The sequence below is a fragment of the Parabacteroides sp. genome (assembly GCF_977054455.1).
Genome location: NZ_CDRTCT010000035.1, coordinates 1 through 45,744 on the forward strand (window position 1 = coordinate 1; position 45,744 = coordinate 45,744).

The 45,744-nt window shown below is 46.7% G+C and carries 38 protein-coding genes, 3 tRNA genes and 1 pseudogene; 26 read left to right on the plus strand and 16 right to left on the minus strand.

The window, feature by feature from the left end; all coding sequences use genetic code 11:
- Nucleotides 1-108: 108 nt before the first annotated feature.
- The 7 genes and pseudogenes from ACW6QF_RS16060 to ACW6QF_RS16090 all read left to right on the plus strand — a co-directional run bounded on the left by ACW6QF_RS16060 (nucleotide 109) and on the right by ACW6QF_RS16090 (nucleotide 10,970).
- The gene (locus ACW6QF_RS16060) at nucleotides 109-3,312 is read left to right on the plus strand and encodes a SusC/RagA family TonB-linked outer membrane protein (RefSeq protein WP_456088554.1); all 3,204 of its coding nucleotides are present in this window, start codon (nucleotides 109-111) and stop codon (nucleotides 3,310-3,312) included.
- A 34-nt stretch (nucleotides 3,313-3,346) separates the two neighbouring features.
- Nucleotides 3,347-5,062, plus strand: coding sequence for a RagB/SusD family nutrient uptake outer membrane protein (locus ACW6QF_RS16065; protein ID WP_456088555.1), 1,716 nt, complete (start codon nucleotides 3,347-3,349; stop codon nucleotides 5,060-5,062).
- A gap of 96 nt (nucleotides 5,063-5,158) precedes the next feature.
- Nucleotides 5,159-6,595, plus strand: coding sequence for a sulfatase (locus ACW6QF_RS16070; protein WP_456088556.1), 1,437 nt, complete (start codon nucleotides 5,159-5,161; stop codon nucleotides 6,593-6,595).
- Nucleotides 6,596-6,715: 120 nt separating this feature from the next.
- On the plus strand, nucleotides 6,716-8,644 hold the full coding sequence (locus ACW6QF_RS16075) for a heparinase II/III family protein (protein WP_456088557.1): 1,929 nt from the start codon (nucleotides 6,716-6,718) through the stop codon (nucleotides 8,642-8,644).
- Nucleotides 8,645-8,654: 10 nt separating this feature from the next.
- Entirely contained in the window at nucleotides 8,655-9,866 is a 1,212-nt protein-coding gene (locus ACW6QF_RS16080; RefSeq protein WP_456088558.1) for a glycoside hydrolase family 88 protein, read from the plus strand.
- A 14-nt stretch (nucleotides 9,867-9,880) separates the two neighbouring features.
- Nucleotides 9,881-10,051: pseudogene (locus tag ACW6QF_RS16085) on the plus strand (beta-glucanase); the annotation flags it as partial.
- Between the two features lie 19 nt (nucleotides 10,052-10,070).
- Nucleotides 10,071-10,970: an alkaline phosphatase gene (locus ACW6QF_RS16090; RefSeq protein WP_456088559.1), complete on the plus strand. Its 900-nt coding sequence runs from the start codon at nucleotides 10,071-10,073 to the stop codon at nucleotides 10,968-10,970.
- Nucleotides 10,971-11,117: 147 nt separating this feature from the next.
- Here the strand turns inward: ACW6QF_RS16090 and ACW6QF_RS16095 are convergent, their stop codons facing one another.
- Entirely contained in the window at nucleotides 11,118-15,170 is a 4,053-nt protein-coding gene (locus tag ACW6QF_RS16095) for a hybrid sensor histidine kinase/response regulator transcription factor (RefSeq protein ID WP_456088560.1), read from the minus strand.
- A gap of 197 nt (nucleotides 15,171-15,367) precedes the next feature.
- Between ACW6QF_RS16095 and ACW6QF_RS16100 the strand changes: the two genes are divergently transcribed.
- Entirely contained in the window at nucleotides 15,368-16,798 is a 1,431-nt protein-coding gene (locus ACW6QF_RS16100; RefSeq protein WP_456088561.1) for an MFS transporter, read from the plus strand.
- Between the two features lies 1 nt (nucleotide 16,799).
- On the opposite strand, the gene ACW6QF_RS16105 is transcribed toward ACW6QF_RS16100, so the two are convergent.
- Together ACW6QF_RS16105 and ACW6QF_RS16110 are read right to left on the minus strand one after the other, a co-directional pair.
- A complete protein-coding gene (locus ACW6QF_RS16105; RefSeq protein WP_298549252.1) occupies nucleotides 16,800-17,165 on the minus strand; it encodes a type II toxin-antitoxin system RelE/ParE family toxin in 366 nt (121 codons plus the stop codon).
- The gene (locus ACW6QF_RS16110) at nucleotides 17,147-17,398 is read right to left on the minus strand and encodes a hypothetical protein (RefSeq protein WP_298549255.1); all 252 of its coding nucleotides are present in this window, start codon (nucleotides 17,396-17,398) and stop codon (nucleotides 17,147-17,149) included. Before ACW6QF_RS16110 ends, ACW6QF_RS16105 begins: the two co-directional genes overlap by 19 nt.
- Nucleotides 17,399-17,479: 81 nt before the next feature.
- On the opposite strand from ACW6QF_RS16110, the gene ACW6QF_RS16115 reads away from it, so the two are divergent.
- The 7 genes from ACW6QF_RS16115 (at nucleotide 17,480) to gltA (ending at nucleotide 24,582) form a co-directional block, all read left to right on the plus strand.
- Nucleotides 17,480-18,514 (plus strand): iron chelate uptake ABC transporter family permease subunit, encoded by a 1,035-nt coding sequence (locus ACW6QF_RS16115; protein ID WP_456088562.1) that lies wholly within the window; start codon nucleotides 17,480-17,482, stop codon nucleotides 18,512-18,514.
- A gap of 7 nt (nucleotides 18,515-18,521) precedes the next feature.
- Complete coding sequence (locus ACW6QF_RS16120; RefSeq protein ID WP_298549260.1) at nucleotides 18,522-19,541, plus strand: ABC transporter ATP-binding protein; 1,020 nt, start codon at nucleotides 18,522-18,524, stop codon at nucleotides 19,539-19,541.
- A 143-nt stretch (nucleotides 19,542-19,684) separates the two neighbouring features.
- Entirely contained in the window at nucleotides 19,685-21,037 is a 1,353-nt protein-coding gene (locus tag ACW6QF_RS16125; protein ID WP_456088563.1) for an MATE family efflux transporter, read from the plus strand.
- 71 nt (nucleotides 21,038-21,108) lie between these two features.
- On the plus strand, nucleotides 21,109-21,681 hold the full coding sequence (locus ACW6QF_RS16130; RefSeq protein ID WP_298549266.1) for a DUF4251 domain-containing protein: 573 nt from the start codon (nucleotides 21,109-21,111) through the stop codon (nucleotides 21,679-21,681).
- A 109-nt stretch (nucleotides 21,682-21,790) separates the two neighbouring features.
- Nucleotides 21,791-22,174: a co-chaperone GroES gene (locus ACW6QF_RS16135; RefSeq protein WP_005637370.1), complete on the plus strand. Its 384-nt coding sequence runs from the start codon at nucleotides 21,791-21,793 to the stop codon at nucleotides 22,172-22,174.
- A 95-nt stretch (nucleotides 22,175-22,269) separates the two neighbouring features.
- Nucleotides 22,270-23,067, plus strand: a complete 798-nt coding sequence (locus tag ACW6QF_RS16140; protein WP_298549270.1) for a sulfide/dihydroorotate dehydrogenase-like FAD/NAD-binding protein — start codon at nucleotides 22,270-22,272, stop codon at nucleotides 23,065-23,067.
- Nucleotides 23,068-23,085: 18 nt separating this feature from the next.
- The gene (gene gltA / locus ACW6QF_RS16145) at nucleotides 23,086-24,582 is read left to right on the plus strand and encodes an NADPH-dependent glutamate synthase (RefSeq protein ID WP_456088564.1); all 1,497 of its coding nucleotides are present in this window, start codon (nucleotides 23,086-23,088) and stop codon (nucleotides 24,580-24,582) included.
- Nucleotides 24,583-25,471: 889 nt separating this feature from the next.
- Here the strand turns inward: gltA and ACW6QF_RS16150 are convergent.
- From ACW6QF_RS16150 to ACW6QF_RS16185, 8 genes are all read right to left on the minus strand, one after another.
- Nucleotides 25,472-25,544: transfer RNA gene (locus ACW6QF_RS16150), tRNA-Gly, on the minus strand.
- A gap of 24 nt (nucleotides 25,545-25,568) precedes the next feature.
- Nucleotides 25,569-25,653 (minus strand) — tRNA-Leu (locus tag ACW6QF_RS16155).
- 21 nt (nucleotides 25,654-25,674) lie between these two features.
- Nucleotides 25,675-25,747: transfer RNA gene (locus ACW6QF_RS16160), tRNA-Gly, on the minus strand.
- Between the two features lie 75 nt (nucleotides 25,748-25,822).
- A complete protein-coding gene (locus tag ACW6QF_RS16165; RefSeq protein WP_298551925.1) occupies nucleotides 25,823-26,284 on the minus strand; it encodes a Rieske (2Fe-2S) protein in 462 nt (153 codons plus the stop codon).
- Nucleotides 26,285-26,290: 6 nt separating this feature from the next.
- Nucleotides 26,291-27,628, minus strand: coding sequence for an argininosuccinate lyase (argH, locus tag ACW6QF_RS16170; protein WP_456088565.1), 1,338 nt, complete (start codon nucleotides 27,626-27,628; stop codon nucleotides 26,291-26,293).
- Nucleotides 27,629-27,639: 11 nt separating this feature from the next.
- Nucleotides 27,640-28,050, minus strand: coding sequence for an SRPBCC family protein (locus ACW6QF_RS16175; RefSeq protein WP_456088566.1), 411 nt, complete (start codon nucleotides 28,048-28,050; stop codon nucleotides 27,640-27,642).
- Nucleotides 28,051-28,056: 6 nt separating this feature from the next.
- Nucleotides 28,057-28,698: an orotate phosphoribosyltransferase gene (pyrE, locus tag ACW6QF_RS16180; RefSeq protein WP_008152633.1), complete on the minus strand. Its 642-nt coding sequence runs from the start codon at nucleotides 28,696-28,698 to the stop codon at nucleotides 28,057-28,059.
- A gap of 126 nt (nucleotides 28,699-28,824) precedes the next feature.
- A complete protein-coding gene (locus ACW6QF_RS16185; protein WP_456088580.1) occupies nucleotides 28,825-29,505 on the minus strand; it encodes a ComF family protein in 681 nt (226 codons plus the stop codon).
- 154 nt (nucleotides 29,506-29,659) lie between these two features.
- Here ACW6QF_RS16185 and ACW6QF_RS16190 point away from each other — a divergent pair, with 154 nt between their 5' ends.
- A complete protein-coding gene (locus ACW6QF_RS16190; protein WP_456088567.1) occupies nucleotides 29,660-31,021 on the plus strand; it encodes a C10 family peptidase in 1,362 nt (453 codons plus the stop codon).
- 5 nt (nucleotides 31,022-31,026) lie between these two features.
- Nucleotides 31,027-31,587, plus strand: coding sequence for an outer membrane beta-barrel protein (locus ACW6QF_RS16195; protein ID WP_456088568.1), 561 nt, complete (start codon nucleotides 31,027-31,029; stop codon nucleotides 31,585-31,587).
- A 43-nt stretch (nucleotides 31,588-31,630) separates the two neighbouring features.
- On the opposite strand, the gene ACW6QF_RS16200 is transcribed toward ACW6QF_RS16195, so the two are convergent.
- A complete protein-coding gene (locus tag ACW6QF_RS16200) occupies nucleotides 31,631-32,131 on the minus strand; it encodes a regulatory protein RecX (RefSeq protein WP_456088569.1) in 501 nt (166 codons plus the stop codon).
- The gene (prmC, locus tag ACW6QF_RS16205) at nucleotides 32,128-32,976 is read right to left on the minus strand and encodes a peptide chain release factor N(5)-glutamine methyltransferase (protein ID WP_456088570.1); all 849 of its coding nucleotides are present in this window, start codon (nucleotides 32,974-32,976) and stop codon (nucleotides 32,128-32,130) included. The genes ACW6QF_RS16200 and prmC overlap by 4 nt, the downstream gene beginning before the upstream one ends.
- Nucleotides 32,977-33,101: 125 nt before the next feature.
- Here prmC and ribD point away from each other — a divergent pair, with 125 nt between their 5' ends.
- The 9 genes from ribD to ACW6QF_RS16250 all read left to right on the plus strand — a co-directional run bounded on the left by ribD (nucleotide 33,102) and on the right by ACW6QF_RS16250 (nucleotide 42,983).
- Nucleotides 33,102-34,148, plus strand: coding sequence for a bifunctional diaminohydroxyphosphoribosylaminopyrimidine deaminase/5-amino-6-(5-phosphoribosylamino)uracil reductase RibD (gene ribD, locus ACW6QF_RS16210; protein WP_456088571.1), 1,047 nt, complete (start codon nucleotides 33,102-33,104; stop codon nucleotides 34,146-34,148).
- A gap of 116 nt (nucleotides 34,149-34,264) precedes the next feature.
- On the plus strand, nucleotides 34,265-35,644 hold the full coding sequence (locus ACW6QF_RS16215) for a DUF6242 domain-containing protein (protein WP_298551917.1): 1,380 nt from the start codon (nucleotides 34,265-34,267) through the stop codon (nucleotides 35,642-35,644).
- An 87-nt stretch (nucleotides 35,645-35,731) separates the two neighbouring features.
- On the plus strand, nucleotides 35,732-36,451 hold the full coding sequence (gene porG / locus ACW6QF_RS16220; protein WP_456088572.1) for a type IX secretion system protein PorG: 720 nt from the start codon (nucleotides 35,732-35,734) through the stop codon (nucleotides 36,449-36,451).
- A 17-nt stretch (nucleotides 36,452-36,468) separates the two neighbouring features.
- The gene (locus ACW6QF_RS16225; RefSeq protein ID WP_456088573.1) at nucleotides 36,469-37,212 is read left to right on the plus strand and encodes an isoprenyl transferase; all 744 of its coding nucleotides are present in this window, start codon (nucleotides 36,469-36,471) and stop codon (nucleotides 37,210-37,212) included.
- 14 nt (nucleotides 37,213-37,226) lie between these two features.
- Entirely contained in the window at nucleotides 37,227-39,923 is a 2,697-nt protein-coding gene (locus ACW6QF_RS16230) for a BamA/OMP85 family outer membrane protein (RefSeq protein ID WP_456088574.1), read from the plus strand.
- Between the two features lie 209 nt (nucleotides 39,924-40,132).
- On the plus strand, nucleotides 40,133-40,648 hold the full coding sequence (locus ACW6QF_RS16235; RefSeq protein ID WP_005637338.1) for an OmpH family outer membrane protein: 516 nt from the start codon (nucleotides 40,133-40,135) through the stop codon (nucleotides 40,646-40,648).
- A gap of 72 nt (nucleotides 40,649-40,720) precedes the next feature.
- Nucleotides 40,721-41,218 (plus strand): OmpH family outer membrane protein, encoded by a 498-nt coding sequence (locus ACW6QF_RS16240; RefSeq protein WP_298551907.1) that lies wholly within the window; start codon nucleotides 40,721-40,723, stop codon nucleotides 41,216-41,218.
- Between the two features lie 99 nt (nucleotides 41,219-41,317).
- A complete protein-coding gene (gene murI / locus ACW6QF_RS16245; protein ID WP_456088575.1) occupies nucleotides 41,318-42,151 on the plus strand; it encodes a glutamate racemase in 834 nt (277 codons plus the stop codon).
- Nucleotides 42,152-42,323: 172 nt separating this feature from the next.
- The gene (locus ACW6QF_RS16250) at nucleotides 42,324-42,983 is read left to right on the plus strand and encodes a M15 family metallopeptidase (protein ID WP_456088576.1); all 660 of its coding nucleotides are present in this window, start codon (nucleotides 42,324-42,326) and stop codon (nucleotides 42,981-42,983) included.
- 10 nt (nucleotides 42,984-42,993) lie between these two features.
- On the opposite strand, the gene ACW6QF_RS16255 is transcribed toward ACW6QF_RS16250, so the two are convergent.
- Genes ACW6QF_RS16255 through ACW6QF_RS16265 form a run of 3 tightly spaced genes read right to left on the minus strand, consistent with a single transcriptional unit; the run spans nucleotide 42,994 to nucleotide 45,110 of the window.
- Complete coding sequence (locus tag ACW6QF_RS16255) at nucleotides 42,994-43,362, minus strand: YccF domain-containing protein (RefSeq protein WP_456088577.1); 369 nt, start codon at nucleotides 43,360-43,362, stop codon at nucleotides 42,994-42,996.
- Between the two features lie 10 nt (nucleotides 43,363-43,372).
- Nucleotides 43,373-44,623 carry a M23 family metallopeptidase gene (locus ACW6QF_RS16260; RefSeq protein WP_456088578.1) on the minus strand — a complete coding sequence of 417 codons (1,251 nt, stop codon included), beginning with the start codon at nucleotides 44,621-44,623 and terminating at the stop codon, nucleotides 43,373-43,375.
- Complete coding sequence (locus ACW6QF_RS16265) at nucleotides 44,616-45,110, minus strand: helix-turn-helix domain-containing protein (RefSeq protein WP_456088579.1); 495 nt, start codon at nucleotides 45,108-45,110, stop codon at nucleotides 44,616-44,618. The genes ACW6QF_RS16260 and ACW6QF_RS16265 overlap by 8 nt, the downstream gene beginning before the upstream one ends.
- Between the last annotated feature and the right edge of the window lie 634 nt (nucleotides 45,111-45,744).

The window sequence follows — 45,744 nt, forward strand, 5'->3', positions numbered from 1 at the left end:
TAGTTCTTGAAGAACTATGATAATATTTTGAACATGTAAAAAACACAAACGATAATTTAATGAAATATGAATTATAAATCTAATTTACTAATCAAATCTGGTGTTATTATGACAAAAGATTTTAAACGCTTTTATGTATCGAGAGCGATGTTTTTGGGGGCTTCCATGTTCTTGGCATCAATCGGGATGGTTTCAGCTGCTCCTGCTGCCGATGCATTTGGTTCTGTAGAACCAAGTCCTGTTGTCGCTTCGCCACAACAGGACAAATACACTGTTAAAGGTGTTGTAGAAGATCAGTTTGGCCCGATTGCGGGAGCAAACGTTGTCGAAAAAGGGACTACAAACGGCACGATTACCGACATGGACGGTAATTTCACGTTGGAAGTGGCTCCAAACTCTATCTTGGTTGTTTCGTTTATAGGATATAAGGAACAACAGATCCCCGTTAACAACCAAAAAACATTTACAATTAAGATCGCGGAAGATTCCCAGGCATTGGAAGAAGTCGTAGTTGTAGGTTATGGTACGCAGAAGAAAGTAAATCTGTCCGGTTCCGTTACTTCCGTTAATGTCAGTGAAATGGCAGAAAGCCGTCCGTTGACAAACATTTCGACTGCTTTGGCCGGTACTGCTCCCGGTGTGCAGATCACGTCCAGCAACAATATCCCGTCCAATAATGGTGATGCGGATATTAAGGTCCGCGGCCAGGGTACATTGAACAACTCCTCTCCGCTGGTTATTATCGACGGTGTGGAAGGCAGCCTGAATAGCGTCAGCCCGCAGGATGTCGAGACAGTCAGTGTCTTGAAGGATGCGGCATCTTCTGCAATCTATGGTTCCCGTGCTGCCAACGGTGTTATCTTGATTACGACTAAATCCGGTAAATCCGGTAAAATGAAGTTGGATTATACCGGCTATGTGTCTTTCCAAACGTTGGATAAGCCTTATGATGTGGTTTCCGATTATGCAAGCTATATGGAGTACCTGAATGAAGGTATGACAAATAGTAACAAGCCGGCGCCTTTCTCCCAGAATGTGATCAATCTATGGCGTGAAAAATCGAAAGATCCGAACGGGTTGAACGAATATGGCATGCCTAACTATCTGGCTTACCCGAACAATGACATTTTTGATGTCTACGAGACAGGCGTTTCCCATCAACACAATCTGTCTGCATCCGGCGGTTCGGAAAAGATTACCTATTATACTTCTTTCAATTATCTGAACAATCCGGGTATCCTTGAAAATTGCGGCTATGAACGCTTTAGCCTTCGTGCGAATATTGATTCTCAAATTAAGGACTGGTTGAAACTGGGAGTTAACCTAAGTGGATATACTGCAAATACGACACCTGTCAGCGAAAATATCAAAGATATTTATACGTATGGTTTGACTGGAGGTAACCCCGGTATTGCCTATCTGGATGATCAAAACCGGTTAGGTATCAATGCTAATGCGGAAGATGATCCTCAAAATGCAACGAACAACCCTTATAATCGTCTGAGAAATACGACTGGTAATGTCCAGACAAATACATTGAAAACTCGTTTATACGCTATTCTGACGCCATTGAAAGGCTTGACCATTCAAGGTTCTTATACTTATGATTATTATGATAAGTTTAAGGAGAGCAAACCGAATTTTGTCCCGATGTACAACTTCCAAACGAATACTTTATATACGGACGGAGTAGGTCAAACCAGCATTTATAATTATAATGAAAAGACTTTCAGAAACTTTATGGATGCGACTGTGCGGTATGAACGAAACTTCTTTGATGATCGTTTGAGCACGAACTTGATGGTCGGTGCCAGCCAGGAACAGTATAAACGCCAGTATTTCAGTGCGACACGCAAAGATCTTATCGATCCTTCATTGGGTGTGATCGACGGTGCAATCGGCGAATCTTCTTCTTCCGGTAATATTACGGAATGGGCTATGCGCTCTTATTTCGGACGTCTGAATTTAGGATGGGACGACAAATACTTGTTTGAAGCAAACTTACGTGCAGATGGTTCTTCACGTTTCTTGGATGATAACCGCTGGGGATATTTCCCGTCTTTTTCTGCCGCATGGCGTATTTCCGAAGAAGAGTTCATGAAAAATATCAGCTGGTTGGATAACTTGAAGATCCGTGCTTCATACGGTTCGTTGGGTAACAACACGTTAGGCTCTAACCGTGATAACGATGGCAACTATACTTCGCAATCTTTGTATGCACAAACGAACTATGTCTTGGCTCGTGCCGTGGCAATGGGATTGTCGCAGACTGCTATCGCGAATGCTGCTTTAACATGGGAAACTACTTATATTACAAACGTCGGTCTTGACTATAACGTTTTAGGAAACCGTCTGTCCGGAAGTATTGAATTCTTTAACAAGAAGACGGATGGAATCTTGATCGACCTTCCTGCCCCGATGGTACACGGTAATGCTACTATCCCCAAGCAAAACGCAGCGCAAGTAACCAATAAAGGTCTTGAATTCTCTGCAAACTGGAGTGACAGAGTCGGTAAAGATTTCTCTTATAACGTCGGATTCAACTTTACTTATATCAAAAACAATGTGGATAAGTTCAAAGGGGACGATCCTTCTTATGATGGTGCAAGAATGTTGAAGGAAGGACTGCCTATCTGGTCGTTGTATGTTCGCGAAATAGATCGTATCGTCCAGACAGATGAAGACTTGGCTCTGGTACAGTCCATGCTGGATAATCCGGATGTGAAAGGTAAAGTCGTATTCCCATATGGAACTCCGCAAAAGGGTGATATCCTTTATAAGGATTTGAATGGTGACGGTTTGGTAAATGATGACGACCGCGTTGTTGTCGGTAATGGTAAAAACCCGACATTCACATACGGTATGAACTTGGGATTCAATTGGAAAGGTATCGATTTCTCTGCTCTGCTCCAGGGACAGGCCGGTATAAAAGATGTATATCTGAGTGCTCTGTATAAATCAACAGTCCGTCAGGGTTATCAGTTGAACGCCGATGTTATCGACGGACGTTGGTATGAAGGCCGTACGGATGCAAGATATCCCCGTCTGTTGGATTATAGTGATACGCGTAATGAGCAATATTCCGATTTTTGGGTGGCAAGCAAAGCTTATCTGAAAATACGAAATATTACGTTAGGATATACATTGCCTTCGGCATGGACAAAGGTCGCTTATATGGATAGAGTCAGAATCTACGGTAGTTTGGAAAACTTCTTTACATTCACAAAATGGAAAGGATATGATCCGGAAGTAAGTGGCATTACATATCCGACGATGCGTCAGGCTGTAATCGGTGTCAATGTAACATTCTAATCATGTTTGTTGAATTTATAAACAGAATTATAAGATGAAAAAATATATTATGCCTTTTTTAGCAGCACTCTTGGCTTTGACAAGCTGCTACGATTTAGACAGGGCTCCTTACGACCAGTTGAGTTCTTCAACCTTCTGGCAGACAGAGGATCAATGTAAGTCTGGTTTGATGGGGGTTTATGCGTCCCTGAAAAATACCGACTTGTATGGCAAGATGTTCATGATCGACGTGAATTCCGATGTTGCTGTTGGTTATGACCAGTATGAAGCCCTCCAATTGGGTACTTGTACGCCGCGTACCGGCTTCTTGAATGGAAAATGGCAGAACGGTTACAATGCCGTCCAGCGTGCCAATCTGGCGATCCGTAGTATTGGTGAAGCACCTATTGCCGAAGACGTAAAAAATAAAATGTTGGGAGAAGCCCGTTTCTTACGTGCGTTGATCTATTTCCATCTGTTGGATTATTTCGGAGGGCTTCCTTTGTATGACGAGACGACAAATCTGGAACAGGATTTCAACAACCTGATGAAGCCCAGAAGTTCAGCAGAAGAAACACGGGCGTTCATTATCAGTGATCTGGAAAAGGCTCTGAACTCAGGACTGCCTGACAAATGGGATGATGCCAACTATGGACGTGTGACATTGACTGCTGTCCAAGCTTTGCTCGGTAAGGTGTATCTTTATAATAAGAACTACGAAAAGGCTATTGAAAATCTTGAAAAGTCAACAAACGGACATGAACTGCACAGTAATTTTGCAGATTTGTTCAACCTGACCGGCCATACAAGTTCCGAAATGATTTTCTCCATCATCAATCTGGGAGGTACAGGAAATAACTACGGTATGCCATTGTGTTTTTATGCCGGTACTCGTAATTCTTACGGTAGCTGCTGGAATAATACGTTGCCATCGGTCAATCTGGTGGATATGTATGAATACAAAGATGGTCGTCCGTTCGATTGGGACGAATTGTTCCCAGGTTATACGACCGACAACCAGGTTCGTGAACGAGTATTCAGATGTACAGTCGATGATGCCGGTGCTGAAATTCTGGACAGACCGGCTGAAGCGGATAAAGTATTGGAGATGTGGAATCAGCGCGACCCGCGTTTGATGGCTACGGTTATTGCTCCTTATACTACTTATCTGGGGTGGAACCGTAACGAGGAACGTCTGATGACATTCATCTTTGCAAAGAACCAAAAAGGGGATGTTGTGGCAGTAAATGAAAATAATGGTTTCATGCGTAATAATAAAGGTGGTTGGGAAACCTATTTCTGGAGAAAATTTGTTCCCGAAGGCGACTGGAACGGAGCTATTACGAACCGTGAGCATACGCCTGTCAACTTCCCGATCATCCGTTTGGCGGACGTTTATCTGCTGCTGGCCGAATGTTACAATGAAATTGGGAATCAGCCGAAAGCTGTCGAATATATCAATAAAGTCCGTGCCCGTGCCGGTATCGCTTTGTTGAATAGCGGTCCTTCTTACCTGGCTGCAAACAGCAAGGATGAAGTGTTCCAGCGTATTTTCCGTGAAAGAGCTTATGAATTGGCTGGTGAAGGTATTCGTGACAGCGATTTGCGTCGTTGGAAATTATCCCACACTTTGTTGAATCGTGAAGAATATGGTATCACTGGTAAACGTCTGTTGACTCGTGTATTCCGTGAGAATCGCGATTATCTGTGGCCGATTCCAGCTACTGAAATCGAAATCAATGAATCTTTAGAACAAAATCCTAACTGGTAATAGCTTTTTAAGGTTTTTAGAAGTTACTTTTGTGAAGGGTTCGGCCCTTCCGAAAGTAACTTCGTTTTTTATATAATCTAATATCATATTAATATTATGTATATACGCAATCTTATTTTGACAGGCTTGGCCGTTACGGCTTCTATAAATGTTTGGTCACAACAGAAAACGAATCCTGATAAAAGGAATATTTTGTTTATCGTTTGCGATGACCTTCGTCCTGAGTTGGGTTGCTATGGCCAGGAGCAAATCAAGTCTCCGAATATTGACCGCTGGGCGGCACAAAGTGTACTGTTTAACCGGGCATATTGCAATATAGCTGTATCCGGGGCTTCACGTGCAAGTTTGTTAACCGGATTGCGTCCGACAAAAAATCTGTTACAGGCTTGGAATGCCCGTACAGATGTGGATGTCCCTGATGCAGTTACCATACAGAAATGTTTTAGAGACGCCGGATATACAACGATTGCAAACGGAAAGATATATCATCACCAGGATGAGGCTTCTATGAAATATTGGGATGATGTCATGCCTCCCGTACCCGGTACGGCAATGGGCTACCATTCGGAAGAAAACTTGGCTTTAATGCAGAAGCAGAAAGAAACAGGCAAAGGCCGTCGCGGGTATTTTTATGAGCACGGGGATTTTCCCGAAAAGAACTATCTGGATTGGCAAATCGCTGATAAAAGCATACAGGATTTGAAAAAACTGAAAAAACAGGAAAACCCTTTTTTCCTTGCCGTAGGATTCATTCGTCCTCATTTGCCTTTTGTTGTGCCTCAGAAGTATTGGGATATGTACGACCATTCCAAAATTGAGATTCCTGAGAATTATATATTAAAACCGGGCAACAATATCCCGGAACGTGCTTTGACTAATTGGTCCGAGTTGAGAGCCTATAGCGGTATTCCGGAACAGGGACCGTTGGATGAGGCGACTGCTAAATTAATGATACATGGTTACTATGCTTCAGTCTCTTTTGTGGATGCGCAGATCGGCCGTTTGTTGGAAGCGCTGAAAGAAGAAGGACTCGATAAAAATACGACTGTCGTATTGTTTGGAGATCATGGGTGGAATCTGGGGGAACATGGCACTTGGTGCAAACACAGTATTATGAATACCTGTTTGCATTCGGCTCTTATAATCAATTCGCCTGAAATAAAAACACCATACCGTTGTGAACAGATTGTGGAATTTGTCGATTTGTATCCGACCATGTGCGATGTTGCCGGAATCGAACGGCCTGCTCAGTTGGAAGGGACCAGTCTGCTTCCTCTGTTAAAATCACCGGAAGCGAAAACGAAAGGGTATGGGGTTTCCCGCTGGGCAAACGGTTTCACTTTTATACAGGATCAGTATTTCTATACGGAATGGAGGGACAAAGACGAACGGATTATAGATCGGATGTTGTTTAACCATTCGGATGATGAAGATGAGAATTATAATGTGGCAGGAAAAGAGGAAAATAAAGCGATTATAGAATCGTTAAGCGTAAAGCTTTTGGAGAATAGAGGCGCTAATTATGAAAAATAAAAACGGGATCGAAACTCCTTAAATTTTTGCTTTTGGACAATCAGTGCACATGAATTGGATGAATATGTCCGTATCCCATAGATGGTACTTATAATTTTGTGATATTGAAAAATAATACCTATGAGAACACAACGATTCATCACAATCGTGTGCCTGTTGCTTTGGACAGCCGCACACTTGCACGCGTACGAAAAACGCGACTTGTTGCAGAAGGAGGCCGATTTTGAGAAGGTCAAATCCGCGTTGATAATGGGGCAGAAGTGGGTGCCTTATCCTGATTATTCCGACCGGGCCGGTTGGGATAAATTTCTTGGTGATTATAAAGAAGATTATATCCGGAAAGGAGAAAGTTTTTTGGATTATGAATGGAAGATTGTAAAGGCAACCGATTATCTGGAATATGGACGGAGCGGGAGCCGGACGATTATGGAGAGTCCGTTTGGACAGAACAATTCCGCACTCGGAAGTTTGTTTATGGCAGAGATGGCCGAAGGAAAGGGACGCTTTGTCGACCAGATTATCAATGGCGTTTTTGTCAGCTGTGAAATGACAAGCTGGGCGTTGTCGGCCCATTTGGGATTACAGAAGATCGGAGGATGTTTTCCGAGTTATGAAGAACATGTGATCGACTTGGGTTCGGGAAACCTGGCCTCCCAGTTGTCTTGGATTTATTATTTCCTGAAACCTTCTTTTGATCAGGTAAATCCCTTGATTTCAAAAAGGCTGCGGCATGAATTGCAAGTCCGTATCCTCGATACCTATATGAAAGAGGATCATTTCTGGTGGATGGCGTTCCACCTGAAACCCGGCGGATTGGTGAATAACTGGAATCCGTGGTGTAACTTCAATGTGCTGCAATGTTTCTTCCTGCTCGAAAATGACCGGGATAAATTGGCGAAAGCGGTTTACCGGACAATGACTTCTGTGGACCATTTCATCAACTATACGCATGGTGACGGAGGTTGTGAAGAAGGGCCTTCCTACTGGGGACATGCTGCCGGAAAGATGTACGATTATCTGCAGATGCTTTATGATGGGACCGGTGGTAAAATCTCCCTGTTCGATCAGCCTATCATTAAAAATATGGGTGAATATATTGCCCGTTCCTATGTGGGTAACGGTTGGGTGGTCAATTTTGCCGATGCTTCTGCCAAAGGAGGAGGCGATGCCGATCTTATTTTCAGATACGGGAAGGCGGTCGGAAGTCCGCTCATGATGAGCTATGCCGCTTATCTCAGAAGTCTTTTTGGCAAAGACGGTATTCCCTCCGGTGATCCTTTCCGCCTGTTCCAAACTTTGCTTTCGCGTGAAGAATTGGAAGGAATGAGCGCCGATTACCAGGCGCCCGGCTATTCCTGGTATCCGGAAACCGAATTTTGCTATATGACCAACAAGAACGGCTTTTTCGTGGCAACGAAAGGTGGCTATAATAATGAAAGCCATAATCATAATGATGTAGGAACCTTCTCCCTTTACTTAAATACAACGCCTGTCTTTATCGATGCCGGGGTCGGGACTTATACCCGCCAGACATTCAGTTCCGAACGCTATTCTATCTGGACGATGCAGAGCAATTATCATAACCTGCCTATGATTAATGGTGTGCCGGAGCAGTTCGGTTCGGAATATAAGGCTACGGATGTGCGGTTCGATCCGAAGCGCATGTATTTCTCTGCAAATATTGCGACAGCTTATCCGGCAGAAGCGAATGTAAAGAAGTGGGTCCGTTCGTACCAGTTGGGAAAGAATTCTTTGAAAATAGAAGATTCATTCTCTTTGAACAAGGCGGATCGACCGAATCAGATCAATTTCCTCACTTGGGGGAAAGTGGATATTTCTGTTCCGGGAGTCGTGACCGTTGAAGTGAACGGCGAGAAAGCTCGGATGACGTATAATAAGGAGGCTTTTGTTCCTGCTATCGAGACGGTAAGGCTGGACGATCCCCGATTGTCGAACGTATGGGGCGAACAGATCTACCGCGTATCGTTGAACGCCAAGAAGCAACCGCTTTCCGGTTCTTATTCTTATACAATAACAACAATAAAATAATTGATACACGATGAAAAATTTGATTGCATTTGCTTTTTCGGCATTTCTGCTATCTTGTGCGGGTGCCCCTAAAACAGAGGAAAAAAGTTTTATCGACGAGAATATCGATTTTGCCCGTGCACAAATAGGGAATGAAATCGGTGTGATCGAAGCGAGTGGAAAATGCCTGAACCCGGTGACGCTGAAAACGGACAGTTCCGTTTACTATTGCGGATATGCGGATTGGAGGAGCGGCTTTTTCCCCGGATCGGTCTGGTATTTGTATGAACTGACAGGGGATAGCACGTTGCTGCCATTGGCCGCCAAATATACGGAAGCCATAGAGGAAGCTAAGAACCTTACCTGGCATCATGATATCGGATTTATTGTGAATTGCAGTTTCGGGAATGGCTTACGTCTGTCCGGAACGCCTTCTTATAAGGATGTAATGGTGCAGGCAGCCAAGTCGTTGTCTACCCGTTTCCGTCCGGCGGCCGGGATCATCCAGTCTTGGGATGTGGAACGCGGATGGCAATCCGAACGGGGGTGGGAATGCCCGGTTATCATCGACAATATGATGAACCTGGAGTTGATGTTCGAAGCAACCCGTTTGTCCGGCGACTCTTCTTTCTATAAGATTGCGGTGTCACATGCCGACCGTACCATGCAGGAACATTTCCGTCCGGATGGAAGTTGCTACCATGTGATCGATTACAGTATCAAGGACGGCAAAGTGCGCCATCGCCAGACGGCTCAGGGATATGCAGACGAATCTATCTGGAGCCGTGGACAGGCATGGGCTATTTATGGCTATACGGTCTGTTATCGTGAAACCAAAGATCGTAAATATCTGGATCAGGCCTTGAAAACTTTCAATATGATGAAGAACCTGAAGAATATGCCGGAAGATCTGGTTCCTTACTGGGATATGTCAGCTCCGAATATCCCGAACGAACCGCGTGACGTTTCGACGGCTTCCTGTATCGCTTCCGCCCTTTATGAGATCAGCACGATGGATGTACCGGATGCAGCCGGCTATAAAACGTATGCCGACAGCATCATGGTTGCTCTTGCTTCTCCGGCTTATCGGGCTGCATTGGGTACGAACGGGAACTTCCTGCTGATGCATTCCGTAGGTAGCATCCCTCATAATTCGGAAATAGACGTGCCGTTGAACTATGCCGATTACTACTATCTGGAGGCACTGAAACGTAAACGGGATATCGAGAAAGAAATTTTATAAATAATATCCGTAACTTTGCTTATCCGCGTATCGAGACCGATAAGGAAGGGCAGTTCCCGTTCGATAGGCCTTACTATTTATTGATCGATATGCAACTTGGCGGTGTATGGGTCGGTGGAGTGGATTCGCTGGACTTGCCGGTTGAAATGAAGGTGGACTGGGTACGATATTATAGGAAGGATTGATATACTTAATTTGAATAGCATGAAAATAGGAAAATTGATTTTTGCGTTGGTATTTCTGATGTTGTTTGCCGATGCCTCGATGGCTGCCAAGTGGAAAGCCAAACATGTAGTTTTGATCGGTCTGGACGGCTGGGGCGCTTATAGCGTGGAGAAGGCCGAGATGCCGAATGTGAAGAAGCTGATGGCTGAAGGATCTTATACGTTGAAAAAACGCTCTGTCCTTCCGTCTTCCAGTGCCGTGAACTGGGCTTCCATGTACATGGGCGCCGGACCGGAGCTTCACGGCTATACGGAATGGGGGTCTCAGACGCCGGAACTTCCTTCCCGCGTGTTGAATAAAGATGGTATTTTCCCGACCGTATTCAGTTTGCTTCGCGAATCCGATCCGAAAGCTGAAATCGGTTGTATCTGCGAATGGGCGGGAATCCGTTACGTTGTCGATACGTTGGCTTTGAGCTATGATAAAAATATTACGGAAAAGCCTCAGAATCCGGCCACTGCCAAATGTGCGGTCGAATATATCAAGAGCGCACGTCCTGCTTTGGTGAATATCGTTTTTGACGAACCGGACCATGTCGGACACGCAGAAGGCCATGACACGCCTGCTTATTATGAGAAGCTGAAAGAACTCGATGGCTATGTCGGTCAGATTGTCCAGGCGGTTAAGGATGCCGGTATGCTGGATGAAACGATTTTCATTGTTACTGCCGATCATGGCGGTATCAAAAAAGGACATGGCGGCAAGACCATGGAAGAAATGGAAACTCCTTTTATCATCTCCGGCAAGGGAATCAAGAAAGGCTATGAATTCGAGGAAAGCATGATGCAATTCGACTGTGCTTCCACGATTGCTTATATTTTCGGACTGAAACAGCCGCAGGTTTGGATCGGCCGCCCGATGACTCAGGTATTTAAATGAGCGTCGTATCCGTACGAATGTATGAATTACTGACAAAATGTCTTTTCGTACTCTAACGACGGTAGTCTTCTATAATTAAATATGCTGTCGTGCATGCACAATTCGTCATTTCTATAAGAAAATGCCCTTTTGTTTGTGTACGACAGTTTATTTTTTCTCTTCTTCTCTCTCTTTCTCGGCCTTCTTTCTGTATTCGGCCGGCGTAATTTCGAACTGCGCCTTGAAGCAGCGGGTGAAATAACGTGGAGAACCGAAGCCTAACTGGTCGGAAATGTCGGCAATCTGCAAATCCGGGTTATTTGTCAACATGGTTGCGGCTCGTTTCAGTTTGCAACTGAGGACGAAGTCGTTCGGAGTCATGCCTGTCAGCGCTTTGAATTTTGCATATAAGGAACTCCGGCTGAGTCCCAGTTCACGGGCCATCATATTCATGTCGAAGTCGATATTATCCAGGTTCTTTTCGATGATCGAGTTGACTGTATCCAGGAATTTCTGGTCGATCGGGTTGCTTGCCAGCGATTGTGCATCGAAATCTTTCTGCCGGCTGAACTTCTTTTGCAGGATGATACGGTTGCGGACCAGGTTATTGCAGCGTGCCACCAGTACCTTTGCATTGAACGGTTTATTGATATAATCGTCGGCACCCCGCTGCAACCCTTCGATGTTTTGCTCGGCGGAAGTGAGTGCCGTAAGCAGGACGACCGGGATGTGGCATACGTCAAAATCGTTTTTGATCTTCAGGCACATTTCCGTACCGGACATTTCCGGCATCATGACATCGCTCACGATGATATCCGGCCGTTCTTCGCGTGCCTTTTCCAATCCCTCTTTGCCGTTTCGTGCCAGCAGGACGCGGTAGATCGGCGAGAACAGGGAACTCAGTATCTGGAGCAATTCTTCGTTGTCTTCGACCAACAGGATCGTACGGGGTGAATCGTCTCCTTCGATCAGTATCTCTTTTTGTTCCGTATCGGAAAACTCCTCCATATGATCGGTAAAGGCGACCGTGTCGGGGATCAGGCTTTCCGTCTGCTTTTCCTGCTGCTCCCGTGCCAGTTCTTCTTCGGTAAAATGCGTGCAGCCTTTCCGGAGGCGGACAATGAAAATACTGCCGTAGCCCGGCGTACTTTCCACTTGTATCGTTCCGTGATGCAACTCGATTATGTTTTTGGTCAATGAAAGCCCGATCCCTGTGCTGGGAGTCTTGGCGATGTTCGAGAGGCCGTTTTCTGCCTGATAGAAGCGGTCGAATATCTTATCTATATCCTCCTTGCTGATGCCGATACCGTTGTCGATTACTTTAATGGTAACTTCATCCTCCTTGTTCTCCAAAATCATTTCAATGGTCGCGTTCGGCTTGGTGTACTTGAAAGCATTGGAAAGCAGGTTATAGAATACCTTTTGCATTTGCTTCGGATCGAAGCAGCACGAAACATTCTCCTGCGGAGCCGTGAAGTTATAAGTGATGGAACGGCTGGACGCATATTCATAAAAAGACAGGTAAATTTCTTTCAGGAACGGGACGATGTCTTGCTCGTACACTTTCAGCTTCATGTGTCCTTGTTCCAGTTTACGGAAATCGAGCAACTCGCTGATCAGGTTCCGCATATGATAGGTGTTTTTATACACTTTCAGCAGTTTGTTGTATACGGAAGGAGACAATGAACTGCTTTGCAATAAGATTTCTATCTGGGAAATAATCAGTGTCAACGGCGTCCTGAACTCATGCGAGATGTTGGAGAAGAACTGCAGCTTTGCCTGGTTCAACTCTTCGATCGCCTCTTTTTCCTTCCGTTCCATTTCCAGTGAAGTTTGCAACATGTATTGCGATTTCTTGAAACGGTAAATACTGTACAGTATGCTGATGATCAATACGAAGTAGAGGAAATAAGCCAATTTGGAGGCATACCAGGGAGAATGGATATGGATGTCCATCTTGATGGTACGGGGGTGTTCCAGATTCGGGTCGTATTGTATTTCCCTGACAATAAGCGTATATTTCCCGGGGTTCAAGTTCGTATAGAAGATATTGTTATCCTTGCTGGGAATCCATTTCTTGTCGAAACCTTCCAGCATGTATTCATAAGATGCTTTTTTCAGCGTATTGACATAGTTGTTCGATGTAAAGGTGAAAATCAGGTTATTCTGGTTATAGGCCAGCTCTATTCTCTGGGTATAGGGAAGTGCGGTGGTCAATACTTTGCTGGGGTCACCGGGAAGAACCTGTTCGTTGTTGATAAACAAGTCCGAAAAATACAGTTGGTAATCTTTGGAAGAGTTGAACAACTGCTGTTCGAAGAAAGTCGCCATGCCATTGCTGCCGCCGACGAATATTTCCCCGTTTTTGCAGGTTAGGATTCCGCAACCGATGTTTATGCCGGAGAGAGGCAAGGCCGTGCTTAACTCCACGACCTTGAACAGGTTTTGGTCCGGATCGAAGAAGGTAATGCCTTTATCGCCTGTTATCACCAATTGGTTCAGTGTCGACAACGTCAGTTCATAGCAATAGTCGCTGGCGATAAAGCTGTTTTCGGTCGTATATCCGATAAATCGTTTGTTTTTCTCGTCATAGTAGAACAGGCCGGAGCCACGGGTGCCGAGGAAGATCCGTCCCTCCTTGTCTTCGATTATTTGGGATATGGGAAATGTACCCAACCCGTTTTCACCGGAACGGAATTGCACCTTGTCTTCTTCGTTTTCGAGGTTGATCTTCCAGACCCCTTTGCCGTAGGCCTGCCACATGTATCCTTTCGAGTCGATGAGGAAGCAGGTGTTCCCGTAGTACTTGCCACTTTTGAACAACGGAGATACTTTTTCTGTATCCAAATTCATTTTGAAGATGCCTTTCGGTCCGGTGCAGATCAATTCGTTATTATAGATTCTCATCTGGTTGATCCGGTCGCCGGCTATTACGGCGTAGGACGGATCTTCGAAATAGGGGTTCTTGAACCGTTTGTTTTTGATGTCATAGATGGACAGTCCCCCGGTATGTGTCCCGATATACAGTTTGTTGCGTTCCGGGCTGTAGGCTATTGCCTTCAGGTTGTTATGGGCGATGGAGTTGCGGTTCTCGTCGGCCATGAAGTAGGTGAACTTCTTTGTTTTCCGGTCGAAGAAGTTCAGTCCGCCGCCTTCGGTACAGATCCAGATGTTATTGTCCTTGTCTTCCACCATCTTGCCGACGAAAGGATAATTCAGGCAATCGCTCCGGGTGTTGTTGGCTGCATAGACCGTGAAAATATCTGTCTCCGGGTTGAAATAATTGACGCCGCCGTAATAAGTCCCCAGCCAGATCGTGCCTTGCCTGTCTTTGTAAACGGGGAATACGGATGAATGGGCCATGCTGCCGGGCAAAGGGTTGCGGGCATAAACTTCGAACCGGTCGCTGATCGGATTGTATTTGTTTAGCCCTGTGAAGGTGCCGAACCAGATGTTCCCGAAGTTGTCTTCCACGAAATCCCGGACCTGGTTGCTCGATATGTTGTTGGGATTGGAGGGATCGTAGCGGTAGCGGGTGAAATTGCCGTGCACGTCCCTCTTGTACATGCCGTTCATGCGGATGGATATCCAGAGATTATATTTGGAGTCTTCATACAGGTCGTAAATGTCTTCGCCCATGATCATGCAGGTGAGTGATTTGTCGTCATTCATTTTGAAGAGTCCGTCTGTCGTGCCGATCCAGTACCGGCCGCCGGAATCTTCCAGCAAACAGGTGGCGCGTTGATCCCGGCTTTCCAGTTTCGTGACGAAATCGAATTCGTTCCGATCCGGGTTCCAGGTGAATACGGAGTCGGCTATTCCCACCCATATCGTTCCTTTGATGGAAGCGACGGTATATACGTTCGATTCCTTCAGGCAGGAGAATTTCTGTGTCCGGATGTCATAGCGGATCAGGGAATTGTCGGAGTCGAAGAAAACATTCCCGTCTTTGTCGCCGGCAATGAAGTGTGTCTGGTTGCCTATCGGGTTGGCATTCTGGCGGTGGTATTCGGACGGTTTGTACACCGTGGTCTGTACTCCGTCGTAGATGCTGATGCCTTCTTCCGTTCCGAACCACATTCTTCCTAAATGATCCTGGTAGATGGCCATGACAGAAAGCTGCGACAGGCCTTCCTGCATGCCTATATGTTTGAAATAGATCGGATATAAGCCGGAACAGAATCCTAAGAGCATTATGAATGATAAGATGATTCTTCTCATAGTATATGACATTGTCAGTTGTTTGTTCGAGGGGCTAAGGTAAAGAAATTTTTCTAACCGTTAAAGGATGTTGTACTAAATGTTCTGCCCTGTGTTCGTATTTAGGCGGTATTTATTCCGTTGTTAGAACGATTTTGTGAAAATGTTTTTATCTTTACGGATGTTTTGATGACAATATGATATAAACAGATACGATTATGAGTGTTTTTGGAAAGTTCCCCCGTACGTTTTGGGTGGCCAATGTAATAGAATTGTTCGAGAGATGGGCCTGGTATGGCTTCTTTATGCTGTTTGCGAACTACCTGACCGGTTCGTCCGATGCCGGAGGTCTGGAGTTTACCCAGGAACAGAAAGGCTGGCTGATGGGAGTCGGGACAGGGATTCTCTACTTCCTTCCGGTCTTGACCGGCGCGATCGCCGACCGGTACGGATACCGGAAGGTGCTGTTCCTCGCTTTTCTGATCTATGTGTCGGCTTTCCTGTTATTACCTCGTTTCTCTACTTTTACGGGCGTTTTCCTTATGTACTTGTATCTGGCGGTGGGAGCGGCGTTGTTCAAACCGATCATATCGGCTACGGTTGCCAAGACGACAACGGATGCGACAGCCTCCATCGGTTTCGGCATCTTTTATATGATGGTGAATATCGGGGCTTTCTTCGGACCTCTTGTCACTTTGCTTTTTAAAGGGACGTCGTCTTTGATCTTTTATGTGTCGGCCGGGATTATTTCGTTGAATTTTATCCTGTTGTTGTTCTATAAGGAGCCGGGGCGCATGGAGGATGAAAAGAGCACGGAACGTTTGTCCGAGACGTTAGCCGGCATATTCCGGAATATGGGCAGTATCTTGAAAGACGTGAAGTTCATCATTTTCCTTCTGATTGTGGCCGGTTTCTGGACGATGTATAACCAGCTGTTTTTTACCTTGCCGGTGTTTATCTCACAATGGGTCGATACGAGTGTCTTGTATGATTTCTTCCAGGTTCATTTTCCTTTTATCAGCCATAACTACAGTCCGGCTCCCGGTGTTATGGACCCGGAGTTTGTGACGAATATAGATGCGCTTTACATCATTTTGTTCCAGGTGCTGGTTTCGAGCGTTGTCATGAAGATGAAGCCCTTACGCTCCATGATGTCCGGCTTTCTGGTCTGTGCGGTCGGAATGTCGCTGACGCTTGCCTTCCAGAATGTGTTGTTTACGATGGTCGCCATTCTGGTCTTCTCTTTAGGTGAAATGGCGGGATCGCCCAAGATCACGGAATATATCGGACGGATCGCTCCGGCTGACAAGAAGGCTTTGTACATGGGATATTCCTTTATCCCTGTCTTTTTAGGAAATGTTTTGGCGGGTATTATCTCAGGATCGGTCTACCAGCATATGTCGGACAAGGTAATGATAGTCCGGGAATATGTGGCGGGAAAAGGCCTTTTGATCCCGGAAGGGTTGTCGAATAATGCTTATTTCGATGAGGTCGCCAGGCAGTCCGGCATGAGTCCGCGCGAATTGACCGATTTCCTGTGGAACGCTTATCATCCTTCGCAAATCTGGATGGTCCTGATGGCGATTGGCGTCGGAGCGGCTTTTGCCTTATTCGTGTATGACAGGGTGACTTCCCGTTCCGACGGTTGATTCAAGGTTTGCCGTAAGGCACTGCCGGTTCGTTCAGGTATTGCGGAGAGCAATTACGAAGTGTGTAGGCCAGGCGCGATGGTTCGCGGCGGTTATCCCATAATACAAGAACAGTGATGGTCTCGTCGTTGAAATGATAGAAAAGCGAATAGTTGGGAACGACTACAAAATAACGTATATGCGGATATTCCGTAGCATGGCCGGAAAGAGGAAAGAGGGCCGCTTGTCCGGCTGCTTCTTTGAAGTCCTCCTTTAACTTTTTGCTGTAATGTTTATTTCCGTTACGCTGATTATAAAACTTAAAAATGTCTTTGATTTCTAAGCGTGCATTTTCTGTCCAAACGATATTTAGTCTGTGGTTAGCCATTTGTCGAAATATTTTTCCATTTCTTCTTCTGTATGTACTTCTCCATTGCGCATTTGCTCCATAGCTCTATCTATTCTCTCTTTCAGTTCGGGAGAAAAGTAGAGAACATCGTTTGGATTGGACTGTTTTTCCCGTTCATTGAGCAATTGTTCAATATCGTCAAGCAGGCTCTCATCCGATATTTCGTTCAGACGTTCGATCAGATTTTGCTTTCTGAGTTCAAAGTATGTCATAATCTTTTGGTTTTTAAATAGGTTTGCAAGGTAGTCAAAAGTCTTGGATCAGACAACTAAAAAAGCATTATCTTTGCAGGCATGAAAAAGCAAGCCTTTATTTTTTATCCGCTTTTGTTTGTTCTCCTGTTGCTGCTGTTTGCCGGCGGGCTGGTGTATGGTGCCGTCTCGATACCGGTTGAAAGTGTGGTGAACATATTGTTGGGAGAAGGGACAGAGCGGCTTGCATGGCAGAATATCGTGTTGCAGAGCCGTTTTCCCCAGGCGGTGACGGCATTGCTGGCAGGCGCTTCGCTGGCGGTCAGCGGACTGTTGTTACAGACGCTGTTCAGGAACCCGCTTGCCGGTCCTTCTATCTTGGGAATCAGTGACGGGGCCAATTTGGGAGTCGCCGCGGTCATGCTCTATTTCGGCGGTTCGCTGAGTATGGTGGCCGATTTGCCGATCAGCGGCTATCTGGCGGTGATCATGGCTGCTTTCGGTGGCGCGGCCTGCATTTTGGGATTGATCATTTATTTCTCGGCGAAGGTGAAGAATAACGTCATGTTGCTGATTATCGGTATTATGATCGGTTATCTCGCTTCATCGTTGATCTCGGTTCTGAATTATTATGCGTCGACCGACAAGGTGCATGCATTCGTGATGTGGGGATTGGGGAACTTCTCCGGGGTTTCCTTGCAACAGCTGCCCTATTTTGCCGGTTTTGCTTGTATGGGATTGCTGTTGGCCATTCTTTTGATCAAGCCGCTGAACGCATTGCTCTTAGGAGAAATGTATGCCGCCAATTTAGGAATCAGGATCAGGCGGACACGCATGTTGATCCTCCTGTGCACGGGGTTGCTTACTGCGACTACGACTGCCTTTTGCGGTCCGATCTCCTTTATCGGGCTGGCGGTTCCGCATGTCGCGCGTTTGATGTTGGGCTCGTCCAACCATAAGATGCTGGTTCCCGTTACGCTGCTGACCGGTTCTTGCATCGCCTTGCTGTGTAATCTGCTGATGGTGCTGCCGGGCACGCATAACATCTTACCGCTGAATGCCGTGACCCCGATGCTCGGTGCGCCTGTCATCATTTATGTGATCGTGAACCGGAAGAACATCCAATACTTTGATTGATCGATCTATGACAAAAATTGCTGCAATAGAAACAAAAGGGCTCTCCATCGGTTACCTGCTGAAAGGCGGTAGGCGGAAAGTGGTCCATGACGATTTGAACCTGCAACTCGTTTCGGGCGAGGTGACCTGCTTGTTGGGATTGAACGGCGCTGGCAAGTCGACGCTCCTCCGTACGCTTTGCGGTTTCCAGCCTCCGCTCGGTGGGGAAATACGTTTGATGGGGAAACCGCTCTCCGGTTATTCGCAGGCGAACTTTTCCCTGACTGTCGGTGTTGTACTGACGGAAAAAACGAATGCAGGCGGAATCACCGTCTATGAGTTGGTTGCGTTGGGCAGGCATCCTTATACCGGCTTTTTCGGACAGCTGAAGAAACAGGATCGCCTTGTCGTCGAACAGTCGCTCGAAGCTGCCGGAATCGCTCATAAAGCCAGTAACTACGTTTCGGAACTGAGCGACGGTGAACGGCAGAAGGCTATGATTGCCAAAGCGCTCGCCCAACAGTGCCCGATCATCCTGCTGGACGAACCGACCGCCTTCTTGGATGTGACCAGCCGTATCGAAACAATGGTTTTGCTGCATCGTCTGGCAGTCGAGCAAGAGAAAGCGATTCTGCTTTCCACCCACGACCTGGACTTGGCTATCCAAATGGGGGATTGCCTCTGGCTGCAGGAGAAAGGGCGCCCGATGGTTGGCGGGACTCCCGAAGACTTGATCATGAGCGGAGCTTTCGAATCTTTTTTCGGCAAGGAAGGAATCGTGTTCGATCCGGCAACCGGAAAGCTGAATGCGGAAGCCCCCACGTCGCCCATCGGTGTGGAAGGCGACTTCCTGACTTCTTATTGGGTCGGGAATGCCCTGGTCCGCAATGGCTACCGCCCTTCGCCCGTAAAGGAAGGGCAGTTGAATATCACTTGCAAGAGCCCGCATGAACTGATAGCGGTTTTCCCCGATGGAAGGCAGGAAAAGCTCCGGACAGTGGCGGAACTCGTGTCTTTTATCGGCGTATTAGAATGTGTTGATATATAATATATTACAGTTTCCTCCCGTAGGAAACTGCAGTTCCCCTTGCAGGGAACTGTCGTTTCTTGCCGGGGGAACGAGAGTTTCCCTATTAGGGAACAAGAGTTTCTAAGTAAGGAAACGCGTTTTATGTATAGAAAAAAAAGAATATGGCAAACGAAATAACGTGGCGGCTGGAGCATGAAAAGATCGGCCGCCTATTAGTACATTATGCGATACCGGCTGTGATCGGTACAATGGTGAATGCTCTCTATAATATTGTCGACCGTATCTTTATCGGTCAGGGAGTCGGTCCGCTGGCGATGGCCGGACTGACGCTGACGTTCCCTATCCTGCTGTTCCTCCAGGCGTTCGGTATGCTTGTCGGGGCGGGGGCGGCGACTCGTGTTTCCATTCATTTGGGACGAAAGGCGAATGAGATGGCGGAGAAAGTGTTGGGAAATGCATTGACCCTGACGTTCATCATAACGCTCGTTACGGTAGTCCCCTGCATGATCTGGATGGAAGACCTGCTGCTCGCTTTCGGAGGAAGTGAACAGACTATTCCCTATGCGAAGGACTATCTGGATATCGTAGTCCCGGGGACGATCCTGACTTCGCTCAGCTTTGGTTTCAATGCCGTCATGCGTGCTTCGGGTTATCCGAAGAAGGCGATGTACACGATGCTGATCGGGGCGGTAGCGAATGTGATGCTCGATCCCGTTTTTATTTTCTGGCTGGATATGGGAATTAAAGGGGCTGCCATCGCGACGATCATCTCGATGCTGCTCTGTACTCTTTTCGTGATGAATCATTTTGTCCGGAAAGACAGTATTGTCCGTTTCCGCAGGGGAACGTTCAAGTTGGAAAAGCATGTGGTCTGGAACATTCTGACGATCGGCGTTTCGCCTTTTGCGATGCAGTTGGCGGGAAGTCTGGTGGTGGTGATCCAGAACTATGCGCTCAAACAACACGGGGGAGACTTGGCATTGGGGGCAAACGGCATTATCACCAGTGTCGGGATGCTTTTGGTGATGCTGATTATCGGGATCGCGCAGGGAATGCAGCCGATTGTCGGTTTCAACTTCGGGGCAAAGAAATACGGACGCGTCCAGGAGACGTTGCGCCTGGTCATCATAACCGCGACCATTATCATGGGGATCGGTTGCTTCTTCAGCGTGGCGTTTCCGAAACTCATCGCCCGTGCCTTTACGAACGATCCGGCTCTGTTGGATGTCACGGCAAACGGTTTGCGGATCAGCTTGCTGGTGTTTGTGGTCGTAGGTTCGCAGATCTCGATCAGCCAGTTTTTCCAGAGTATCGGGATTGCCTGGAAGGCCATGTTTCTGAGTCTAAGCCGCCAAGTCTTGTTCCTGATACCGGCGATGTTGCTGTTCTCCCGCTTTTGGGGGCTGGACGGGGTCTGGTATGCCGCTCCCTTCTCTGATTTTGTTGCCGCGGTAACTGCCTGGCTCTTTTTATGGTACCATGTTAAAAACATGAAAAGTAAAAGTTCGGATTGAACTTTTTACTATCTTGTTTGTCTACTATATGAAAGTAGATTGATTAGGTTTCAACTAAAAGAATGAGAAGTATGAAAAGAGTATTATTAGTACTGGCTGTCCTGCTTTTTGGTGCAGGGACAATGATGGCCCAGCAGGATAAAGCTGCCGAGAAGGCCGCAAAGAAAGCAGAAAAAGAAGCCAAGAAAGCTGCCGAGGCAGCCGAACAGATGGCCTTGTTCGAACAAGGCATACAAGCACTGAAAGAGAAAGATTTCGTGTTGGAAGCCGAACGTGTCGAGTTTAAGCGTGGGCGGTTCGTCTATGTGACGCCGAGCACGAACTTCGTTTCCATGAAAGGCGACCGGGCGACTATCCAGTTGGCTTTCAATACTGCCGCTGCCGGCCCGAACGGGATCGGAGGCATCACGGTCGACGGAAGTGCTTCGAATATAGAGATGAAAACAGACAAAAAAGGAAATGTTACATTCAGTATGATGGTACAAGGTGTCGCAGTCTCCGCCAATGTGACGATCCGTATGGTGAAAGGCACGAACAAATGTACGGCAACTGTGAGTCCGAACTTCAACAGCAACCGTATTTCGTTTACCGGTTACCTGTATCCTTCGGATCAGTCCAATGTGTTTAAGGGACGCGCCATCTGAGGTGTAGATTCTTTTGTTCAGGAAAAGCTGCTTTCGGAAAGGGAAGCAGCTTTTTTTATGCAACGTATTTTATATCTTTGTTCTCTAAATTATCATAAACATAAAAGTCATGCAATTAGCAATAGATCAGAAAGACATAGATAAGTTCCTGATGGTGGGTGACAAGGTGCTTATCAAGCCGAAGAACCCGCAGAGCCAGACAAAATCCGGATTGTACCTGCCGCCTACCGTCCAGCAGGAGAAGATTCAGAGCGGCTATATCATCAAGGTCGGTCCCGGTTTCCCGCTTCCTTCCCAGAGTGAGGAACATGAAGTATGGGAAAAGAAGAAAGAGGGCGAGGTGCATTATCTTCCTTTGCAGGCGCATGAGGGAGATCTGGCTGTCTTTCTGCAGAATGCGGCCTACGAGATCAATTTTAATGAAGAGAAGTTCCTGATTGTCCCTCATTCGGCTATTTTGATGTTGGTTCGCGACGAAGGTTTGTTCGAATAACTCCTTTTTGTTTGGCAAAATACTGTGCTATCCAGTTTTTTGATGTATTTTTGCAACCAAATCAACAAGACTAACTATCAATAGTAGCGATTATAATGAATAAAATTGTAAGTAAAGAACATTTCTCTGCCAACGTAGTGAAACTGGAAGTGGAAGCACCTTTGATTGCCCGCTCCCGTAAGGCAGGCCACTTTGTTATCGTGAAGGTGGGTGAGAAGGGCGAACGTATTCCCCTGACCATTGCCGGAGCTGATACCACGAAAGGAACCATCACACTCGTGATCCAGGCTGTAGGCGGTTCGTCGAAGAAGATATGCGAACTGAATGTCGGCGATTATATTACCGATCTCGTCGGCCCGCTGGGGCAAGCCACCCATATCGAGAAAGTCGGTACGGTCGTGTGTGCCGGCGGCGGTGTCGGAGTGGCTCCTTTATTGCCGATCGTGGAGGCTTTCCATAAGGCGGGCAACCGTGTGATCGTAGTGCTGGCCGCCCGTACAAAGGACCTGGTGATCCTGGAAGAACAGATGCGTGCCAACTCCGATGAGGTGATCGTGATGACAGACGACGGTTCTTACGGTACGAAAGGTTTGGTGACGAATGGCGTGGAAAGTGTGATCAACCGCGAAAAGGTGGATCTGTGCGTCACGATCGGCCCGGCCGTCATGATGAAATTCGTCTCTGCCCTGACGAAGAAGTACGAGATCCCGACCGTCGCCTCCCTGAACACGATCATGGTGGACGGGACCGGAATGTGCGGCGCTTGCCGTATCACGGTCGGAGGGAAGACGAAGTTCGTCTGTGTGGACGGACCGGAGTTCGACGCTCACCAGGTAGACTTCGATGAGATGTTGATGCGCCTCGGTGCTTATAAAGATATTGAAAAGAAATAACGAAACCACAGTAAACAAATGACAACAGAAGAACTGATCGCTGCCCGTCGTGCCGAACCGTGGAGAGAAGCACTGCGTAAAAGCAAAAAGAATAAGGAACGCACGGATATTCCCCGTGTGGAGATGAATGAACTGGATGCGGAATACCGCAGCCATACCCGCCTCGAAGAGGTGAACCTCGGATTGACGAAAGAACAGGCCATGCAGGAAGCCCGGCGTTGTCTGGACTGTCCGAATCCTACCTGTATGCAAGGATGCCCGGTGAGTATCAATATCCCGACTTTTGTGAAGAACATCGAGCGGGGCGAGTTCCTGGAAGCGGCCAAAGTGCTGAAGGAAACAAGCGCGTTGCCGGCTGTCTGCGGCCGTGTATGCCCGCAGGAAAAACAGTGCGAGAGCAAGTGCATTCATCTGAAGATGGGGAAACCGGCTGTCGCAATCGGTTACCTAGAGCGTTTTGCCGCCGATTACGAACGGGAAAGCGGAAACATTTCCGTTCCGGAAGTGGCGGAGAAGAACGGCATTAAGATTGCCGTTGTCGGTTCCGGTCCCGCCGGCCTCTCTTTTGCCGGCGATATGGCGAAGCGCGGCTATGACGTGACGGTGTTCGAAGCCTTGCACGAGATCGGCGGCGTATTGAAATACGGTATTCCCGAATTCCGTCTGCCGAATAAGATCGTGGATGTCGAAATAGAAGTCCTCCGCAAGATGGGGGTGAAGTTCATGACAAACTGTATTGTCGGTAAGACGATCAGCTATGAAGACCTGCATACCGATGGTTTCAAAGGAATCTTCGCAGCCAGTGGCGCCGGGCTTCCTAACTTTATGAATATTCCGGGCGAGAACCTGATCGGGGTGATGTCGTCCAACGAATACCTGACGCGTGTCAACCTGATGGATGCAGCCAATCCGGATAGCGATACGCCTGTCTTGCAGGGTAAGAAGGTGGCTGTCATCGGTGGTGGCAATACGGCGATGGACTCGGTCCGTACGGCACGCCGTTTGGGGGCCGAACGTGCCATGATCGTCTACCGCCGCAGCGAAGAAGAGATGCCTGCCCGTCTGGAGGAAGTGAAACATGCCAAGGAGGAAGGTGTGGAGTTCATGACGTTGCATAATCCGGTCGAATATCTTGGTGACGAACGGGGGCGTGTCAAGCAGATGCGCTTGCAGAAGATGGAGCTGGGCGAACCGGATGCTTCCGGTCGTCGTCGTCCTGTTCCTGTCGAAGGAGCCATCGAAACGATCGATGTGGACGAAGTGATCGTCAGCGTCGGCGTTTCTCCTAATCCGCTTATCCCGCGTGCTTTCCAGGGATTGGAAGTAAGCAAGAAGGGAACGATCGTGGTGAATGAAGAAAATATGCGCTCCGCCTTGCCTGATGTATATGCCGGTGGCGACATCGTCCGTGGCGGCGCAACCGTAATCCTGGCAATGGGTGACGGCCGTAAGGCGGCCGTTGCGATGGATGAGGCTTTGGGGGATAAGTCGGGTCTTGTCGATAGAAAAGTATAGAGGATAATAACCTGAGAAATGAGGATCGTATCAAAAGCCGGGTGTGACACGAACGGACATTGATACGGTCCTCATTTGTGATAACCTATTTGTTTTTGTGGATAATCAAAGTCGAAATCTGCCAAATCTGCCCAATTTGCCAAGGGCACTTTATAAATGCATATTTTGATCGTATCTGTTGTAATGTGTTTATAATTAGTGTTCTATGAGCTTTTTCCTCCTCTTTTTATTCAATTTCCCGATACCATGGAGTGAAATACACGGACAAAAATTCCCTTTGCCTTTCAATCGGGAAGGCGGTGTGTCAAAACTCCTTTATCACGATCTTTAGGGCACGGATTTCACGGATTTACACGGATAAATTTATTATCTTTCCGTGTAATCCGCGTAATCCGTGCCTGAATTGTGTCTATTGTAAGCAGGATTTTCTTTTAGACACACCCTCTTGTAGGGGCGGGGTTCTACTATTATTCAATGTAGTTCCCTCCCGGTTCTGTATGGGGTGAAGTAAAATTCTGTCCGTGTAAGGGGCATGGTTCAATTGCATTCATGAGCTATGAAATGTGTTAATTTATTGATATATAATCTTTTACTCCTGTTTTTATCAAAATGCCGGCATTTATAATAGGGGGAGTAGATTTGGCAAACTTGGCAGATTTTTGTATTTTTCCGGGTAGGGGGCGGGTAGATTTATATGGTTCGGGCGTCTGTTTGAGGTTGGATGGGCATCCGTTTTTACATCGATGGGCATCCGTTTTTATATGGATGGGCATCCGTTTGGAAATGGATGCCTATGCATGGTGATACAAAGATATGCATTCATACATGCCAAAGGCTAAAAAATAAAAAGCCCCGCTATTCCTAAGAATAACGAGGCCTTTTGGAAGCGAGCGGAAGACGGGACTCGAACCCGCGACCCTAACCTTGGCAAGGTTATGCTCTACCAACTGAGCTACTTCCGCAAAACATGTTTGCTCAAACTTGTGTACTCGAAGCGGGACTTGAACCCGCACAGCCGCAATGGCCAAAGGATTTTAAGTCCTTCGTGTCTACCGATTCCACCATTCGAGCATCCCTTTCTCTTAAGAGATGAGCGGAAGACGGGACTCGAACCCGCGACCCTAACCTTGGCAAGGTTATGCTCTACCAACTGAGCTACTTCCGCGTTATTGCAATGTTTTCGTTTGCGAGTGCAAAGGTAGATTAAATTTTTGTTTCTGCAAATATTTTGGACGAAAAATTAATAGTTTCTTACATAAAGTTTATTGTTTGCTTGGGAAACAGAGTATTGTCGTAAATAACTTTTACTGGGCCCTTCAACAGGATTTCCAATACCATTTAAAATTTCGAATTTACTGCCACATTTAGGGCAGATAGCATAAATAGCGTTTTCATCCACTTCAACCTTTACATTTGCTTGGGCTTCAAAAGGACATGCTGCATCAAATGCATAGTAGGTTTCTCCAGTTCCTCCATTATTGCTAAAACCGTGATAAACCAAAACTCCACCAAATCCTGCAGTTTCAAGTGGACCGATATTTGATCGTGTATAAATTTTATAGGCTTGTACAGCTTTTAATGCACGATCCTCAAATGTCAAATCCAATTCAAGATAAACGGGATAATTAGGTATAGTAGTTTCTGCCACTTTAGAGCATGAAAATATACATAAAATAAACAAGCAAAATAAAAATCGTTTCATCGTTTATTAAGATAAGAGCTGTTGTTCAGCCTCGTTTACTCTATTAAACGCGAAACCGTCCACAATATTTTGCATCAGGGCGGAAATCCGGTCATTGCATAAATTACCGATACTTCCTTCGTGTGTATGGTGGACTTCCTTGACAGGCACGAATTTCCCCGCTTCGATGTTCAATCCGACCTGCTTGTAAGCGTCACGGAAAGGCACGCCTTCCAGAACGAGACGGTTTACTTCTTCCACACTGAAGAGGAGCGCATATTTGTCATCGTCTAAGATATGCTCGTTCACTTTCACTTCCCGCATCATGTGCGTAACCATGCGGAGGCAATCCTTCAACTCGTCGAAAGAGGGGAGGAATACCTCCTTTATGATCTGCAAGTCGCGGAAATAACCTGACGGAAGGTTGTTGCTGATCAGCGTAATCTGCTGGGGCAATCCTTGGAGTTTGTTACATTTGGCCCGTGTCAGTTCGAATACGTCCGGATTCTTTTTATGCGGCATGATGCTGGAGCCTGTCGTGAACTGATCCGGCAATTTGATAAAACCGAAGTTCTGGCTGTTGAACATGCAAGCGTCGAATGCCAGTTTGGAAAGTGTGGCCGCAATTCCGGCCATGGCAAAAGCCACGGTACGTTCCATCTTGCCGCGTCCCATCTGGGCGTAAACGACATTGTAATCGAGCGAGTCGAAGCCAAGCAGGTCTGTTGTCATCTGGCGTCGGAGGGGAAATGAAGATCCGTATCCGGCAGCAGAGCCTAACGGGTTGCGGTTGCAAACCTTATAGGCCGCCTGCATCATCTGCAAATCGTCGGCCAGGCTTTCGGCATAGGCGCCGAACCAAAGTCCGAACGACGACGGCATGGCAATCTGCAAATGCGTATATCCGGGAAGCAGCACGTCCTTATACCGGTTGCTCTGCGAGATCAGCACCTCGAACAGGCCGGATACCAGTTCTACGATTTCCTGGATCTGTGCGCGGGTGAACAATTTCAGGTCCAGTAACACCTGGTCGTTGCGTGAACGGCCGCTGTGTATCTTTTTACCCGTATCGCCCAAGCGGCGTGTCAGCATCAATTCTACCTGTGAGTGGACGTCTTCCACGCCCTCTTCAATTACAAACCGGCCGCTGTCGGCAACGGCATAGATATTTTTCAGTTCGGCAAGCAGAACCGTCAGTTCCTCTTTGGTAAGCAACCCGATGCTTTCCAGCATGGTGATATGAGCCATCGAGCCGAGCACGTCGTACTTGGCGAGATAGAGATCCATCTCCCGGTCTTTGCCTACCGTAAAGGTATCCACTTCCTGGTCTACCTGAACATTCTTTTCCCAAAGTTTCTGAGCCATCAAAAATACAATTAATAAGGCAGGGATGCCAGTATGGTCGATATCTTGTCGATCGCATCCTGCAACGGTTTTGATACCATTGGTTTGATAAACGGATTCAGTTCGGCGCGGACGGTTATTTTCATCCGTGTGTCGTTCTCTTCTACCTGTTTCAACTGGATCCAGAGGAACAGGGGGACAGGAGAGTTCGTAGTCGTGAATTTGATTGTCTGGTTCGGTTCACGTTCCACGATCTGGAAGGTTATCTTGCCTACCGGTGCGACGGAAAAACTGCAAGAGTCTTTGTCGAACTCGAAATCTTTAATCTTATCCTCCGGTATGCGGTCCTGCACCTTTTCCAGGTTGGAGAGGTCGGACAGCATATTAAAAATACGATCCTCGTTAAAGGGGATCGTTTTCACTTCACTAACAAATTCAGTCATTTCCACTTACTTTGCTTCGGGATTCCAGTTTGCCGGATCTTTGCGCCATTCCTGAAGGACTGCGATTTCGGATTCGTCAATGTAATCTGTGCGCAATGCTTCTTCCAGGACTGCATCGTAGTTGCTCAGGGTCGTCAACGTTACTTTTGCTTCTTTGAAAGCCTCTACTGCAACAGGGAAACCGTATGTGAAGATGGCAACCATGCCGGCAACGTCGCAACCGAAATTGCGGACAGCCTGTACGGCCTTCAAGCTGCTGCCGCCAGTAGAAACCAGGTCTTCTACGATCACGACTTTCGAACCCGGCTTCAGTTCGCCTTCGATCAGGTTTTCCAATCCATGATCTTTAGGAGTTGAACGGATGTACACGAACGGCAGACCCAGCAGGTCGGCAACTAATGCACCCTGGGCGATTGCTCCGGTTGCAACACCGGCGATAGCATCGGCATTTTCGTACTTTTCGCTGATTGTGCGAGCCAGTTCCAGCTTAATGAAACTTCTGATTTCCGGATAGGAAAGTGTCTTTCTGTTGTCGTTGTAGATTGGTGATTTCCAACCGGATGCCCATGTGAAAGGATTGGCCGGCTGCAATTTGACCGCCTTAATCTTTAATAATCTCTCTGCTACTAATCTTTCCAGTGTTTTCATACAACCTAATAAATATGTTTATATCAGTTGGCAAAGGTAGACAAAGGGAATGAGATAACCTTGTAGTTCTTCAAAAAAATAAGCCATACATATTGTATAACAGGTTTAGGGTGAGTTTGTGCCGGCTTATGCCACGGCTATGCCCAAAATACTGATCCGGATGCCGGATATGGCTTTCATAGCCTTTGCGCAGGCACTTATGGTGGAACCGGTCGTAATGACATCGTCCAACAGCAGAACGTGTTTGTTTTTCAAAGCATCGGCATTGCTTAGGCGAAAGATGTCCTCTACGTTTTCCGACCGTTCGAATATCTGCTTGCGGGTTTGGCTTTCCGTCTTTTTGATACGGGATAAAGACGACGTGTCGACCGGTATGCCGATGACGGATTGAATGCCGCGTGCGATCCATTCCGATTGGTTATAGCCCCGTTGTCTCATTCTCTTTGGATGAAGCGGAACCGGCAGGAGGAGATCGACGGTGTCGAACAACCCTGTCTCCCGATAGGCGGTGGCCGCCATGCGCCCCAGTTCGTATCCGAGCTTTTTGTTTCCATGATATTTTAAGGAATGGATCAGTTTTTGCCCGCTTCCCCCTTTCGTGAAATGGAGCAAAGCGGTGGCGGCAACGAAAGATACTTTTCCTTCGAAAAGCCGGCAGACCGGATTGGTCTCCATATCCGTAAAATGCGTGTAGGGCAAATGATCCGAACAATGCAGGCAAATGTGTTCTTCCCCTTTCACCAATGGTGTCTGGCAGAGCAGGCAGAGGCGGGGATAGAATAGGTTCAGGAGGTCATTCAAAATCATCATAACGATTAATTATTTTTGTAAAGATAAGAAATAATTGGTTATTGGCTATGGCATCAAATTTAGCCAAAGTTTTTTATTATGCTTTTGATGATGTGTTTAAATTTACTATCTTTATGGCAAAATGAATAATTAACTTTTAAATAAAATGCTTATGAATAAAACTATTTTTTATAGCAATTTGATTTGCTTAGGTTTAATGCTCATTGTTTTTATTTCTTGTTCAGAAAATATAAATGAGAAAGTCAAGTGTAATGTGAAAATGTTAGAATTAGATTTGTCTTTAGATGAGGCTTTAGCATTAAGGATTGAATCGAATGGTAGTACTGTGATTCCTGAGAAAGAGGCAATATTAATGGTACAAAAAATGTTTATGGAAAAAGTTCAGACAAAAAACAATAGCTTTTTTGAAATAAAGTCTTGTCGGAAAGTGTTCTTTGATAAAATTTTCACAAAGAGTGAAGAAAATGTATCTTGTTATATAGTAGAATTTGCTAAAGATGGAGATATGGGATTTTCTATAGTTTCCGCAGATTATCGGGTGCCAGAAGTTTTTTCTTTTTGTGAAAAGGGTTCTATTTCTGATACTGTATCTAATAAGGGGTTAAAATTGTTTTGTGATGAACTTGCTGTGTATATGAAACAAAAGGTAAGCTCCTATAATCAAGATTCTTTATATAGAGAAGTGCAGATGCGTTTTATTAAAACCAAAGGTTGGGTTGATGATGGTAATATTCATACATGGACAGTCCCTGATGTTTCATATGTTCCGTGGGACTACACTTATATGGGAAGTGGAGATACAGGATATGAAGAACTTGTTAATGAGAAATTGTTGAAGACAAAATGGGGGCAGGCTGATCCGTATAATGAGTTGCTTCCATTGGTCAGTGGCATTGAAACTAAAAATGGAAAAGCTTGGGTAGGATGTCAAATGGTAGCAGTAGCTCAAATAATGGCTTATCATAAAAAGGCATATAAAGATATTACTTTAAATGATTGGAATAGTATTACATTGATGCCGGATAGTTATAATAAAAAATTGCAATCACTTATGTACGATTTATTTTATAGTATGAAGATAGGAGATCCAAAAGTTTCTGGAACTAATTCCAGTTTAGATAAATCGGCGGAGTTTTTAAAAAATAATGGATATAGTGTGGGAGGTGAATGTGATTATGATTATCTGGATTTACAAAGGGCATTGAACACTTGTGGACCTGTTTTGCTTCGTGGAGGTGATAGTAGTGGAGGGCATGCATGGTTAGTGGAAGGAACAAAAACTGTGATTGTTACGAATTATGATTTATATGAAAAAGATGACGGGTATGATATTTGGAGAATAAAAGTAGATATTGGAGGAACGATAAGTCAATATCTAAGATGTAATTGGGGGCAATACGGTAATGCTGATGGTTGGTATAGTAGCTTTACTGGGTATTATGATAAGGGTGAAGGTAAGAAAGAACCTTTCAATTATACTAAAAATAGAAAAATGTTGAACGGAATAAAGTGATAATCATGAAACGAGTAATTGTATGCTTAATTTTAGCTTTGTTGTTTTTGAACGCTTCGGCTCAAGAATGGGCAATAGGTATCCGAGGAGGTTTGAATATGGCTCGAATAACCAATTACGCGGATGATTGGGGATGTTTCGGAAATGTCGGGCTGTTCGGAGAATGGAAAAAAGATTGTTGGGCATTGGAAGCTGATGTTTTATATTCGATGCAGGGAGTTTACTTCGATGGGTATCGCCAGAAGGATCATTACCTGTTGATTCCTTTGAAAGGTAAATATTATATACCTGCCTGTAAAGGTTTAAATGTTTTTGTCGGGCCTCAAATGGATATTTGTCTGGACCGCAATACGATGCTGTTTGATGGAGGTGCTCCTGCCGAATCTCGCAACTGTATGTTGTCTGCAACGTTTGGTCTGGGATATCGTTTTCAGTTCGGATTAGACTTGGCTGCTAATTACAACATTGGTTTATTGTCAAATATGAAAACAAGCGGTTTTGATCCTATGAGGAATAGTGTATTTCAAATATCGGTTGGTTGGTGTTTGTATAGAAGGAACAAATAGTTTGTGTAATGATAGCGATGACCATTGAAACGAATCGATTCGATCAATAATCATCGCTGTCATATTCTTCATAGCCAGAACTGTTGAACAGTTGTTTCAGGCAACGGCCGGCATCCCTGCTTTCGAAGCCGCGTCCGGCGGCAAAACGAAGTAGCTTTATGTAAACGTCCCGGTTGTCCTTGCCGCGGGTAGATTTCTTTTTGCTTTTCAGAAGGGAAAGGAGGATGGACTGATATTCCTGTTCGTCGATAGCCGCCAATGCTTCCGCACGGACATCGGACGGGATGCCTTTCCGTTGCATTTCGTAATTGATCTTGACACGTCCCCATTTGTTGAAGCGCAGTTTGTCGTTTACGAAGTAGCGGGCGAAGCGGCTTTCATCGATGAAACGTTCTTTCAGCAGACGCGCGATGATCCGGTCGCTTTCTTCTCCGGTCAGTCCCGCCGCCTTGATTTTCTTTTCCACATCCTGGATGCAGCGCTCGCTGGCAGAACAGTAGGCGGCTGCCTGGTGGAGCATTTCAGATTCGCTGATTTGTTTCATTTGCGTGCTTTTACGATCCGGTCCCTGCCCGACAGGTCCTGGATCAATTCGATATTCTTATAGCCTTCTTCTTCCAGCATCTCGACAACCATCTCGCCGCATGCCGCATTGATTTCGAAGTAGAGACGACCGTTTCTTCTCAGCTTTTTCCTTCCGAAATGGGCAATATGCCAGTAATAGAGCAACGGGTCGTTGTCCGGGACGAAAAGAGCCAGGTGAGGTTCGTAGTCCAGCACGTTCCTCTCCATGTCTTTCTTTTCTTCCTCCTTGATATAGGGCGGGTTGCTGACGATGACGTCCAGAATGAACGGAATGTCCATTTCCGCTTTGTCCGGGTCCAGGATATCTGTATGGATGAAAGTGACCGTCGCATTGTTGCGTTTGGCATTCCTGCGGGCTGTTCTCAAGGCTTCCCTTGAAATGTCGGTAGCGATCACGCTTGCCTTCTTCAGATGTTTCCGGAGCGTGACGGCAATGCAACCGCTGCCGGTCCCGATATCCAATATCTTGATCCTTTTATCGGCGTTGTCGATGATGACCTGTTCGACCAGTTCTTCGGTTTCCGGGCGCGGTATCAGGACGGACGGGTCCACTTCGAACTGGAGGCTGTAGAAATCGGCCGTACCTAATATATATTGGATAGGCTCCATCTGTTTCAGGCGTCCGACTATTTCATGAATCCGGTTCTTTTCGCTTTCGGACAATTCTTTGTCTTTACAAAATAAAAAATGATGCGGCTGAATATTGCAGACCCGCTCCATGATTAAACGGACCAGGCTGCTGACCTCGGAAGACGGATATAGATTCCTCAATGATTCCTTGATGTATGCGATGGTTTCAGTCATGCGAATATATTTTTCTGCAAAAGTACGGAATTCTCCGCTTATATAAGGCGGGTTTTTGAAAATATGATAGATCGAAGCGGAAATATAGCCGATTTCTCCGTACCTTAGTCGCGAATAAATTTGCAATGATGGTTGTCGAAGAGAAATATATGGCCCGCTGCATAGAACTTGCGCGGGGAGGAGAGGGCAATACGGCTCCGAACCCGATGGTCGGTGCGGTGATTGTGCATAAAGGAAAGATCATAGGTGAAGGGTTTCATCGCAAGTGCGGCGAAGCGCATGCCGAAGTGAATGCGGTGGCTTCCGTCCGGGATGAAGCGCTTTTGCGGGATTCCACTCTCTATGTGAGCCTCGAACCTTGTTCCCATTACGGAAAGACGCCTCCTTGTGCGGAATTGATTATAAGGAAAGGCATTCCGCGTGTCGTGGTCGGTACGTTGGACCCGTTCCCGGAAGTGTCGGGGCGGGGAGTGCGCATGCTGCGCGAGGCGGGGGTCGAAGTCGTGACGGGAGTGCTGGAAGAAGAGGCTCGTGCCTTGAATCCTGCATTTATGACTTTCCAGATACGGAAACGTCCTTATGTCTACCTGAAATGGGCGCAGAGCGCAGATGGCTTTATGGATGTCCGGCGTAAGGATGCTTCCGAACACCCGGTGCTTCTGTCTTCGGCCGAGACGCTCCGAAGGGTGCACCGGCTCCGTTCCGAAGTGGCGGCCATTATGGTCGGGACGCGTACGGCGTTGTTGGACAATCCGTCGCTGACCGTGCGGCATTGGGTCGGCCGGTCTCCGGTCCGGGTGGTGCTCGACCGGACGTTGAAGTTGCCGGCCGGTTCGCATCTGCTGGACGGTGCGGTGCGCACGCTCGTATTCACAGCCGTCGAAGCCGGAAGCCGGCCGAATGTCGAGTACGTGCGGATCGATTTCGGGCAGGAGGTCTTGCCGCAAGTCCTGCAATACTTATATGGGCAGAATTTGAATTCGTTGATGGTCGAAGGAGGCGCGGGGTTGCTGGCAAGTTTCCTTGATGCCGGCTTGTGGGACGAGGCTTGGGTCGAAACGGCTCCGGCTGTTCTGGGCGCGGGGGTGAAAGCGCCTGCTGTTTCCGGCGTGTTGACCGCTACGGAGCAGAGGCATGGGCATCTTCTGGAAACCTGGAAACGGAAGGTTTAAAATGAACTTTATAATTCGTAACGACACTAAAATATTATAAATATTCTCCTATATGAGGCATAAAGCAAAAAATGTTTCTACTTTTGTGCCTTTATATGCAACAAACTTATTTTTTAATGAAAAATAGAATAGTACTGTTTATAGCCGGATGTTGTGCTCTGTTATTGTCGTCTTGCCTGGGCTCGGATGAGACGGAATATGAGCTGAGTAGAGATTGTCAGATTCTATCTTTTTCTTTGTCGAATGATTCCATTCCGGAGCTGGCGAATGTCGTTTTTACGATCGACCAGGTAACCGGACATATCTTCAATATCGATTCCATGCCTTATGGGACGAAGCTGGATGAAAAAGTGATTTGCACGGTCAAGCTGGCTTCGACTGTATATACCTGCCAGGTCATGCAGGAAGCGGTCGGCGATACGATTTACTGGAATCTGGAAGACTCGCTGGACTTCTCCAAGCCGGTGAAGTTTGTGAATACCTTGTGGGATGGCGAAACCACAAAGGCCTATCTCGCACAAGTCAATATCCACCAGGTAGTTCCCGACTCGATGGTTTGGGGCATTTACAAAGAAGGCATTACGGACGGTGCTGTCAAGGAAGAGAAAGTCGTTGTTTTCGGTGAGGGAAGCGACGAGTCTTATTATATGTTTACGCAGCCTGTAAACGCAAGCGAAGGCTACCAGCTGTACCGCTCGGCTGTTACGGACGGCAAGAACTGGACGAAGTTGGCTGTTTCGGGTCTTCCTGCCGGAGAAATCCGTTTGTCGCAGATTACTGCTTATGAAGATGCCTTCTATGCCGTTACGACGAAAGGCGCTCTCTATAGTTCGGCCGATGGCCGGGACTGGTCGCCTGTCGGAAATACTCCGGTGATAAAAGCCCTTTTAGGCGCTATCGATGTGGACGACGACTTTACGGCGGCCGGCAAACAGCCGTCAGCCCTTAGCGCTGTTATCGACAAGGACGGCACGCTCGTTTACGGGTACATGAATGAAGCGAAGGAATGGAACGAAGGAACTCTCCTGAACGAAGGTTTCCCTTTGGCCGCTTTCGGTAGCGTTTCCTATAATTCGATGTTCCGCGCCCGCCTCTTGGTAGTTGCAGGGCGGGATAAGGACAATAAACTGACGAATACGGCCTGGTCGACCGAAGACGGCAAGGTCTGGGCGAAACTGACGGACGACGAAGCGGCTCCTTTTGATAAACAGGAAGGGGTTGCCGTAGTGGAGTATGACGATAAGATGTTTATGCTGAGCGGAATCAATGAAGCAGGAAAGGCTTCTTCCGCCATTTACCTGTCGCGTGACGGCGGCGTAAACTGGAGCCTGTCGGATTCACTGGTCGTGATGCCGCAGGATTTCAAAGCAAGAGGGTTCTCTTCTATCTATGTGGATAAGGACAATTATATGTATCTTTTCGGCGGAAAAGAAACCGATAGTTCGAATGTATTGAACCAAATCTGGCGCGGCCGTATTAACCGCCTGGGTTTTTAAGCATGAAGAAAGTTCGTGGAGGACCATATAATTTTATGGGCGATTCGGCGTTAGAGAAGAAGGTATAGATTATAACAGAAAACGATTATGACTTCAACTCTTTTTCAGCGCATACTCATATTAGTCCTTTTGGCCGGTTGCATGACCGGTCTTCACGCACAAGAATATAAATACGAGATCGGAGGAATGGCTGGCGGAGCCTTTTATATGGGCGATGTCAACAAGAACGCTTTTTTCAAGGGGCTGAATCCCGCGTTCGGAGCTGTTTTCCGCTATAATCCCAATTTCAGGTGGGCTTTAAAGACCAATCTGATGTGGGGGAAGGTCTCAGGCACGACGGAAGGACAGGAAAATGTTTTTCCGGATCATGCACAAGGTTCTTTCAGCCGGAACCTGATCGAACTGGGCGGACAGATGGAGTTCAACTTCTTTCCGTACAGTGACAAATTTGCGTATTCGAACGCAAGACGTTTCACTCCCTATATTTTTATGGGTTTGGGTGTGACGGTGGCGCCGGGTAGCGGAAAGACTTTTGCCGGTCCGAACATTCCGCTCGGTGTAGGTTTGAAATACAAGGTTAAGAACAGGATCAACCTGGGATGCGAGTTCTCGTTTCGCAAACTGTTTGGCGATGGTTTGGACGTGACGGACGATGGCAACGCGTTTCTGGATGATCCCTACCATATGAAAGGTAGTTTTTTGAAGAATAAAGATTGGTATTCTTTTTTGTTGTTTACGGTTACCTGGGATTTCGGCCCGCGATGCAGGACCTGCAACAACGCGAAGAATATAGATAATATACAGTAGTTATAGATGAAAACACTATGTCGCTGATTGAACAAATAGACAAAAATCGATTGCCGCAGCATGTGGCGATTATTATGGACGGCAACGGACGCTGGGCCAAAGCGAAGGGAAAGGACCGGAGCTACGGGCATCAGGAGGGCGTTGTCTCTGTCCGTAAAGTCGTCGAAGCCGCTACAACCGTGGGTTTGAAATATCTGACGATGTACACGTTTTCGACGGAAAACTGGAATCGTCCGGAGGCTGAGGTACAGGCATTGATGAGCTTGCTGGTAGCAGCCATTCATCGCGAGACTCCCGACCTGATGAAAAATAACGTCCGTCTGATGGCGATCGGCAATCTCGACCGCTTGCCGGCAGATGCACATGCCACCTTGCAGGATTGTATCGCACAGACTTCGGCCAATACGGGCGTCACGCTCATATTGGCTTTGAGTTATTCGGCCCGTTGGGAAATAACCGAAGCTGTGAAACGCCTGGCCGGGGAAGTTGTGGAGAAGAAAATAAACCCCAACGATATAACCGAGGCTGTCGTCTCGGATTACCTGACAACCAAAGGTATTCCCGATCCGGATTTGTTGATCCGTACGGGAGGAGAACAACGCGTCAGCAACTTCCTGCTTTGGCAGTTGTCGTATGCCGAATTTTTCTTTACCGATGTGTATTGGCCGGATTTTAGAGAAGAAGAGTTGTATGGAGCTATATTGTATTACCAGCAGCGTGAACGGCGCTTCGGTAAGACAAGTGAGCAATTAATCTTATAAACAATAGCTGTTATATGTACAAAAGAATAGTGCTGTTTTTCATGTTTCTGGGATTTGCCTGCGGGGCTTTTGCCCAGGAAACTGACACTACCAAGGTTGAAGAGCCGGGAGAAGTACCGGTCATTTCCTATTCGTCACCTCCCAAAAGGTATATTATTGATAGTATCCGGGTGACAGGGATTACAAGTTATGATGATTTCGTGTTGATAGGCTTTTCCGGTTTGTCTAAGGGGGACGAAATTACGATACCCGAGCCGGGCGGAGCCATTACGGATGCGGTGAAACGTTTCTGGAAACATGGGCTATTCTCGGATGTGAAAATTTTGGCTACTAAAATAGTAGACGGCGACAAGGTTTGGCTGGAAATCCAACTCAAGCAGCGTCCGCGTATTTCGGAAGTCAACTATCATGGCATCAAGAAGGGAGAACGCGAGGATCTGGAAGCCCGTCTGGGATTGCGCAAGGGATACCAGGTGACTCCTAACCTGATCGACCGTGCGACCACGCTGATCAAGAAGTTCTTCGATGGCAAAGGCTTTAAGAATGTGGATGTCGAAATCCTCCAGAAGGACGATATCGCGCATGAAGGCGAAGTGATCGTAGACATCAACATCAACAAGAACGAAAAGACTAAAATCCACAAGATCCATTTCGAAGGAAACAGCGCGTTGTCCGATCGCGAGTTGAAGAAGGCGATGAAGAAGACGAACGAAAAGTTCAGTTTGCAGAACGACTGGAAGAGCAGTATCCTGGAAGCATTCAGCACGAAGAAGTTTACGACTGAAGAATACGAAAACGATAAGAAGCACATTATCGAGAAATATAACGAAAAGGGATATCGCGACGCTGTTCTTGTGGAAGACAGTGTTGTGAACTATAACGATAAACGTGTGGATATCTTCCTGAAAGTGGAAGAAGGCGACAAATATTATCTGAAGGATGTCAACTTTGTCGGTAATACGAAATATCCGACGGAACAGCTGTTGTATATTTTAGGCATGAAGCCGGGCGACGTTTACAACCAGAAGAAACTGAATGAACGGTTGACGACCGACGATGATGCCGTTTCCAACTTGTATTATAATAACGGTTACATCTTCTTCGGTGCGGATCCGGTTGAAGTGGACGTCGAAAACGACTCCATCTCTTTGGAAGTCCGTATTCAGGAAGGTCCTCAGGCGACTATCAACCGGGTGATCATTAACGGTAACGACCGCCTGTATGAAGATATCGTGCGCCGTGAACTCCGTACGAAGCCGGGTATGTTGTTCAGTCGTGAAGACTTGATGCGTTCAACCCGTGAAATCGCGCAGATGGGGCATTTCGATCCGGAAAACCTGGTTCCGCAACCGCTACCCGATCCTGATAACGGAACGGTGGATATCCAGTACAACCTCGTGTCAAAGGCTAACGACCAGATCGAGTTCTCTGCCGGTTGGGGACAAACGGGTGTGATCGGTAAGCTGAGTTTGAAGTTTACGAACTTCTCCATGAAGAATCTGCTGAACCCGAGTACCTATAAAGGTATTATCCCGCAGGGTGAGGGACAGACGCTGACGCTGAGCGGCCAGACAAACGGACGTTATTATCAGGCATACAGCATATCGTTTATGGATCCGTGGTTCGGTGGCAAACGGCCGAATACATTGTCCGTGAGCGCCTACTTCTCCAAACAGACGGATATCAGTAGTAATTATTTGAGCAATAACAGTTATGGTTATAACCCGTATTACAGTTATGGCGGTTATCCTTATTATGGCGGCTACGGCGGCTATGGGGGCTATGGTGGCTACGGTTACGGTTATGGCAATTACGGTAACTATGAGCTGGCTTACGACCCGGATAAGTCGATTATGATGTTCGGACTTTCTGCCGGTTACGGTAAGCGTTTGAACTGGCCGGATGACTATTTCCAGTTTATGGCGACCCTGAACTACCAGTTGTACATGATGAAAGATTGGGATTACTTCTTGGTGAATAACGGTAACTGTCATAACATCAACTTGGAATTGAACTTGCAGCGTAACTCTATCGACAACCCGTTGTACACACGTAGAGGTTCACAGTTCATGTTCTCGGTTGCCGCAACTCCGCCTTGGTCATTGTGGGACGGTAAGGACTACAAGAATATGAGCGACCAGGATGAAGCGAAGTTCCGCATGATCGAATATCATAAATGGAAATTCAAAGCGAAGATATTCTCTCCGTTGGCTCCGCTGACGGTGAAACGCACGCCGGTGTTGATGTCGCGTGTCGAATACGGATTCCTGGGCTCTTACAACAAATATAAGAAATCGCCGTTCGAAACCTTCTATATGGGTGGCGACGGTATGAGTGGATATTCCAGTACTTATGCAACCGAAACGATCGGTTTGAGAGGTTACGAAAACGGTAGTATCGCCGGTAACGGTGGTTACAATTCGTATGGTTACGCTTACTCCCGCCTGTCGATGGAGTTGCGCTATCCGTTCTTGCTGGAACCGTCTTCGACGATCTACGGTCTGGTATTCGTGGAAGCCGGTAATGCCTGGAGAGATTTGAAAGAGTTCAACCCGTTCCAGTTGAAGCGTTCTGCCGGTGTCGGTGTCCGTATCTTCCTCCCGATGATCGGTTTGATGGGTATCGACTGGGCTTACGGTTTCGACCGTCCCGACGGAAGCTCCCAGAGAGGCGGCAGCAACTTCCACTTCATTATCGGACAGGAATTTTAGAAAATTGAGAATTGAAAGTTGAAAATTAGATAGAAAGAGGCAATCGGAAACAAATCCGGTTGCCTCTTTTGCGTTTGGGCCCTCTTTGCGCGGTGCTTGGCAAGTCTGTTAAATTGTTAATTGTATCTTATTAATTTTCAATTTTCAACTTTCAATTTTCAATTCTCTTATCTTTGCAGTCAGAAGGTAAAACTATAAATGACATGTGTATGAAAAAGATTATTGCCTTAAGCTGTTTGTTGTTCCTCTGCTCGTTTGCAGGGCACGCACAAAAGTTTGCTTTAATAGATATGGAATATATATTGAAAAATATTCCGGCTTATGAAATGACGAATGAGCAGTTGAGCCAGGTCTCCAAGAAATGGCAGAACGAAGTGGATGCCATTCAGCAGGAAGCGCAGAACATGTACAAGACTTACCAGAGCGACCTTGTATTCCTGTCTGCCGAGATGAAGTCGAAACGCGAAGAAGCGATCGTGCAGAAAGAACAGGAAGCACAGGATTTGAAACGTAAGTATTTCGGTCCTGAAGGCGAGTTGTTTAAGAAGCGTGAGAGCCTGATGAAACCGATACAGGATGAGATCTACAATGCTGTGAAGGAGATATCCGAAGATAAAGGCTATCAGATGGTCATGGACCGGGCGTCGTCGATGAATATCATTTTTGCTTCTCCGAAGATCGATATAAGCAATGAAGTCCTGATAAAGTTAGGATATTCAAAATAAATGCTTACATTTGTGCGCTTTAATGAAGCAGGTTAAGAATATGATTAATAACAAGTAATATTTTATAGAAAGATGAAGAAACTGATTATTTTTTTGTTGATGATGCTCCCGTTGGGCGTTTTTGCTCAAGAATCTAAGATTGCGATTGTAAATACGCAGGAAGTGATCCAGGCTATGCCGGAATTTGCTAATATGCAGAAACAGATGGCTGACATGGAAGCCAAATATAAAAACGAAATGCAGGTGATGCAGGACGAATACAATAAGAAATATTCCGATTTTGTTGCACAGCAGGATTCATTGACAGAAAATATCAAAATGAGAAGAATGCAGGAATTGCAGGATATGGAACAGCGTACACAGAACTTCATCCAGATCTCCCAGCAGGATTTCCAGAAGAAGCAGGGTGAGTTGTTCGCTCCGATCCAGGACAAACTGAAAAATGCAATCAAGGCAGTCGGTGACGAAAAAGGATATGTTTATATCTTGGATCCGCAGATTGTTCTTTATCAGGGTAACGCTGCAGTTGACGCAACTCAGTTCGTAAAAGCTAAGTTAGGTATTAACTAATATAATTAGCAATCATAAAATAGCGAAGGATGCCTTTCCAAGAGGGGCATCCTTTGTTGTCTATATCTCATTTGAATTTCTAAATTAATAACTTCTCCCATGTTTTCACCAGCACCAGGCCCGATTGGCATCTTCGACTCCGGTTACGGAGGGCTTACCATATTTGATAAGATCAGGGAAGCGATGCCGGGGTATGATTATGTTTATTTGGGCGATAACGCCCGTTCGCCATACGGCCCGCGTTCGTTCGAGGTTGTGTATCGTTTTACAAGGCAGGCTGTGGAGACGCTTTTCAATGAAGGATGCCAGCTTGTGATTCTGGCTTGCAACACCGCTTCGGCAAAGGCATTACGTACGATACAGCAGCGGGACTTGCCGCAGTGGGACCCGGAACGCCGGGTGCTGGGTGTAATCCGTCCGACGGTGGAGTTGATGGATAAGATCAGCAGGAGCAAGCATGTCGGTATTTTGGGGACGAACGGAACCATCACTTCCGGTTCCTATTCGATGGAAATAAAGAAGATGTTTCCGCACATGACGGTAACGGGCGAAGCCTGCCCGATGTGGGTCCCGCTGGTCGAGAATAATGAATTTGCTTCGCCGGGAGCGGACTATTTCGTCCGGAAACATCTGGAACATATTCTGGCTGCCGATCCGGAGATCGATACGCTTGTCTTGGGTTGCACGCACTATCCGTTGCTGATCGAAAAGATCAAAGCGTTCCTGCCTGCGGGGATCACTCTGTTTTCGCAAGGGGAATATGTGGCTGCAAGTCTGACCGACTACCTGCGCCGCCATCCCGAAATGGATGCGCGTTTGACAAAGCGAGGCGATTGCCGTTTCCTGACCACCGAATCCGCCGCCAAATTCTCCGATGCCGCCTCCGTCTTTCTGAGCCATCCGGTGGAGGTGGAACAGATTTCGATTGATTGAAAATTAAGAATATTTGAAACATTAAAGAACCAGGTTCGCGGATGACGCGGATGAAACGGATGAAACGGATGAAAGCGGATTTTAATTATTTTATCCGTTAAGATCCACCCGATCCGCGTCATCCGCGAACTTGGTTCTTTAGTGGTACATTTAGTTTCAAATCTTGCAAATTATGAAATATATCTGCATCATACTCTCTTTACTTTTCTCCGTTTTCTGCCAGGGGCAGGATCTGGATGGATATATGGCGGAACGAGGCCTGGTGGATGTTTCCGCTATGGATACGACGTTGCGGGTGGAACTGGCATATGCGACGGCGGATAATTTCCTTGGGAAAGTTGTTTATTCCGGGATCACCCGTGCCTGGTTACATCCCGATGCGGCCCGCAAACTGCTTGTCGCCCATCGGCTGTTGAAACAGGAACATCCCGGATGGCGGTTTGTGGTCTATGACGCCGCCCGTCCCATGTCGGTACAGAGGCAGATGTGGGCGCTTGTCCGGGGAACCGATAAGACGAATTACGTCAGCAATCCCGCGAACGGAGGCGGCCTGCATAACTACGGGCTGGCGGTCGACCTGACGATCCTCGACGAGAGGGGAATACCTCTCCCTATGGGCACTCCTTTCGATTATTTCGGGGAAGAAGCGCATACCGATAACGAAGAGGCATTACTGGAGAACGGGCGGATTACCCGTGCCGAATATGAAAACCGCCGCCTGCTACGACGGATTATGCGAAAAGCCGGATTCCGTTCCATCCCGTACGAATGGTGGCATTTCAACGCTTGCACCCGCGCAGAGGCACGACAGGACTATCCGGTGATAGACTGATCCCTTTCTCTTAGGCGATATTTTTTCCGAACGGCGTGAGAGCCAGTGCGGCCATCTTGAAATGCTGTCGGCCGAAAGGAATACCGATAATCGTGATGCACAGCAGCAACCCGAAAAACAGGTGCGTCAGGTAGATCCAAAAGCCGCCGATGCAGATCCAGATCACGTTCATGACCAGGCACAGGCAACCGCCTGAATTGCCGTTGTCCGTCACTCGGCTACCGAAAGGCCAGAGGGCCAGCATTCCTAACTTCAATGTCTGCAACCCGAAAGGGATACCGATTATCGTAATCATCAGCAGCAAGCTGGATATCAGATATTCCACAGCGGTAACCAATCCGCCGCAGATAAGCCAGATGATATTTCCCAAAAACTTCATAGCGTCAATATTATAAATTATTTTTTACTCTCATACTGTCCAATTCCGCCAACACCGTCTGTTTCACGATTGCGAAGCTGTCGCGCAGTTCCGGTTTGACCGGCAGCGAAGGCGGAGCTTCCATCTGTAGCGGGTTGATCGGCTGTCCGTTCTTGTACACCCGGAAATCGAGGTGTGGTCCTGTCGAAAAGCCCGTCGAGCCGACGTAGCCGATTACCTGTCCCTGCCCGACATGGCTGCCGACTTGTATGCCTTTGGCATATTTGCTCAGGTGCATGTAGGAAGTCGTATATACGGAGTTATGTTTCACTTTCAACGTATGGCCTCCGCCGCCCATATAGCCTTTGGCGACGACGGTACCGGCCCCGATGCTCTTGACCTCCGTCCCGACGGGAGCCGCATAGTCCACTCCATGATGTGCCCGGTAGCGTTTCAGGATCGGATGGAAGCGGGCGTTTGTGAAACGCGAAGTGATGCGAAAGAAATCCAGCGGAGCTTTCAGGAAGGCCTTCCTGAGGCTGTTTCCTTCGAGGTCGAAATATTCGAAAACGCTATCCTGGGTGAACGGTATGGCTGTAAAATCTTTTCCCTGATGCGTGAAGACGGCACCCTCGATGGAGGTGATATTCAACGCTGTCGTGTCGTCTATATAGGCTACGTCGTACAGTACCCGGAACGCGTCCCCTTCCTTCACATCGAAAAAGTCGATCTGCCAGGCATATACATCCGAAATCTTGATCGCCAGCAACGGGTCCGCCCCGCTTGCCTTGATCACGTTCCAAAGGGAAGAGTTGATCGTACCTTCGGTGTAATGGCGTTTGATGGTAATGGGCTTGTTGAATTCGTATGCCAGGATCGAATCGCCTGACAGGTCGATGACGGCGTAGTCGACAAGTGATTTGGCAAAGGCGATATAGCGGATATCGGCCACACTGTCCTGTGTCGTAAACGTATAATAGTTCATACCCGCGCGAAGTTTGGTCGGGTCCAGGACATTGATGGAGGCTTTCGTAATGCTGTCCGCTTTCAAGGCGGAGAAACCGAGGGTGGAAAAGATAGAGGCTGGGTTATCGCCGTTTCTCATCTTATATTCCGTCACGTCCAACGAGTCGATGCAAACGCCGTATTGATATACGTGTTGCAAGCTGTCCAGCCATTCGCTGTCGACGCCTTCTTCTTCGGGTTGTTGTTTCGTATGTGTACAGGAAAAGCAGGTAAGCAGTCCTGCGAGTAACGAATATAGGACGATGCTCTTATTCATTCTCCGGCTTCTGATTCTTTTGTTTTCCAGTTTGTTTTTCCAGTTCGTCGATCCGTTTTTGAAGTCTGTGGACTTCTTCCCGTTCCTGCTTTAACATCAGCCGGTAGGCGTCGATGATTTGGGAGAAGGAAACATTGTCGTATTTATGGTTGTTCGTCTGTTCCTGATTGCCGACTATATTATTATATACAGGGCTGTTGGTGTTATTTTCATTTTCAATATTGAATGTATCGTTTTGGAATGAAACAGAAGGTTCCTCTTCTTTCATATTCTTGATCGTTTCCACCGAAACATCCAAAGCCTTTGCCAGTTTATCCAACATCTCGTCGTCAATCTTTTTCATCTCCATCAGTTCCTCTACCTGTTTTTGTGACAATTGGAGTGCTTTCTCCAGGTCTTCTACTTTAAGTCCTTTTTTATTCATAAGGCGAACGAGGTTGCGTCCGTGATGTATACTGCTGTCGTTCAATAAATCTTTTGTGTCCATATGATACTGTTTTTTACGTTGCAACAAATATACAAAATTAATCCGTAAGCTTTCTTAATTGGCTAAATCCTTTACCGGTGATTCGGCTATTGGCAGATTGAACCGTAAATCTTCATCCATGGTTCACTTCTGTCAGGAAATGAACCTATTCTAAACGGATTTATATATGATAAAAAATACAAGAACCCCTCCCAAAAAGGTAGCTATCCATAGCTTGTTAATATTCAGGCTATTGCCAAATATCTTGTTTCTTAAAAAATATTACCCTTGCAGGAAATTTGAAATTTATAGGGTATAAAATCAAATTTCATGCGCTGCTGTTTCGGTTTGGACCAACGGCTATTTGGGGAAACCGTACAATAAGTAAGAAATAAGTTTGCTTTAAGCAAAATGGAATCGGTAAATGATGATTTATCTGTTACATCCGTCAATATTCGAAACATTCTTCCCATTCCTCGCTTCCATTCATATATAATATGTATATTTGTGGATTAAGTAACAACTAATAAAACAGTAACTATGAAAAAGGAAGAGTCGGATCTGAAAATCATGGAAGAGATGGAAAGAAAAGAGTTGCAGGACAGGTATATCCGTTTTGATTGGGCCATCAAGCGTCTGTTGCGCCAGAAGGCCA

Coding starts and splice junctions, on each gene's coding strand:
- ACW6QF_RS16190 (WP_456088567.1), top strand. CDS start 29,660: ATGAATAAAACTATTTTTTATAGCAATTTGATTTGCTTAGGTTTAATG.
- ACW6QF_RS16080 (WP_456088558.1), top strand. CDS start 8,655: ATGAAAAATTTGATTGCATTTGCTTTTTCGGCATTTCTGCTATCTTGT.
- ACW6QF_RS16095 (WP_456088560.1), bottom strand. CDS start 15,170: ATGAGAAGAATCATCTTATCATTCATAATGCTCTTAGGATTCTGTTCC.
- ACW6QF_RS16225 (WP_456088573.1), top strand. CDS start 36,469: ATGTCGCTGATTGAACAAATAGACAAAAATCGATTGCCGCAGCATGTG.
- ACW6QF_RS16125 (WP_456088563.1), top strand. CDS start 19,685: ATGGCAAACGAAATAACGTGGCGGCTGGAGCATGAAAAGATCGGCCGC.
- ACW6QF_RS16120 (WP_298549260.1), top strand. CDS start 18,522: ATGACAAAAATTGCTGCAATAGAAACAAAAGGGCTCTCCATCGGTTAC.
- ACW6QF_RS16185 (WP_456088580.1), bottom strand. CDS start 29,505: ATGATTTTGAATGACCTCCTGAACCTATTCTATCCCCGCCTCTGCCTG.
- ACW6QF_RS16200 (WP_456088569.1), bottom strand. CDS start 32,131: ATGAAACAAATCAGCGAATCTGAAATGCTCCACCAGGCAGCCGCCTAC.
- ACW6QF_RS16255 (WP_456088577.1), bottom strand. CDS start 43,362: ATGAAGTTTTTGGGAAATATCATCTGGCTTATCTGCGGCGGATTGGTT.
- prmC (WP_456088570.1), bottom strand. CDS start 32,976: ATGACTGAAACCATCGCATACATCAAGGAATCATTGAGGAATCTATAT.
- argH (WP_456088565.1), bottom strand. CDS start 27,628: ATGGCTCAGAAACTTTGGGAAAAGAATGTTCAGGTAGACCAGGAAGTG.
- murI (WP_456088575.1), top strand. CDS start 41,318: ATGTTTTCACCAGCACCAGGCCCGATTGGCATCTTCGACTCCGGTTAC.
- ACW6QF_RS16140 (WP_298549270.1), top strand. CDS start 22,270: ATGAATAAAATTGTAAGTAAAGAACATTTCTCTGCCAACGTAGTGAAA.
- ACW6QF_RS16075 (WP_456088557.1), top strand. CDS start 6,716: ATGAGAACACAACGATTCATCACAATCGTGTGCCTGTTGCTTTGGACA.
- ACW6QF_RS16115 (WP_456088562.1), top strand. CDS start 17,480: ATGAAAAAGCAAGCCTTTATTTTTTATCCGCTTTTGTTTGTTCTCCTG.
- ACW6QF_RS16165 (WP_298551925.1), bottom strand. CDS start 26,284: ATGAAACGATTTTTATTTTGCTTGTTTATTTTATGTATATTTTCATGC.
- ACW6QF_RS16215 (WP_298551917.1), top strand. CDS start 34,265: ATGAAAAATAGAATAGTACTGTTTATAGCCGGATGTTGTGCTCTGTTA.
- ribD (WP_456088571.1), top strand. CDS start 33,102: ATGATGGTTGTCGAAGAGAAATATATGGCCCGCTGCATAGAACTTGCG.
- pyrE (WP_008152633.1), bottom strand. CDS start 28,698: ATGAAAACACTGGAAAGATTAGTAGCAGAGAGATTATTAAAGATTAAG.
- ACW6QF_RS16230 (WP_456088574.1), top strand. CDS start 37,227: ATGTACAAAAGAATAGTGCTGTTTTTCATGTTTCTGGGATTTGCCTGC.
- ACW6QF_RS16195 (WP_456088568.1), top strand. CDS start 31,027: ATGAAACGAGTAATTGTATGCTTAATTTTAGCTTTGTTGTTTTTGAAC.
- porG (WP_456088572.1), top strand. CDS start 35,732: ATGACTTCAACTCTTTTTCAGCGCATACTCATATTAGTCCTTTTGGCC.
- ACW6QF_RS16060 (WP_456088554.1), top strand. CDS start 109: ATGACAAAAGATTTTAAACGCTTTTATGTATCGAGAGCGATGTTTTTG.
- ACW6QF_RS16100 (WP_456088561.1), top strand. CDS start 15,368: ATGAGTGTTTTTGGAAAGTTCCCCCGTACGTTTTGGGTGGCCAATGTA.
- ACW6QF_RS16175 (WP_456088566.1), bottom strand. CDS start 28,050: ATGACTGAATTTGTTAGTGAAGTGAAAACGATCCCCTTTAACGAGGAT.
- ACW6QF_RS16250 (WP_456088576.1), top strand. CDS start 42,324: ATGAAATATATCTGCATCATACTCTCTTTACTTTTCTCCGTTTTCTGC.
- ACW6QF_RS16135 (WP_005637370.1), top strand. CDS start 21,791: ATGCAATTAGCAATAGATCAGAAAGACATAGATAAGTTCCTGATGGTG.
- ACW6QF_RS16130 (WP_298549266.1), top strand. CDS start 21,109: ATGAAAAGAGTATTATTAGTACTGGCTGTCCTGCTTTTTGGTGCAGGG.
- ACW6QF_RS16065 (WP_456088555.1), top strand. CDS start 3,347: ATGAAAAAATATATTATGCCTTTTTTAGCAGCACTCTTGGCTTTGACA.
- ACW6QF_RS16235 (WP_005637338.1), top strand. CDS start 40,133: ATGAAAAAGATTATTGCCTTAAGCTGTTTGTTGTTCCTCTGCTCGTTT.
- ACW6QF_RS16105 (WP_298549252.1), bottom strand. CDS start 17,165: ATGGCTAACCACAGACTAAATATCGTTTGGACAGAAAATGCACGCTTA.
- gltA (WP_456088564.1), top strand. CDS start 23,086: ATGACAACAGAAGAACTGATCGCTGCCCGTCGTGCCGAACCGTGGAGA.
- ACW6QF_RS16110 (WP_298549255.1), bottom strand. CDS start 17,398: ATGACATACTTTGAACTCAGAAAGCAAAATCTGATCGAACGTCTGAAC.
- ACW6QF_RS16265 (WP_456088579.1), bottom strand. CDS start 45,110: ATGGACACAAAAGATTTATTGAACGACAGCAGTATACATCACGGACGC.
- ACW6QF_RS16260 (WP_456088578.1), bottom strand. CDS start 44,623: ATGAATAAGAGCATCGTCCTATATTCGTTACTCGCAGGACTGCTTACC.
- ACW6QF_RS16240 (WP_298551907.1), top strand. CDS start 40,721: ATGAAGAAACTGATTATTTTTTTGTTGATGATGCTCCCGTTGGGCGTT.
- ACW6QF_RS16070 (WP_456088556.1), top strand. CDS start 5,159: ATGTATATACGCAATCTTATTTTGACAGGCTTGGCCGTTACGGCTTCT.
- ACW6QF_RS16090 (WP_456088559.1), top strand. CDS start 10,071: ATGAAAATAGGAAAATTGATTTTTGCGTTGGTATTTCTGATGTTGTTT.